We start from the raw sequence: 41,114 nt of genomic DNA on the forward strand, positions 1-41,114 counted from the left end.
ACAGGAATAAGCAGGCCATAAAATATCTCGTTATGCTTGCCCGGTTTTCGCGACTGGTATTGGAAACGGCAAGTAAACCGGTGCATTCCCTCAGTGAGGAACTGGACCTGATAAAATATTATATCGAACTGGAAAAAAACAGGTTCGACGACAGTTTTTCCTACACCATCGATAATCCTTTGGAAGAACAGGGGGAGCAAATCTGCCTGCCGAGCCTTCTTCTGCAGCCCTTTGTGGAAAATGCGATATGGCATGGGCTACTGCCGGGCAACAAGGAGGTCAAGATCCTTTCGATCGCTGTTGAAGGTACGGAATATGAGACAAAGATCAGGATAGATGATACCGGGGTAGGGAGGTTTTTTGCTTCGCGAACCGGAAAGCAACACAAGAGCCGGGGAACAGAGATCAATGACAAACGGATCAGTTTATTCAATAAAAACCATCCGAATACCATATATTACGAGTATATAGATAAAAAAGATGACCTGGGCAATGCGCTGGGTACAACTGTTATTATCCATATTAAAACCACCTGTCAATCATGAGAATTGCTATCCTGGACGATGAATTACACTGTGTTGAAAGCCTGGTATTACACATCCGGAGCCTGTTTCCGGAACTACCTATTGTGTATAAAAGTACAAAAGCGACCGAGGCTCTGGAAGCCTTGCAGCGTATGGATATAGACCTGCTTTTTCTGGATGTGGAAATGCCACAGATGAACGGTTTTGATTTTTTAGAACAGTTCGATAAATTGATGTTTGACGTGATCTTTACTACGGCCTATAGTCAGTATGCTGTAAAAGCATTTAGGGCACAGGCTATAAACTACCTTTTAAAACCCATTGATGAAGATGAGCTCAAAGAGGCTATTTCTCAGTGCCTCGACAAGCAACATACTCAAAACGATTCGTCGCAGGAGATAAACCGTCTGTTGCAGCATCTGAAAAATGGGGGCGTGCTGAAGAATAAGATCGCCATTCCTATAGCTGACGGTCTGGAATTTTTAGAGGTTCCCAATATCACTTACTGTCAAAGCCAGAGCAATTACACCACAATATACACAGCTGATGGCCGATCGTTTGTCATTAGCCGGACACTGAAAGAAGTAGAAAAGTCCTTAGAAAAATTTCTGTTTGTACGGGTGCATCAATCTTACCTGGTCAATCCTAATTATATGGAAAAATACAGTAGAAATGATGGGGGGTATCTGATTATGGCCAATAAAAAAAGGATCCCTATCAGCAATTCGAAGCGCAATATCATTATCGATATTTTTGAGAACCTGAGAAGGTCGTAGTGTTTTTCTGTTTTTCAATAACCAACAAAAAAGAGACCGCCTTTTCAGACGGTCTCCGACTTTTAATAAACCAACCATAAACCAGGTGTTAACCAGCAAAGCTGACACCTTGTACTGTTTGCAACTCGCCGTTGAGTTCGCGATTTTGCACTTCTTCCTTTTTAGCCTTGTTTACCATACCGAGTACCTTGTCGAGGAGATCGGTTTCGTTTTTAAAGAGCGATTTCTTCAGAGTCTGCATTTCAATTTCCATATTGTGCCTAACTTTTTTCTTCAGCTCTTCGGTAAAAGAAAGATTAAAGATCTTTTCGTAAAGAAACTTGTGATTGGAAAGTGAGAAATTCCCGTTTCCTATACAAATGTAAATTTCGTTGACATCGTCTATAAGAAAGTATTCGTCGGAAATAGGAGAGATCAGTTTCTTCACTTGTTCATTCTCTGAAAAATACCGGACAATGTCCTTGATGTATTTTTCATCGGCTGTCAATTCTCTTTTTTTAAATCCTAACATAACTTTTCAAGAATTATGAAGAAGCTGCATTCCTGTCATTCGCAAACTTCTTCCGTTCTGTTTATTAGGACACAGGTTGTCTTAAAAAGTCACATCTAGGAAATAAATAAATTACATTTTTTTGTAAATAATTGGAGCTTAGTTTTTTATGGATTAAAAAAATAAACTAATTTTCTTTCTGTTCTTTTTCTGAGAGGATGATGATATTGCGGTCGGTAAAATTTTTGATGGGAAAAACGATTTTTTGCTCGTCTGTAGCCAAAACCAGGTTGATACTGTCTATTCGCTCTATAACCCCTTCTATATCGTCGATTCGCACCTTCATGCCGGTTTCAAAGTTTTTCCGGGTGTAAAAACTGAGCAATAGTCGGGAAATCACGTCTTTCGATCCCAGCCCCAATGCGATGGTAAAAGCCGCGAGGAGGGCACCGAAGAAGATGAGTATATTATTGGTGATAATATCGGTTTGTATGCCAACCTGATTGAGAGCCATAAGGGTGGCGATAAGCAATATGACGTAGAAAGCCAGACCACTTACAAATTTTGATCCGCTGATGTCAAAAGAACGCAATGTGTCTTGAACCGCTTTGCGCACCAGATTTGCCGTAATCAATCCTACGATAAGCAGTGCTATTCCTGTAAGCACTCGAGGGAGATAGGCAATGAGTTGGGCAGCAACCTCTGAAACGGCGTGAAGATTGAGTATTTCTGCTCCGGTAATAAGGAGTATAAGCACGAGCAGAAAACGGACAAAAAAGAGAATGATTTTTCTGAGATCTATGCGATAGGACGAATTGAAGAGGAGGTCGGTTTCGTTGAGTTTTTCGGAGAGCTTATCTATTTTTGAGAGTTTTAGTAAGCTCCCGACGACGAAAAGGACAATTCTGTAAATGAGCCATCCGAGAAATAGTAACAGCAATGTCCATAAAAGTTTCGGAAACATATCGATAAGTTGTTCCGAGAGTTTTTTCAGAACATCGAGATCAACAGAGTTTTGCATAATGGTGGTTTTAGTAGTTTTTTATCATTTTTTGCCGGAGGTTTTGTTTTTGGTATTGAAAAACTCGCCTATGGTGCCCGGGTACTTAACCGCTACCAGGTCGGCCATGTCGAGGGAGAGTTTTATAAGAGCCACATCGTCCATGATTTTTTCCCGGAGGGAATTGGGGAGCTCCTCGTCTTGGATAATTTTTTTGAAGGGGTTTTCCACGGATTAGTCAATTTCGTTATACAATTCCAGTAATCTATGTTTGGCTCTTTTGAGCCGCATCTTGGCAGCGCTTTCTCCAATGTTAAGTGCTGAACTGATATCCTTAATGGAAAAATCGTCCTGATACTTCATGAGCAGGATCATTTTCTCATCTGGGGCTATCATATCCAGGCACTTCATCAGCGCTGTCTCTTTAAGTCCGAGAATGGCGGTGTCTTCAATCTCGGAAACTTCGTCCTTAAAATCATCGGTCGGGACGAAGGTCTGTCTGTATTTATTTAGTTTGCGTTGTACATGGTTTACACAAAAATTATAGACAAAAGCATACAGCCAAGTCGAAAACCGGGAATCTCCCCGAAATGTTCTCAACTTTACAAATAGCTGTACAAAAATGTCGTGGGTCAAATCCTGTGCCTCCTCTACAGATCTTGTAAACGAAAGGCATTTATGGTATACCTTCCGCGAATATCTGTCGTAAAGAATGCCATACCAATATGTGTCATGCGCCTCCCTTATCCGCGAGACGAGCATTTCATCGCTGATGTTTGCCACATCTGTTTTCTGATGATTTTTTTCCATGACTTGGGTCAGGAGCGACCTCTTATTTTGATTAGACACATTAGAACTCCGAAAGGTCACATGATTTTACAAAAATATTTAAAATTTTGTGAAAATTTTGCCTTTTACGCTGAATTTGAATCTTTTAATATTGAGATATTGGTTGAGATCCTCAAGGTAGCGAATTGAGATCAGAACCTTCATAAAAACGATTTTTAAGTGTCAATAAGCGATGAATTCGTCATAATTTTTAAATTATTCCTAATTTTGAGTTAAAGATACATTTATCACTGGTGCGTCGCAATGGCTATTGATTAAAAAACACCAGCGATATCCGGGTTTTAGGAACAAGGGAAAGACGGAAATGAAAGCAGATTTCAGATTGGATAACGGGAGGTCTCAACAACCCGGGCAAGAAGGAGAATACGACTCAGATACGGAGCTCTGGAGTGCTTTTCAGGAGGGTAGTCGCAGGGCGTTTGAACAGATTTATCGACAAAATGAAGAGCGACTCTTTTATTACGGAATGAAAGTCGTTGCCGATGAAAACTCGGTGTGGGATGCTGTTCAAGATTTGTTTCTGAATCTTTGGAACAAGAGATCCGGTATCGGTGAGGTACGTGTTATCAGGTCGTACCTGTATAAGTCTCTTAGAAATAGATTGATACGCACTGTTTCTCACGGGAGCAAAACACTTTCTCTAGAAGAAGAAACACCAGGCGATACCGAAAACCGCCATATTTCTTTGGGTATATCAGACAAAGAAGAGAATGAAGAGCGGGAGACAAGGATCCGGAAAGTACTCTCTATTTTGAGTGCGAGGCAGCAAGAGCTCATATATCTTCGTTTTTACGAGGGCTTGTCTGTAGACGAGATTGTCGGGATTACAGGAATGAAAAGAAGAACGATATATCACCACTTGTCCGGAGCAATCGAGGTTTTAAAAGGACTTGGGAAGGATGTTTTTCTCTTCGTAGTACTTTCTATGACCTTTGGCCGTATTTAGGTTTCTTTTTTTGTATTCTCTGTGCGTTTTTTGCTGTTTAGATTTTTTATTTCTTCTTATCTGTATCTTTTTAAGGGTTTTACAGTGATGAAATCAATACTTTTTCATTTTATTTTGAAAAAAATGTATTTTTTATTGCACAAAACCTCCTGTTCGGTATCCTGTATATAAATGCTGTGGATTTACACTGAAAAAAAGCCGCTCATGAATTACGAAAATTACGGTCCTGAAGATTTTTTAGAAGACGACGACTTCCTAAAATGGATTTGTGCTCCCAACCCGGAGTCTGATGCTTTTTGGGATAACTTTCTTCTGAAACATCCCGAAAAATCAGAATCGATTGCCAAGGCGCGGAATACTGTAGAAAAATACGGTAAATTATCTGTTTACAAGGAACAGCAAAAGTATAAACGCAGTACCTCCGAAGCGGTCTATTCGGCAATTGTACAGGGAGTGGAAAATACGGAAACACCTGTGAGGACTGTTCCGTTTTTTCGCTTGTGGGGAGTTGCAGCCAGTGTGATTTTACTGCTGTCAGCCGGATGGTATTTTTATTACAATCAGCGCGATTTGAGCAGTACAGAGGGAAGTGTGGAAGCCGGAAGCAGCAAGGCTATCCTCACCCTTTCAGACGGGTCTGAGGTGCTTTTACAACAGGGCACCGAATACGTGTCTGAGCTTGCCAAAAGCGACGGCAATTCGGTAATCTATCAGCCTGTAGTAGAGTCTGACAAGAAGATAGACTACAACGAACTCACCATACCTCGAGGAGGGGAATTTTTCCTGTTGTTGTCCGATAGCACTAAGGTATGGCTCAACTCTGAAACCAAAATCAGATATCCCGAAAGCTTTGTAGCTGGTGCCTCAAGAGAGGTAGAGCTGCTTTATGGCGAAGCTTATTTTGAGGTCTCTCCCTCCGAAAAACACAGAGGTAGCAACTTTGTAGTGCAAACAAAAAATCAGGAGATTGAGGTGTTAGGAACGCAGTTTAATATTCGTGTATTCCCTGATGAAAAGCAAATTGTAAGTACTCTGGTGGAGGGAGAAGTTGTCTTGAATACTCCTGTTTCTCAGCTTGTTTTAAAGCCTAATGATCAAGCGGTATACGATTTTCAGAATAGCAAGGTGAAAATTAACGAGATAGATGTCTATGACGAAATATCTTGGAAAAGGGGACTTTTTAGTTTTAGTGACGAACCTCTTGAAAGTATAGCAAAAACACTTTCGAGGTGGTATGATGTTCCGATTTTGATTAGTAATCGGGAGTTGGATGACGTAAAACTCAGCGGTGCCTTTAGCCGAAAACTCGCTTTGGAGGAAATATTAGACATACTGTCGCAGTCGATAAATATAAGCTATAGCGTAAATAAACAGCATGAAATAGAATTAAAGTAAAAAAGGGAATAAGGTTTCGATCTATCACCATACAAAACCTTACCCCTTTGAGTGCGAATTGATTTATATAATAACCAATACACCACAAATTTATGGAAATAAACCCGTTTTTACGAGGTTCATCTCATCGGAGCCTCAAATGCATGTTTTTTCTTATGAAAACAATGATTTTTTTATGTTGCACCTTTGCTTTTGGTTTTACTTCAGAGATGACCAGAGCACAGGATGCCAAAATAGCCATTCCGGAAACTGGAAATTTTACTGTTGAAGAGGTTTTTGATCTTATCAAACGGCAAACAGATTACACTTTTGTATATCATTCCGACTTTTTTGACAACAGCGGTGATATTGCATTGACCAAAGGTACGGTTGAGGTAGGTGAATTGCTTACCACCGTTTTGGGCAATCGTTTTGATCACCTTTTTTCCGAAGAAACGCATAGTATTATTATCAAAAGAACTACCACCATAGCTGTCCAGCAAACTATTACGGGGGTGGTGCGAGATAAAAACGGACTCCCTCTGCTAGGAGTTGCCATTTTGATTCAGGGAACTTCCCGTGGAGCAACTTCTGATGAAAACGGGAATTTTATTATCGACGCCAAGCCGGGTGATGTTCTGCGATTTAGTTATTTAGGTTTTAAGAGCAAGGAGGTGACGATCAAGGACGATCAACCCTTGCAGATTATCCTTGAAGAAGAGGCTAGTGAGTTGGACGAAGTGGTTTTGGTGGGATACGGAACAACTTCAAAGCGGTTTAATACCGGGGCGGTATCTACCATTAGTTCGGCTACACTGGAGGAACAGACTGTACAAAACCCCATTCAGGCCTTGCAAGCCAGAGTGCCCGGTTTGCAGATTACCAATATCAGCGGTAGACCAGGTGCTAATATCGAGATCCGGATAAGGGGGATCAACTCTATCAATTCGGGCAATAGCCCTTTGTTTATTATAGATGGAGTGCCCTTTAATTCCGACCCCATGAACCAGTTCAATGCTGTTGGTCCGCCCGAGGCTGGGAATCAGAGTCCTTTAAATAGTCTTAACCCCAATGATATTGAGAGTATTTCCATTTTGAAAGATGCAGATGCCACTGCGATATACGGATCTAGAGGAGCCAATGGAGTGGTGTTGATTACCACAAAGAGAGGGGATGGAGAAGACAGGTTTAATGTAAATGTAAACATCAACTCTGGAGTTGGTGATGTGGCCAAAAGATTATCTTTGTTGGATACACCTGCCTATTTGGCTATGCGACAACAGGCCTTTGAAAATTCTAATATGCCTCCCAATCCGGGTCTGGCGCCCGACCTTTTGCTGTGGAGTCAGGAACAAAATACCGACTGGCAGGAAGTACTGTTAGGGAATACAGCGCACTACACCACAGCCAATGTGGGCTTTAGTGGAGGTACTGCCAACAATCATTTTTCCCTTAGCGGTAATTACAGCCGGCAAACTACGGTGTATCCCGGAGATGCTAAAAATGAGCGCACAGGGGTAAGAGCGACCTACGACTACAAAACGGCCGATAACAAGTTTGGCATTTCTTTTAGCAGTATTTACACCTACGACAACAATGTTGCCAACGGTGGGGATTTCGGACAGTTTATCAGGACTGCTCCCAATATGACACCCTACGACGAGAATGGAGATATCAATTGGGAACCCGGAATATTTAGCGGATACCAGCATCCCCTTGCCAACCTGTATAAGAAATACGTAAACAAGACCGATAACCTTATTACTAATATTGTGTTGGATTATGATATTTTGCCTTCGCTAAATGCCAAGGTGAGTTTTGGTTATAATTTTATCAAATTAGATCAGTTTTACGGTACTTACCAAGGGTTTAATCCACCAACGGGCGGACCGAAACCCACTGCGCAATTCGGAAATACCGAGCGCAAAGGGATTATCGTAGAGCCTCAGCTCAACTATCACAGAAAGTTAGGCGATGGAGAATTTCGCGCTTTGGTTGGGGCTACCATTCAGAAGCAGTCGTATACTGGCTTGTCGATTTACGGATCTAATTACGGTTCTGATGAGCTCTTGAATTCTGCGTACAGTGCCGGAGATATCAGTATTTGGGAAGACAGCCGTACAGATTATCGCTACGCTTCGGTATTTGGAAGGCTTACCTACAACTGGATGCAAAAATATGTGTTCAACGTCAATTTCCGCAGAGACGGTTCGTCGAGATTTGGGACGAATAACAAATACGGAAACTTTGGTTCGGTGGGGGCTGCATGGGTTTTCTCTGAAGAGAATTTCTTGAAGGATAACAAAATACTTAACTTCGGCAAGCTGAGAGTGAGCTACGGGTCTGTAGGAAATGACCAGATTGGAGATTACCAATACATGAGAGCTTGGACTAGCTTTCAGTACAACTATGGAGGCCTTGATGCCTTGATACCACAGCGTTTGGGAGATTCCAATTACAGCTGGGAAAAAGTCGAAAAATTTGACGTAGCCTTAGAACTCGGCTTGTTGAAGAACAATATACTGTTTAATGTTAATTACTATAAGAACAGAACCGACAACCAGTTGGTGGGATATCCGCTACCTATGATTACCGGTTTTTCGTCAGTACAGTTCAATCTGCCTGCCGTAGTAGACAATACCGGATGGGAATTTGAACTGAACACAACCAATATAGATCAGCAACACTTTAAGTGGAATACTTCCTTTAATATTTCGCTCCCGAAAAACAAACTGATATCATTTGACAATTTAGAGGCTTCTGGCTATGCGACCGATTACGAAATAGGAAAATCGCTTTCTCTGATAAAGGGATATGCGTTTACCGGTCTCAATGCAGATACCGGAATGCCGGAGTTTGAAGATATCAACGGCGACGGAGCGATAACCTATACCGACGACCGCGTAGCACTCGGAAAAACCATTCCAGATTTTTACGGTGGTATTTCAAATAGCCTGACCTATAAGCAATGGAACTTGAGTTTCTTGTGGCAGTTTGTAAAAAAAGAAGGATTTGGTTATTCTTTTAGCGCTATTGGGTCGCAAAACAATTTAGGTAAGGAAATTTACGAAAATCTGAATTCAGGCACACCAAAATACCCGGAACCTGTGGCGATAAGTTATCCTTTGTGGAATAATTATATCTCTTCTACGGCTCGCTGGGGAGACGCTTCTTACCTGCGTTTAAAGAATGTATACCTCACCTATAATCTTCCCGAATCGGTCTTGTCGCATTTGGGAATAGACAGGTGTAGTATTTATGCACAAGGTCAAAACTTGTTGACCATTACCGGATACGACGGTTTGGATCCGGAAGTAGGACATTTGATGTATACGCCTTTAATAAGATCGTTTTATCTCGGGATAAATCTGTCCCTGTAAATTCTATACCAATGAAAAAGTATTTGTATTTAAATATATTTATATGGGGAGCCTTTTTGAGCCTCCTGCTAGTGTCTTGCGATAGTTTTCTGGATGCCGATTCTCCTATAGATGCAGTCCCAGAAGATGAAGTATTTCAATCTGATGCCACCGCAACATCTGCTGTAAATGGTCTTTATGCTCGCTTTATGGGGACCAATACGCCAACCTTGATGTTTAATGGAGGAATAGGAGTTATGACTGGCCTTGGTGCCGATGAAATTCACGATTTTGACGGCGAGTACCAGGACTATGAAAACAATGAGATTATATATACCGAATTTGGTCCGGTAGTTACGATATGGACTACTACCTACGAAATGATTTACCATATTAATGCCTGTATTAAGGGATTGGAAGGCAATACATTAATCACTCCCGATTTGCGAGACGATTTATTGGGGCAGGCTTATTTTATAAGGGCTTTGAGTTATTTCTATATGACTAATCTGTATGGTCCCCTGCCTATAGTTACTGAAACCGAATACGAAGAAAATCGATTGAAATCGAGAAGCCCTTCGTCTGAGGTCTATGAGCTGATTCTTTCCGATTTGTCTAAAGCAGAAACTCTGATGAAAGCACCGGATGCTCAGAATATCCGCGCCAATCTCAATGCGGTATTGGCTCTGGATGCCCGAGTTCAACTGTATCTAGAAGAATATGAAAATGCGGCAGATAGAGCCACATCGCTGATAGAAGCGTCTTACGGCTTAGACAGTCTTGACCAGGTGTTTAAAAGAACTAGCGTCGAAACCATTTGGCAGGTAGACGGAGTCTTACCTACCTATCCCAATACCTTTGATGCCTACTTTTACAGTCCTGAAGTAGGAGGTGTGCCGAGCTATACAGTAACCGACGACCTGCTCGACAGTTTTGAAGATGGCGACAAAAGGAAGGAGCAGTGGATTGGTAGCTACAAATACATAGACAGTGTAACCTATTATTATCCGAATAAATACACGCAAATATACGATGCCCCCGCTACAGAAAGCAATGTGATCTTTCGCCTTGCCGAGCAGTATCTGATACGTGCGGAAGCACGGGCACATTTGGGTGATTTAGACGGGGCAGCAAGTGATTTGAACGAGATACGCAAACGAGCAGGCCTGAAGGATTATGACGGAGCTGTAGAAAAAATAGCATTGTTAGAAGCGATAGCACACGAAAACAGAATAGAGTTTTTCTCTGAATGGGGACATCGATGGTTCGATTTGAAAAGAACCGGCAAAATAGATGAGGTAATGACTGCATTTAAACCAGGTGTCTGGAAGAATACCGCTCATTTATGGCCGATTCCTCAAACCGAAATCAATAAAAACCCTAACCTCTTACCCAATAATGACGGATATTAATACGAAAAAACAAAACATGAAAAAATACTATTTAATACTTGCCGGACTTCTGGCATGTGCTTGCAAGGAAACTGCAACAAAAAAAGAAGCCGTATCGCCCTCTTATGTGATAGAAGTGGATGTTCGTGATGCAGATTCCGGAATGGCTTATCTCGAATCGGAACGGACGGATGTTTCAGTAATGGACTCTACGCCGATTACAAATGGCAAATTCACTTTTCGGGGAACGGTAGATGAACCCACTGGATACTTTTTAAAGGTTTCCGGAGCTCAGTATCCAATAAAGTTTTTATTGAGTAACGATTCCATAAGCATTAGCGGTGCCAAAGACAGTTTGTACAATGCAAAGATTACCGGAGCAACAGAAAATGACAAACTGATGAATTACTTCAGCACTGTTTATGCTACTCTGGGCAAACAAGCCGATAGCCTGTACAAAAATTTTACCGACAACGGCACTCTTAAAATGACTCCCGAGCTACAAAAGGAATTAGATAAGAAGTGGGAGGTGTTTAACGATCACGCCTTCGATATGAACGCCGAGTACGTAAAGGATAATGCCTCCGAAATAGTGGCAGCCATCGTGATTGACGAAATGTACGTCAAGCGTTCACATCCCGAACAAGCCGAAACCTTGTACAATTTGTTGACCGACAGCATTAAGAACAGCTATTACGGCAAGCGAGTAGCTACTGCTCTCGAAACTTTTGAAAAGACCTCCGTAGGCAAGGTTGCACCAGATTTCTGCGAGCCTACAGCGGAGGGAGAAGAGGTGTGCCTCTCCAGTTTCAAAGGAAAATATGTGCTGATAGACTTCTGGGCTAGTTGGTGCGGACCCTGCCGAAAGGAAAACCCCAACTTGGTTAAAGCCTATGCCCAGTACCGCGATAAAGGATTTGAAATCCTCGGAGTTTCTATCGATGAGAAAAGAGACCTGTGGCTAAAGGCAGTTGAGAAAGACAATATGACCTGGACACAGCTGTCTTCTGTAAACGGATGGAAAAGCGCAGGAGCACAGGCGTATAACGTAAACGCTGTACCTACCAACTACCTGATTGACCCCGAGGGCGTAATCATCGCTAAAAATTTGCGAGGAGAGGCGCTACAGGAAAAATTACAGGAGGTGTTTAGTGGGCAGTAAGACACGGCTTTTTGAGTGCTTGAGATATCACTGCTGTATATCTGAGGTATTCATCAGCAATTCAAATAAAACAGGAGGAACCAGAGATGGTTCCTCCTGTTTTATTTAACAATATGAGTAGTGCGGGTAAACACTTCCCTTTCTCGCAACTGCGAAATGTAGGTTCTTGAACAATATGTTTTTGTGATAGAGTTAAAAAATAAGTATGGGAAGATTTCTTAAATACTTTATTAATATCTAAAATATTCTTAGTTTTGGGTTACAATAGACTGATAAACACCTACCGTAGGTACTATTGTTTTAAGACAATAAACGGATAATACTCCTTTGATACAGGACGCTGCTGTTGATGCCACACTAAAAGGGAAACATTCACAATACTTGCGCTTTGGTTGAATAAGGGAGACGGTAATGAAAATGGATTGTACATTGGATTGTGATCTGCCTGAAAAATTTGACCGCGATAGAGAACACCTCACAGAGGAGTTAGATTCCGATGCAATGCTATGGGCAAAATTTCAGTCCGGAAACCTGTCGGCTTACGAGAAAATATATTCGAAAAACATTCCCTCCCTTTATAGCTATGGCCTCCGCCTTACAGCCGATGCGAATTTAGTAAAAGACAGTGTGCAGGAAATTTTTATGGAGATTTGGGACAAAAGGGAGAGACTCGGTGAGGTTAGCGCTATTCGCCCTTATCTCTATACGGTATTGCGCAGAAAACTAATGGCGCAGGCGCAGGGTAGAGTGAGCTGGCTTCGACTGGAAGAAGAGCGCGAAAACCAGATTCAGGGCAGCGACTCTCCTGAAAGTGAAATTATCGAATCTGAGCGGTCTACACAACTGTTTGACCGTCTCAAGGATGCAGTAAAAACATTGAATCCCAGGCAGCAAGAACTCCTTCATCTTAAATATCACGCCCGACTGAACAATATAGAAATCGCAGAGATTACCGGGATACACTCCAAAAAGGTGTCGTACCACATCAGAACCGCAATCGGAATACTTCAGGGCTTAATGCACGGTAAAGAGCGGTAAATCAACTGTACTTTTGTGTTTTTAAATTTTTGGTTTTCAGTGTTTTGTTGATTTTTGTGAAAAAAGTAATTTTTTTTTCGGAAAAATCCGAAATACACTCTCTTTATAAGTAAAGGCAAATCCATTTTAGTGTAAACGCCCTATAGCTATGAGATACGAAGAATTTCAGGAAGAAGATTTTATAACTGATGACGATTTTATGCAGTGGGTATGGAACCCAAGTCAGCAAGACGAGCAGTTTTGGAATCGTTTTCTCGCAGAAAATCCGGAAAAGAGAGCTCTAGTTGAGCGTGCCCGAGAACGCGTATTGCAATTGTCTGAAGAAGAGGATATTCCGGAGGTCATTTTTTCAGATATCAGGGATAACATCAGGAAATACACTCAGGCTGAAAGGGCGAAGAAGAACAGGAGGTTGTTCAGCACAACATTTGTGAAATACGCCGCGGTTGCGGTTGTTCTGCTGAGTATTTCGGGAGGGATGTGGTTGTTTGACAAGGCAGGGCAGGAAGAGAATCCCGTACTTGAGATTGTCGCAGGATCAGGGAAAGCCGTACTTGTACTTGAGAACGGAGAAGTTGTCGAGCTTTCGGAGGAAGGGATATACCAAAGCGAAGATGTACAACTAAAAGACGAACAATTGCGCTATAACGGTAAGGCAGGTGCAGAGGAGCAGTTGAGTTATCATTACCTCACTGTTCCTAAAGGTGGGAAATTTACAGTAGTATTGGCCGACGGCACAACCGTATGGCTCAATTCGGGTTCGAAGCTAAAGTACCCTATGCATTTTAAGTCGGGTACTGCTCGTGAAGTAGAACTGATTTACGGCGAAGCCTATTTTGAAGTGTCTCACAGTACGGAGCACAACGGAGATGCTTTTCGCGTAATTGCAGAGAGTCAGGAAGTAGAAGTGCTCGGAACCCACTTTAATGTCAGAGCCTATCCGGAGGAAAACGAAGTGTATACAACCCTGTCTGAAGGAAGCGTAGCGGTGCGTAGTGGAGAGGAACGAGTAGTGATCAAGCCGGGGCAGCAGGTGGTTACGAGCCATGTAGGAGCGCCCTTGACGATTAGACAAACCAATGCCGAATATGCCATGGCGTGGAAAAACGGACTGTTTGTTTTTGACAAAGAGCCACTGGGAAAAATGATGCAAGAACTGTCCAGATGGTATGATGCAAAAGTTGTTTTTGAAAATCCTGAGAAGGCATATTACCGTTTTTCAGGGGAGTTGAAAAGGGGGGAAGATATCAGACTGCTGCTCGACAACTTGGAGCAAACCGGAGAAGTTGAATTTCAAATAGACGGAAAGACAATCACGATAAAATAGACCTAAAAAAGGAATTAAAGTTCGCACCTACCACAGCAACAAACTAAAATTCCTTTGCAAGATCACTTAAAACGATGTTTAAATAACCTTCTACAAATTTATGAAAATTAATTTTACCAGCCTCCGCGGTAAACCGTACCGCGGTCTTTGCAAATTCTTTATGAGAACATTTGTATTTCTACTTTGTAATGTCGCATTGGCATTGAATTCCGACATTGGGTTTTCTCAAGACGCCCCGATTGTTGTAGATGAAAGTAAGACCATTTCACTCGAGGAAGTTTTCGATTTGATCAGGTCACAAACCGATTACCGCTTTGTGTATAGGTACGACAGTATTAAAGACGCCCTTCCGGTTTCGGTAGAACAAGGTGTTGTAAAAACTTCCGACCTCCTTGCACTCAGCCTGGAAAAATCTGGGTTTGTATTCAAATTTAGAAATGACACAGTAATCATCAGCCGTAAAAAACAAGAACCTGACCCTGTTCAGGCCATCTTGACTGTCACTGGTACGGTGAGAGATACTCTTGGTATCCCGTTGCCCGGGGTTACTGTTATGGTCAAAGATACAGACAAAGCAGTCGCTGCCGATATCGAAGGAGCGTTTAAGCTTACAAACGTCAGCATTGGTGCCACTATAGTGTTTAGTCACGTAGGATTTATGAGTCAAGAGGTGGTCGTCTCTCCTGAAAATGCAGAAAATATGCATATTGTACTCCGCGAAAACATCAATGAGCTCGAAGAAGTGGTGTTGGTGTCTACAGGATACCAAACCATTTCAAAAGAGCGAAGTACAGGGTCTTTTGCCAAACCGGAGATGGAGGTGTTTGAACAGCGAAGCAGCAGTATGAACGTGGCAGAGCGGCTCGAAGGTCTTGTGCCCGGGCTCACGGTAAACAGAAGCCCCGGAGCCGAATTGTTTAATCCGCTCTTGATAAGGGGGTTGTCTACCCTGTCACTTTTACAGACCAGTCCGCTTATCGTAGTAGACGGTATCCCCATTGCCGATTTATCACCACAAACAAGCAGTGATGCAGCCTTGTCAGGGTTAGCAAACATAAACCCTCAAGACATCAGAGATATCACGGTGCTCAAAGATGCTACCGCAGCTTCTATTTGGGGAGCCCGAGCGGCAAATGGAGTAATCGTTATCAATACGAAAAGAGGTTCCTCGGCAGGAGGGGTAGAATTTCAGTACGACGCCTTTATGACTATGGAGGGACGTCCTGATCTCGACTATCTACGCAACTTGAACAGCAGAGATTTTATACGTGCAGCAGAAGATATATTCGACCCTGTACGAGATGTTTATGAAGAGGCCGTTGGTTATACTACATTTGGCGAAGGAATATCTCCTCACGAGCAAATCTTATACGACCGCTATAGAGGTGTTATAGGCGAAGGTACAGCGAGACAGCGACTGGATAGTCTTGCGGCTATCGACAACAGAGGGCAGATAAGAGAGCTGTTTTATCGCCCGTCTGTGCTTACTACGCACACCTTGTCGGTTTCCGCCGGTAAAAAAGGCTATACTTTTTACGGTTCGGGAAATTATACCAGCACCCAAAGCCATAGCCCGGGAGAAAAAGACAACCGCTACAAGTTAAACCTGAGACAAAATTTTGAAGTGGGTAAACGGTTTAGATTCGACTTGATTACGGACCTTACCTATCAAGACAAATACACGCCCAACAACATTCAGGTAGACAGCCGCTTTTTGCCGTATCAACTGTTCAGAGATGCTAAGGGCAATAATATAGATATGTCGTTTATGACCGAACTCAACGACTCCATACGAAGGGTGTATGAAGATGCGAGTCAGCTCGATCTCGGGTATACACCTCTCGATGAAACCGGATACGCATATACCAAAAACAAAACCAAATCTATCCGCAACATATTGGGCGTTGATGTAGATATTATAGACGGATTGACATTTCAAGGGAGATACGGCTACACCTCTAATACGGTAGACAACGACCGATATGTAGATCACCTCGCTGTAGGGCAGAGAATGGAGGCCGCCGAATTTACTGTCGTACCCGCTCCGGGAGCAGACCCTGTATATTATCTGCCGATTACCGGAGGAAAATACACCACCCGGAACACCAGCGTGGAAGCCTGGACGATTAGAAATCAGCTGTCTTATATTAAAAGTTGGAACGACAGATTGCACCAGCTCAATCTGATGGTAGGGCAAGAGGCCCAGCAACAGCTAAGTGTGATAAAAACCAGTGAGGTAAGAGGCTATGACGATCGCTTGCAGAGTTATGAGCAAATTGATTACGGCACTTTGGCACAGGTGAATAACACGGTAAAACCCAATCAATACAATCTACCGGAGTACGGGCTGGTTTTTAGTAGCCTTGACAATCAGAGATACTTCGGGCGAGTGGAGAGTTTGACCAGATTTACTTCTTATTACGGTAACGCAGCCTATACCTACAATCAGAAGTATTCGATAAACGCCAGTGTCAGAAATGACCAGAGTAACCTCTTCGGACTCGATAAATCGGCACAGAACAAACCCGTGTGGAGTGCGGGGGTTAAATGGGATATCGGAAAGGAGTCTTTTCTGGAAAATGTCTCTTGGATTCACATGCTGGACATAAGGGCTACCCACGGTATTGCAGGTAATGCGCCAAGCCCGGGTACAGCGGCGTCTTTTGATATTCTAAATCCGACTTCTTCCATATTTTTTCCGGAGACCGGTTTGACTATTTTGTCTCCCGGAAATAGGAAATTAAGCTGGGAACGCACTGCGACAACCAACTTCGGGATAGATTTTGCATTTCTCGGGCGTATTTCTGGAGCCATAGATTATTACGACCGAAGAACTTCTGACCTTTTAGGCGTTATCCCAACCAATCCCTTTACAGGTTACAGCAGCGTTACGGGAAATTTGGGTGACCTTAAAAACAAGGGGCTTGAGCTATCGCTGACTACGAGAAATATAGTGCTCAAAGACTTTTCCTGGAGTACTACGCTCAATATGGCCTTTAACGAAAATAAAATCACTCACCTCAGCCGTACTACTGAAACGACTTCTGGCGATGTGAGAGTAGCAGAGCAATTTGTACAAGGCTACCCTTCTTTTGCACTTTTTGCCTACGACTATGTCGGGCTCAATGCCGACGGAGATCCTCAGGTGAGACTGGCCGACGGAACGATAACATCAGACCCCAATAGCACCAAGCCCGAAGACATAAAATTTATGGGAACTACGCAGCCCAAGTGGAATGGGGGATTCGGAAATACCTTCCGCTACAAAAATCTATCCCTGAATATAAATGCAGTGTACAGTTTCGGACATAAGATACGCAGGGACGTCAACAATTTCTATTACGGCACGCGTATGGATGCCTATAATTACAATTTTATTACAGGAAACGTTCACGAAGAATATCTCGACAGATGGCAGCAAGCCGGCGATGAAGCACATACCGATATCCCGCGTCATCAGGATGTAAGTGACGGATCGCGCAACACAGATTACTACGTTTACGGGAACAATAATGTGATTAGCGCTTCGTATATCAAAATCAGAGATATCAATCTGGTCTATCGTCTTCCCAATAGCATTTTTGGCAATACGGGCATAGACCAAATTACGCTGAGAGGACAAATTTCTAATATTATGGTATGGGCCGACAACAAGTACGGAATAGACCCTGAATACCACTATTTCAACGGAGTCCGCAGCGTGAAATACGGTCCGAGTTTGACCTTGGGATTAAATGTGAAATTCTGATAGTTATTAGCTTAAAATTAAATAGATGAAAAATATATACAAAAGATATTGCAGGGTGTTGTGGGGCGTTCTCGGACTGTTGATATGGAGTTCGTGTTCCGACGATTTTCTCGAGGTTGTTCCCAAAGGGAGACTTATTGCCGAAAAGGTGGTAGACTACGACAAGATGTTTTACAACTTAGACTTAGTCAATATGGGTACTACCAATGCACAGGTGCCATTAGGTGCAGAATTGGTTGCTTTTGAACCCTTTATAGGGGGTGCAGATCTTCGCACTCAACGCTTGTATCGCTGGGAGGCAGAAGTCTATGACGACGGCGACAATGCGGATGAGTTAGAAGGCACTATGGAGAATATTTACGTCTATAACAAGATAATTCGTGAAGTTATGGATGCCACAGAGGGTTCGGAAGCCGAAAAACTCTCGTTGAGGGCAGAGGCTCTTGCCGGAAGGGCGTGGACTTATTTCCTACTCATCAATTATTACGGGCAGCCTTATAACAAAGATACCTCGGTTACAGATTTAGGATTTCCCATCGTAGAAGTAGCCGATCTCGTAGCCTCCGATTTTCGCAGGGCTACAGTTCAGGAGGTTTATGACTTTATAGTGGAAGATCTGCTTACAGCTATTCCCGACCTACCGGATCAGGTGTCCAGCAGATTCCGGTTTACCCGGGCGGCTGGAAAAGCACTCTTAGGTAAGGTATACACCTTTATGGGTGAGTTTGAAAAGGCCAGCCCCCTACTGGAGGAAGCATTAGGGGAAATAGGGAGTATAGGTGTCGAATCAGGGCTTGTAGATTACAATCAAGGATACAATAACCAACGTGTAGATACCGATCCCGAAAGCCTTTACGGAAAGCAGTTTGTCAATAACTGGGCCAATACCTACAGCGAGTTGGTCGTTAAGCCCGAGACAATGGCCTTGTACGACGAAAGCGATTTGAGATTGGAATACCTCTATGAAGAAACGGCACAAAATGGCAATGAATATCCTCTCGAAGGAGTATTCAGGAAGCGGATAGGTACGGGACAAACCTTTTTCGGAGTGAAGGTGGCGGAAGTGTATCTGTTTCTCGCAGAAGTTAAATGTCGTCTCAATGATTTGCCTGGAGCGGTGAGTGTACTGGAAGAGTTTAGAAAACACCGTATGCCTGTAGAAACTGCAGTTGTTCCAGAAACTATCGCTTCAGACCGAGAAGCCCTGCTGCGTTTTGTGTTCGACGAACGCCTTCGGGAGTTTGCCGCACTGGGAATGTACTGGTTTGATATGAGGAGATTAACCGTAGACCCGGATATTCCCACTCCGGTGTCTTCGTACACCCACACAGTCTACGATGCTGACGGGTCGATAAAGGGAGAATATCAACTCACCAAAGAACGCTTGGTACTTCGATTTCCCAAGAGTGTGACAGATCAGAATCCGAATCTGGAGAACAATCCCTAACAGTGTTTTGTGATCTCCAAACTGAGGTTATACCTCGTGAAATACATATATTAACTCAAAACTTATGGAATGAAAAATAGTTGTTTTCTCATTACAGCCATCGTGCTATTGATATCTTGTACAGATAAAAAGCAGACCGATAACAAAATAGAAGGCTTTGTAATTCAAGGTAGTCTAAACAATTTGCCTGAGGCCTCTATGGCATTACTTACCTATACCCAAAACGAAATTGAGCATAAAGATTCGGTACAGCTAAAAGACGGAGCTTTTACTTTTAAAGGAAAGGTCGATGCCCCGGCACAAGCTTATATCAGTATAAGACATGGAGAAACATTTCCCGAAAAGTCTTGGGAGCGAGATACTTTTGGTTTTTTGATTGAAAATGCCGAGATGCAAATCGTTTCTAAAGACTCGATAAGGAGAGCAAGCCTCACCGGTTCGCTGCTCAATGCAGAATCAGATACGCTGAATTCGGCTATCAATCCGCTGCGACGAAAAATTCAGGAATTGAGTATGGCGCTCCAAGGCAAACCTCAGGATTCTGCCTATATGGCAACTGTAGATACCATAAATGCTACCGCTGCCACCGTACAAGCTATCGTACGTGAGTTTATCGAAAACCATCGCAACTCATATATAGCCTTACAGGCTTTTACCAATTACGAAATGGGATATGATTTTGATCCAATTGTGGCCGAAAAGGAGTACAATCTGTTCAGTGATGAGCTGAGAAATACGCCTCTAGCCAAAAAAATAAGTAACAGAATAGCAGTGGCAAAGAAAACGGCAATAGGGCAGAAGACAATAGATTTTACACAAGAGCGCCTTTCGGGAGAAGCATTTACTCTGAGCTCTTTGGAGGGGAAATATGTGCTGATTGATTTCTGGGCGAGCTGGTGCGTGCCCTGTAGACAAGAAAATCCTCATGTGGTAAAGGCATATATGCAATTCAAGGACAAAAACTTTGAGATTGTGGGCGTGTCTCTGGATGAAAAGCGTAAAAACTGGGAAAACGCTATTGAAAAAGACGGCTTGCCATGGATAAATGTGAGTGATTTGAAAGGTTGGAAAAACGAAGTAGCTCAACAGTACGGGGTTACCGCTGTTCCACAGAACCTGTTGATCGATCCGGAAGGAGTTATTATTGCAAAAAACCTGAGAGGAGAAGCACTTACTGAGCGTTTGTCTGAAATTTTCAATTAAAAATATCGGACCTTACCGTTGTGCTGTAGAAGTTTTCTTTAACTAAAATGTAATCTGATGAAAAAATACCTGCTTATTACTTTGGTGCTTGCTGTGCTTTTCGGAGCGTGTAAAGACAGCAAAGACACTAAAAATGCTGTTGAGGGTTATACCCTTACAGGAATGGTGAAAAACCTGCCCCCGGCTTCACTAATCGTATTGTCGTATAGACAGAACGACAGTACCGTAACCGATACGGCCGCAGTAGAAAACGGCAGATTTACTTTGAAGGGAAAGATTACTCATCCGTCGAGAGCTATGCTACAGTTGAGGCACGGAAGTGATTTTCCCGAAAAGATGTGGGAAAGTGATGCCTATCACTTTTTTATAGAAAATAGCGATATGGAATTGAGCGCTGTAGATTCTGTTAAGAACGCAGTTTTAAAAGGGTCTACACTTACAGACCAATCTGTAGAAATAAATAAGCTGATAAGCCCACTTACCGATGAAATCATGGCCTTACAAGATCGTATGGATGGCAGGAGTCAAGAAGATAAACTTATCACCTACGACACTATTCAGGTATACGTAGACAGCATACGCCGGGTAGCGCACCATTTTATAATGTCTCATCCCGATTCTTATGTGTCGCTTCAGCGTTTTTTACAACACGAAATGCCCAAAGACTTTGATACGGAAGAAGTTGACAAAAACTTTAACCAATTGTTCGGGGAAGAGCTGCGCCAAACCCCAACCGGGAAGATTATAGCCGATAAGATAGCCAAAGCCAAAAAGACGGATATCGGTAGGGTAGCGATGGATTTTACTCAAGACAATACAGAAGGAGAGCCTTTTACTTTGAGTTCATTGAGAGGTAAGTATGTGTTGATCGATTTCTGGGCCAGTTGGTGTAAGCCCTGTCGTGCCGAAAATCCGTTTGTGGTAAAGGCATACCAATCGTATAAAGACAAAAATTTCGAAATTGTAGGAGTGTCTCTCGACGCCGGTAAGGAAGCCTGGATAGCTGCCATTGAAAAAGATGGCTTGCCTTGGATTCACGTGAGTGATCTCAAGTACTGGAAAAACGAGATAGCCGTGCAATACGGTATCAATTCCGTACCTTCTAATTTCCTCATCGATCCGGATGGCGTTATTATTGCCAAAAATCTAAGAGGTGAGGCGCTTCGGGAAAAACTTGCGGAAATCTTTGATTGAGAACAATCTCAGTAGAAATACATTGGTAAACACCTGGTTATTTTAATTTCAAAACAGCTTGCTATGTCATATCAGATGTATCGCTTAAGTGTCTTTTACACGACTGTGCTCTTCGCGTTTTCTCAGGTGATTTATAGTCAGCCTGACACTTTTCGCCCTGCAGCCGTGAAGAGCGGGGAGCTAGACAACGGTCTGCGATACTACATCATGCACAACGAAAGTCCTGTAGAAAGAGCAGCATTTTATTTTGCACAGCAGGTGGGTTCTATGCAGGAAGAGGATACCCAGAGAGGTCTTGCTCACTTTCTGGAGCATATGGCCTTTAACGGTACCCGGCATTATCCCGACAAGGAAATGCTAAAATTCTTAGAGAGTAAGGGGATTAAATTTGGCGAAGAGATCAATGCGTTTACAGATTACGACCACACCGTTTACAGTATTCGCAATGTGCCGGTACAGGACGAGAGTGTCTTAGATTCTGTATTGCTGATACTGCACGACTGGTCTGGAAGTCTCACCCTATCTGATGAGGAAATCGATCTGGAAAGAGGTGTAGTACGCGAAGAGTGGCGCACCCGATATCACACCCGTAAGCGCGTGGCCGACAGTGTTAAAAATCTCGGCTTGTTTAAGGGCTCCAGATACGCAAAGCGCACCCCCATTGGGAAGATGGAGGTCATAGATAATTTTGAGTACCAAGAGCTGAGAGATTATTACCAGAAGTGGTATCGCCCCGATTTACAGGCGGTGATTATCGTTGGAGATATCGATGCTGAGAAGATGGAAGAGAAGGTTAAAAAACGCTTTTCAAGTATACCGCTTCGAGAGCATCTTCCGGAACATTTGCAGTTTGATGTTCCTGTAGACGACGCCTTTACCTATATCAATATCACCGACGATGAACTGAGTGCTCCGGAGATTGAGCTTTACGTCAAGCATCCCGTCAAGCCGTTGTCTGCGGTAGAAGGAATTGAAAACAGCGTTAAATCCAGTACACTGCAAACCGCGATCAATAGGAGGCTGATAAGTATGTCCGGGCAAACAGATAGTCCGGTCTTGTCGGCGCGTTTAGATATTGAAGAAGTGGTAGCTCCGTTAGAGGTGCTGAAAATGACGATCAAACCTAAAAAGGACAGTTTGCTCCCCGCCCTGCAGTTTGGGCTTTCCGAGCTTAAGAGAATGGCGCTATACGGAGTCAACGACCAAGAGTTTAACCGTATTAAATCGGCTTCTTTACAGGCTCTTGAACGCGATGGAGGCGCTGCTCAACAAAGCAATGTGTATCTGGCAATCCAGCTTTACGAGGCTTTTTTTAAAGACAGACCATTAGCAGATCGCGCTTGGGAAAAGGAAGTTAGAAAGAAGGTCTATCAATCGCTGCAAAACGATAGTCTTACCACCTACTTCAGACGTTATTATTCCGGAAAAGTAAATGTGGTGGCGATAACGGGCTCAGACACCTATCACTACCCTTCGGAAGGTGAAGTACTGTCAATTTTTGATAAAGTAGACAGTATTCGTCCAGAGCCTTATGTAGAAAAGCAGGTAAAAGAAAAGCAACTCATTGTACCTGAGTTGCAGGGAGGCACTGTAATAAGAGAAACGCATATAGATAGTATAGGCCTTTCCAAATACCTGTTGTCTAACGGCGCCCGGGTAAGCTTGTACTCCGTTCCGAACAGGGAAAAAGCAATGTATTTTGAGGCGATCAGCCCCGGTGGGAAGTCTGCACTCACAGAAGATCTTCTCCCCAATGCGATGTTTGCTACTGTGTTTTCTGGGGAATCTGGTTTGGCTAACCTGAATAAAAAAGAGCTGCAGCAATCAAATGAGGTAGTGCCTGTGAGGATTACAATAGGTGATTACGAAGAATCACTGTCGGGACATTCTGATGTGGACAATTTAGAAAAACTGCTCCGAACAGTCTATCTCTCCTTTGTCGCTCCTCGGTTTGATCCGGAAATTTTTGATGGTACAAAAGAGCAAATCGAAATGCTCCGGGCTGCGTTTAAAGCAAATGCCCAGAGTGTATTGGCAGAGGCTGTGCAACGCGCCAAGAGCGATAGAGCGGTTCCATTGGACGAAAAACTGATGGATGAGTTGTCTATGCGCGATGTGGAAACCATTTATCGCAATCGCATTGACAATGCCGCCGATTTTGAGTTTGTATTTATGGGAAATCCGAATATTTCCGAATTCAAAGCGTTAATCTCAAAGTATATCGGAAGCATCCCCGGAAATCCTGAGACGGTTGAAGTAATAAAAGACCACGGAGAGAAGTTAGAAAAGGGGATTCGTAAAATACGTGTAAACCAAAAGATGCAAATACCGAAATCTGTAGTGAATATCCACCTTAGCAGCCTTGTAGAGTACAGTCTCGAAAACAAGCTGATGATGCAGATAGTAGAAGAACTTTTGAAAAAGCGCTATATGCAGCGGATACGGGAAGAAGAGGGAGGTACATACGGGGTGAAAGTGTCTGCCACACTAAAAACTGTACCTGTTGACCACTGTACATTAGACATTGGTTTCGATTGTAATCCGGCTAAGGTAAACACTATCGTGCCCATTGTATATGAGGAGTTGGAAAAAATGGCACATACGGTAAGTGCAAGCGACCTTCTCGAGATTAAAAACAGTATGAAAAAGACAATCGGCGAGAAAGAGGGCAACAACAAGAGCCGATTTGAAAAAATAGTGAACAGTGTCAGGACAAATACCCCCTTCTCCGGAGCGGATAAAGCAAAAGTAATAGAGGCTGTATCCGAACAGAATATCAAGGAGTTTATAAAGAAAATAACAGGTGATTCTGCAGTGATAGAAGGAGTGTTGATGCCAGAAGGAATGTAGTTTAGCCTCCTCGACGTGCTAAATATCCTTTTCCTCAAAAGGAATCTCAGGATTGCATATTTCGGCAATAATGCGTTGCAATTGAGCCGTGTAATGCTCGAAAGTATCCTCAGAAATCACGTAGTTTTTGTCGTTTCGGGAGTCGCCTTTTTTGGCAAATCTCAAAAATCCCTGTTGTAGTTTTTTAAAGGAAATGATGGCCGCTTCTACAGGGAGTGGATACGATGGATTGCGAGTGAGCATATAGGCGTAACACAGCAATTGGAAAGCCTTGCTGTATTTTTCGCTGGAGGACAGCAGTTCCCATTCCGGTAACACTAGTTCAGAGCTTTCTACTTTTCCCGTTTTGTAGTCTATAAAGCGGAGTATTCCATTGTATTCTTCTACTCGGTCTACTTTTCCTCTGAGATAAACGGGAAAAGCGACTCCGGGAATATCGATTGGAATATGCAGATCGGTTTCTACGGCTATAATTTTGATAGTGTCACCTTCTTCAAGCCGCTTTTGCTCGATTTTGAGAAAGTTATTCAGGTATCTTTTGGCTACTTCATAGCTGAGCAGGTTTTTCCCTCGGCTAAAATCGCCTCCCTGATAAACTTCGGTAAAATTCTTTTGGATTAGAGATTCTACTTTTTCTTGCATAGTGGCTATGTGTTCTGGGAGGAGTACGGTGCCTTCAAGTGGTTTGTAGAGGTCTTCGAGGGTGTCGTGGATAATGGTGCCCAGGGTGTTGGCAGCGATGGTTTCTTCTACATCGTATTCGTTTCGGATGCCGAGTATGGATTGTCTGTAGAATTCCATAGGATTCCGAATGTAGTTTGAAAGTGAAGTGGGTGAAAATCCTCTTTCCGCATGTCGACATATAGCTTCCATCAGAGAAGGTGTCTTGTTGATGGAAATGACACTCGAAGGGGGAGGAGTTGCATGAGCCATTGCTATTTTTTCGGTGATGATATGTTTGTGCTGTGGGAAGGTAGTGAGCTGTTGCAAAAATCTGCTTTTTTCCCCTCCGTCAAAAGATCCGGTGTCGGAATTGTACAGTAGATAGATGTTTTTTGCTCGCTGAAGCAGGCGGTAAAAGTGATAGGCGTATATCGCGTCTTTTTCTTTGTATGTAGGTAAGCCATAGGCGACTTTGAGGTCGAAAGGAATAAATGAATTTCCCGATTTCCCGGAAGGTAAATTGCCCTCGTTGACCGAAGTGAGAATCACGGTGTCAAAATCGAGATTCCTGCTTTCCAGTATTCCCATTACCTGAAGTCCTTCCAGAGGCTCTCCTTGAAAGTCTACACTTTGCTGTAAGAGCAATTCCTTATAGAGTTGTGAGAGTGTGGAAAGGCTCAGTACCCGGTAGGTTTTATTGTAGAGGAGTAGTTGGTTGAAAATTTCGTAAAAATGAAAGAGGTATTCGAGAAAGAGCGGATTGTTTTTCTCGCTGTACGCCTTTTTGAGATGCGTGGTCAGCACAATACATTTTTGTATGATATCGTCTGTATTGAGATGGTGGGGCGAGAAAAAGAGTAGAGCTCTTAATTCTCGGTATAAGATGCCGTCCTGTTCTTTGTCGGGGAAAATACGATTGAGGTGTTCTTGGGTTACAAAAACAATATTGTTGTCTTGCAGATATTTGAGTAATAAGCCGGTGATATCCCTTCCTCCTCTGTTCAGAAGGATTCCGGATACGGGATGGGAGATGAGGTGAATTACGTGCTGATAGTACCACTTCCCTGAATCTTCGTTTTCCACTAGGCGGAAAAAGGCGTAAAACCACGAAGCTAGCGGCGAATAAGCCAGCGGGAATCCTCCGGTGATATTGACGCTTTCAATGGTTTCAGGAATAGCATTGAGTACAGGGTTTAACAGTGCTTCGTCACCGAGTACGAGCGCAGTGCCGGAAAGCTTCCCCTCGTTTTGAAGTGACGACAGTATATTTCCAGCATACATGGCTTGTCCGGTATTTCCAGATACTCCAATGATGTCGATCTGTTTTTCTTCAGAAAAATGATGGCTAATCTTTTCAAAGGAATGCTCCTGATAGTATTTCCAGACTTTTTTGTACTGTCGCATAAAGAGACCTGCATCGTGCTCAGGGTCTTCGGTAAATACACTGTCGATATCCCAGTATATCTTTGCACCTCTTTCGATAAACGCTTGTATGATAGACGACTCGGCATTGTTTAAGGCATTAAACCCAATAAAAATAAAATGGCGGTCGTTGCGACTGGCGATATAAGACTCTAAGTGTTTTAACGCATGGCGATAGATAAGTCCCTGATAACCATATCCCGAACTGATAAGAGTGTGGTTCAAGGCTTCGTAATAAGATCTCAGTGTATCCCAAAACTTGATATATTGCTGTTGTAGGGGTGTCTTTTCGTCAGAGAGATACCAATGATCTATTTCCTTTATGGCAGAAAGGTGGGAAAAAATGGATTCGGGGGGGATGAGGTAGCGATCTATTTCGTTAAAATCCTGTAATACTATTTGTGCCCATCTCGAAAAGCTGTTAAAATCTTCCAGTTGTTCTGTGGGGGTGAGATTTCGATAAATGCTGTAAAATTCAAAAAGCAGTTGGATGTTTGGCATTAGTTGCAAGCCGGAAATCTCCTGGACAAACTCTTCTATACTGCATATTTCTGGAGCAAAGGCGGTTTTAGTACTTCGTGATTGTAGGTTTTTTTTCAGAAAAACACCAGCTCTCTTACCGGGGAGCACAAAAGTAATATGGCTAGTATCTGAATGTTCAGACAGTACAGAATCGACTACTTCAGACAGGAATGTTTTCACGTATATAGGTTATCGGTTAGTACAGATTTTGTCAAAGCCTTAAAAATAAAAAAAATCCCGCCCTGATACCAGGACGGGATTGTATTATTTATCAAAAAGGTTTGTTATTCCTTTACGAGGTTTATTTCTACCCTTCTGTTTTCTTTTCTACCTGCAGCGGTAGCATTGTCAGCAATCGGTTTGTCTTCTCCATATCCTATAGAAGACAATCTCGAAGCGTTTATGCCTTTTTCGGCGAGATATTTTCTCACTGATTCAGCTCTTTCTTCAGATAATTTTTGGTTGAAAGCAGCGCTTCCGGTACTATCGGTGTGTCCTTCAACGGTAAATTTAGCATCGGGATACTCGTTGAGTACACTTACAATCTGATCGAGTACTTCTGAAGATTCTGCTTTGATAGTGGCTTTGCTGGTATCAAACAGAATTGTTTTAGCAAAGTCGTTCAGTTTTTTCTGAACTTCTTCAGTAACTTCGGGACAACCCTTGTTGGCAACAGTTCCGGCAACATCTGGACATTCGTCGTCTTTGTCGGCTACACCGTCACCATCTCTGTCTGGGCATCCGTTGAGTGCTGCAGTACCAGCTTCGTTAGGACATTCGTCGTCTTTGTCGGCTATACCATCGCCATCGGCATCAGGACATCCGTTAAGAGAAGCTAAACCAGCTACATCAGGACAAGCGTCGTCTTTGTCTGGAACACCGTCTCCGTCAGTATCAGGACATCCGTTGAGTTCGGCAGGACCTGCTTCGTTAGGACAAGCGTCATCTTTGTCTGGAATACCGTCTCCGTCAGAGTCAGGGCATCCGTTAAATTCTGGCAAACCAGCTACTTCTGGACATTCGTCGTCTTTGTCGTAAACACCGTCACCATCGGCATCAGTTCCACCGAATTTGATGGCGATACCAGCTAAGTGCTGGAAGTGAGGAGCGAGATAGTCTTCAAAAGAGTGTTTGTAAGAAGATTGCAGGTTAAAACCGATATTGTCGGAAAACCAGATATTGAAACCAATCCCTCCGTTAAGGGTTCCAGCTCCGATCTCGTCGATCCAAGTATATCCACCGCCTACTTCTACAAACGGATCAAACCATCCGTCTTTAGTGAAATTGTACTTTACAGTACCATCTACACCGTAATATGATAAATCATCCGCACTGTCATCTCCCCATTTGTCAATTTTGTTGAGGGACCCTCGAACACCTACAGAAAAGTTGCTTCCTACATAGCGTGAAACAGCTATTGTGGAAACAGAAGGAAGGATGTTGTAGTGGTCGCTTACGTTGAAATACTCGTCAAACCACGTTCCGAGTCCTGCTTGATTGGTGGGGTAAACATCAACGGCGTTTATACCAAAACTCACCTGCCATGGGTTGTTGGAGTCTTGCGCCTGAATGTTACTAAATCCTACGAATAGGAATGCAGCAACTAATAATTTGCTAAGATGTTTCATGTTCAATTATTTAATTTTAAGTATTAATTAAGAGCAAAAATAAGCCGTCATAGCCTATAAACAAAGATAAATATAGTAAAATTTTTGTTTTTATTAAGAAAATGCCACATTATTTTCCGTGTTTTATATCACTTTGAGTTCTTTACCTATTTCCGTAAAGGCTTGAATGGCGTGATCGAGGTGTTCTTTCCTATGAGCGGCCGAAAGTTGTACTCTTATTCGTGCCTTTCCCTTCGGAACAACGGGATAGAAAAACCCTATGACGTAGATGCCTTTTTCCAGTAATTTGTCGGCCATTACCTGCGAGAGCTTGGCGTCGTACAGCATTACGGGAACTATAGCAGAGTCGCCGTCTATGATGTCAAAACCAGCTTCTTTCATACCTCGTTTAAAATAGCGAGTGTTCTCTTCCAGTTTGTCGCGCAGTTCGGTGTTTTTAGAGAGCATATCAAAGACTTTTATAGAAGCTCCTGTGATTGCCGGTGCGAGTGAATTGGAAAACAGATAGGGTCTGGAGCGCTGTCGGAGGATCTCGATAATTTCTTTTTTTCCCGTAGTATAACCTCCCATAGCACCACCCAAGGCTTTTCCTAAGGTTCCAGTGATAATATCGATTTTGCCCATCACCCCTTTTTCTTCCAGGGTTCCTCGTCCTGTTTCTCCGATAAAGCCTGCTGCGTGACACTCGTCTATCATTATCATAGCATCGTATTTCTCGGCCAGAGCGACGATTTTATCGAGAGGGGCTACAAGTCCGTCCATAGAAAAGACTCCATCGGTAACAATAATCTTGAATCTCGCTCCATCTTCATTAGCTTGTTTCAATTTGTCTTCTAAGTCGTCTGTATTGCTGTTTTCATAACGGTAGCGTCGTGCCTTGCAAAGCCGTACACCGTCTATGATGGAAGCGTGGTTGAGGGAATCTGATATAATGGCGTCTTCTGGGCCGAGAAGGGGTTCAAAAACCCCGCCATTGGCGTCGAAAGCTGCTGCGTAGAGTATGGTGTCTTCAGTTCCGTAAAACTCGGCTATCTTTTTTTCCAATTCTTTGTGGATGTCTTGAGTGCCGCAGATAAAACGAACTGATGACATACCGAATCCGTGGGTGTCCAATGCGTCTTTGGCAGCCTGAATAACTTCGGGATGAGAAGACAGCCCTAAATAGTTGTTGGCACAGAAATTAATAACCTCTTCTCCTGTAGATATCTTGATTACAGCATCTTGAGGAGAGGTGATGATGCGCTCTTTTTTGTACAGACCACTGTCTTTGATGTCTTGAAGTTCTTTTTGCAGATGTTCTTTTATTTTACCGTACATGATTTCTGGTTTGTGTTAGCGCACAAAGGTAATAAACCCTTGCTTAGTGAGGAAACGCGATTTTGTTGTACGTATTGTGTTATGAGGGAGAAACTATATTCTGTATACGCTTGGTGAATCGTTGATAAAGACGATAAACCCCGCGGTTACTCGGTATCCCATTTCACCGACAATTTCCATGTATTGCGATAGCTGTTGTTTGTATTTGTCGTCGGGACTTCCCGTTTTGTAATCGAGCACTACGGCGGTCCGATCTTCTGGATTAACAGCGATGCGATCAGGGCGGAGAAGCTCTCCTTTGGCCGTAAAAATATCTCTTTCGTTGTAGATGATATACGGCAAATTGAAATAAGCGGCAATGTCGGGATGAGTTACAATGGCGTTTAAGCGATTTAGTACAGTCTCTTTTTCCGATGCGGGAATACTGCCATCGGCTATGATTTGCGCCAGGCTGTCTTCTATATCTCCGGCATATTTTACTTTGGAGAGTAGAGCGTGAAACAGATTTCCTCTTTCTATTGCCTCATGGTGTCCTTTATCCCACAGCGAACCGGAGCGAGTAATAATCCGGAATCTGGATTGTGCAGTGATATTAGAGGTATACCTTATGGTTTCGGTTTTGTCGGAGGCTTTGTAGCTCTTTCCCCATGGCTGGTATGGTGTGTCTCCTGGGGTGAGCAAGTAGGTGAATTTATCGTCTTCCCAGAGTCCTTCAGAGCGCAAATAGCCTATAAGAAGTCCTGAAAAGCTTGTGAGTTTTTCTTTTCCGTCTGTACCTATATCTGTCTTTCCAATAATATGAAGTTGTTCTACAGCTCTGGTAAGGGCTACATAGAGCAGGTTTACACTGTCCAATTCCAGCATGGCGTTGTAGTGATCTACCATAGCGGCTGCACTGTTGCTATAAGCTGCGAGTTCTTTGTTTTTTGCCACAAGAGCATAGGGTATTCCGAAATCTTGGTGGTCCAGCGGAAACCAGAGCAATGGTTCGCGATCGTCATATATATTGGTGTCGGCAAAAGGGAAGAGCACTACGGGAAATTGTAAGCCTTTTGATTTGTGAATAGTCATAATTTGTACCGCTTCTGCTCCCTCTGGGGCATTGATAGCCAACTTGTCTTTGTGTTTTTCCCAGTATTCTAGAAATTCTGACACACTGCTGTGATTCCGGTTTACCTGGTTCAACACCTCATCGAGAAAGCTTTGTAAGTAGGCATCAGACGGATCGTTTAGCTCAAAAGAGGATATGGCGTACTGAATGGCGTCGTACAGCGGTCGTTGTCGGAATATTTCCGGAGAAAAATCGTGTTCTTTCCAGGTGTTTATCGGGTTTTTTAGCAGAGAAGAAAAATAGCTGTGTTTGTCATCTACCGCTTTCTGTTCGGCTAAGAATTCGGCCAGTTGCAGCAAGACCTCTTTGTTGTCGGATTGTTGCAGGTATTGGAGAAGGTGTATCAAGAATTCCACTTTGGGGTGATTTTTTAGCAATAGGGATTCTGATGAAATCACCGGAATGTCGTTTTCCTGTAGGTAGGTGGCAAGTGCGGTACCTTGCTTCTTCTTTCTAGTGAGTATACAGATAGCGCTAAGACCGTATCCCGCATTCTTGAGCTCACGTATCTTTTGCAGGGTTTCACGGCAATACGCTTCGTTGATATCGTCGCTGTCTTTGTCGATAAAAGAGATGCTTACCGTTCCCCCTTTTTTAGAATTAGGCTGCTGGCAGCTCTTGTTTTCATAGAGGTCGCGGTATTCGTCTTGAGACAGTATGCCTGATACATATTGAAAAAAGCTGTTGTTGAAATGGATGATGCGGTCGTAACTTCGGTAGTTTACAGGGAGTGATTGTACGGTTGGTGTTACCTGAAAAGGTGTTGTAGTACCATTGTACAGCTCTATAAACTGCTCTGCTTTTCCACCCCTCCAGCGGTAGATGGCCTGTTTGGCATCGCCAACCAGCATGAGTGAACCTCTTTTCCCGGTGAGGTTTTCGCCCTCGAGAGTATTGGCAATGAGCGGCAGGAGGTTGTTCCACTGCATCTCCGAAGTGTCCTGAAATTCATCTATAAAATAATGCCTGTACTTTTCGCCCAGTCGCTCGTAGATATAAGGTGCCGGTTGATTGGAAATAGCTTGGGCGAGAATGCTGTTGAACTCCGAGATAAGCATGAGGTTTTCAGAATTCTTGATGGCTGTCAGCTCTTGATTGATGGCGCTTAGAAGGGAGAGTGGTAGGAGTTTTTGTCGGAAGTTTTCCAAAAAACGCTTTGTGAAAAAGAGTTTTGAGGCAATGTGAAAAAGTGTGACTATCTGTGGCTGTAATTCGTCGAGTAAACGAGCCTTGTCCGGGTTCTTCTTCTCCAGAGTTTTGGTGTATAGCGCATTGGACGCGATATTTTCCTGCCACTTCTGGCCGTTGATATCGGTTCCTTTAAGGGTGTTTTTAAGTACCTTTTCAAAAAAATTGGGCACGTACTTCCTGTTGAAGTCACCGGCTTCTATACCGTTTTCTCTCAGTAAGGTAAAAAAGCTCTCTGCATTTTCCGACAACTGTTTTTCTACCTGGTCGATTTGTTGTTTCAATTGAGCAGATAGCTGTTTTAGATCGGATAGGCTTTTGCTTTCGATTTGTCGAATGTGTTTGTGGTGGTTTTCTTCAAGCAACAACTTGGCTATTTTTTTTAGGTCTATACTGATGTCCCAACTCTTGTCGTCGTCGGTTTTTTCGAGGGCGTAGTTGACCAGCATTTCCGTGAGAAGCGCGTTGTTTCCCGCTTGATACACCAGTTGGTCTACGGCTTCGTTTAGCAGGGTATCCGTATCCAGAGCCACTTCAAAATTTACAGGCAGTTGCAGGTCGTGGGCAAAGGTGCGCAATAGCCGGTGATTAAATTTGTCGATAGTAGAAATATCGAAGAAGGCATAGTTGTGCAATATGCGTCGCAATACCCGATAGGCTCTGCGATGTAACGTTTCCGGGTCAGTATTGAGAGCAGAACACAGTTGGTTGAACATATCGGAAGGTTGAGAAAGAATATCCTCCGAAGCCATTTCTTTCAGACTGTCTATCACCCTTTCTTTCATTTCGTTCACCGCTTTGTTGGTAAAGGTGATGGCCAGAATCTGCCGGTAGGTGTCTGGACTGTCAGTAGCCAAGAGTAAGATGAGGTATTCTTTGACCAAGGTAAAAGTCTTTCCAGCTCCAGCGGAAGCGTTGTATATTTTAAAGGCGGTTGAAGTCAATGTAGTGTTGCTTTGATAGATTTGTTTTTGTGTTGAAATATCATGTTGTATGTGCAAATACTATGGCAAAATAAGCAAAGTTTATGAGTCCTTTACCATTTATTATTATGGATTGTTTAAGTTTATACCTAAATTTGTTACTCACAAGTATAATTAAACAATAAAAAATAGTATCATGGCTTTTGAATTACCAAAATTACCGTATGCATACGATGCCTTAGAGCCTCATTTAGATGCGCGAACAATGGAAATACACCATACAAAACACCACAATGGCTACACTACCAATTTGAATAAGGCTATTGAAGGTACTGCATTGGATGGTAAAAGTATAGAAGAAATTCTCAACGGACTGGATTTGAACAACGCTGCCGTAAGGAACAACGGAGGAGGTTTTTACAACCACAGCCTGTTTTGGAACATCATGTCTCCCAACGGAGGAGGAAAACCTTCAGGAGAGCTCGCAGCGGCCATAGACGCTGCCTTCGGTTCTTTTGACGCCTTTAAAGATGAATTTTCCAAAGCCGCCGCTACCAGATTTGGTTCCGGATGGGCTTGGCTCTGCGTACACAAAGGAGGAAAAGTAGAAGTTTGTTCTACGGCCAATCAAGACAACCCCTTGATGCCAGGTATAGGTTGTGGAGGAACACCTATTCTCGGTCTCGATGTTTGGGAGCACGCTTACTACCTGAACTATCAAAACAGAAGACCCGATTATATCTCAGCTTTCTTTAATGTGATCAATTGGGATAAAGTGGCAGAACTGTATGCTGCAAATAAATAAATAGATCGATAGATCAGATAAAAAAACGGGGCACTGCGCCCCGTTTTTTTATGGAAATTCTTCTGTTTAGATTGTACTCTCCAGATTCGTTTTACAAGTAGGAGACAGTCTGTCTTTCGTACTACACTTGTACAACACATAGATATTTAATATCTTTAATGTGTGATTTTACTTACTCGATATAAGTTATGGATATAAAAGTGAATTCTGCAGAAGATGCAATGGACTGGACTGATCTTTTAGCCGGTATTGGTTTTCGGGGGGAATTGAATTTTCTAATGGAAGAAAATACAAGCGAAACCACCTCCACTCAAGGCGATAGTTTTATCGAAAGCGGTTTTATTGATAATGAAATGATTACTGCTAATTTGATAGAGCCTGAACAAGGGCATATAGTGGTGTTGTCTATGGAAGGGGAAGAATTAAGACGGGTATCTATACCAGGAGAAGATCGTTATGTACGGGTAGACAAAGCAGCTTTCAACAGTGCGAGTTCTCGCTTTGCAAAAAACAATATGGAATACAATACTATGTTGTCTATATGGGCTTTGAGAAATCGGGAAAGCACAACAGGTATTACCAATCTCATATCCGAACAAACCGATATTGGTTTAAGTATAACTGGAGCCATGCGTCAGGGAAATAATCTGATCGGCGATGTCTCTGTCAATTTTGAGGTGATTTTCGACGATGGTGGAAGCTATATTGTAGATTCGTACAGCGGAGTTGCCGGAGGGTTTGGCAACGGAGCTCCGGAAAATGGTTCTTATACCGTAGGTAATTACCAAGACAGAAGTCCGTCAGGCTGGTACAACAAAGGGATGAACCGCGATGGCGTTGGCTTTAGTTACAATCTCGACCCTCAGTTCAACACGGGAAGGAGCCTGCTCCGAATACATCCCGACGGGAATAATGAAGGTACTTTGGGCTGTATAGGCCTATCGGGAAACGGTCGGGAATTGAACGCTTTTAAGGATGCCCTAAACGAATACTTGGAAGACAGAAATTCCATTAGAGTCAATATCAATATTTCCAATAATCCCAATAACAATGGTAGAAGTGGAAAAAAGATACCCAATGTCAATGAATAGAAAGTTGCTAATACCCTTTGTGTTCGCTTTGCTGTTGGGCTGCCAGTCTGATAACAAAAAGAAACAAACGCTGTCCGATGAGGTCGTTTCAGATACCACAATCACCGACACCGCTTTTTCACTATCCCAGAATAGATCGGTAGTATCGGAGGAAGTCTATGCGGAAATCACCCCCGATACCACCCTAAACCAAAAACTGTTTTTGGAAGACGAGAGCTCCTTTTCCAATTTTTACGACAAGCCAGAATCGCCGGCACTTGTAGAACAAATAAGAGAGAGTCCGGTTGTTGTTTTTAGCAATCAGAACAACAGTCAATACCTCTTGGCCTATCAGTACGAAGGCAATACAAAAAATACTTTTAGCTGTTTTGAGATCGGTTATTTTGAAGATGAAAACAGCCTTGGGGGAAAGTCCAATCTCACCGATTTTCCTGATTTTAAGACTGAATCCGGTATAGGTTTAGGACTTTCTATGGCAGAGATTGTTCAAATAAAAGGAGAAGACTATACCACAGAGGAGTCGGAGGGAGAAAAAATTGTGATCTACACCATTGATGATTACGAGAAATCAGCTTTTCTAAAGCGCTATAATATGCCTGGTTATTTTATCCGCATAGCGCTAAAAGACAATGCCGTAAGGAGAATTGTCTTTGGGTTTGAGTATCCGTGATTGAGGAGTAGGTGATTTTCGTTTTAATGAGAAGTGAGATGGTTTGATGCTATCAGTGAAATGGAACAAACGTATTCAAGATGAATTTTAAAATCAGAATACTGGTATTATTCGTCTTTTTGACCTCAATGTTGGTGGGTTGCCGGCGGGGGGAACATGCTATATTTGTAGTTCCAGAAAATTACACAGGGTATATACTTGTCATTTACGACCAGGAGAATGGATCTGATATAGAATACTGGAATAAATCACGTGTTTACAGAATCCCTTCAAACGGTATCTTGCTATCAAAGTTTTCAAACAATCCCGGTTGGTCCGGTTTTCCAAAGTTTTACCGCGGCTCCATGGCACCGGAAAATGAAATTCCGTTTATCCCGGAGAGCAAAAATATTCCAGAAGATCGGATATCTGCTTCCGGTGGTGTTGCTGGTGGGTCGAATAGAGATTATGAAGGAAAGGTAGTTGTAAGGTATGTTAAATTTTTTGTAGGAAATCGATCTCAAATAAAACAATCTTATAAAGAGTCGGAAGGACTTGATATTATAAAACTAGTTGACGAGCGCTGAAGCGGAGGAAATTTTATCGGAAAATATTGTGATTATGGCAATCCAAACCGATATCAGTCAATGCTGAGTTTGTACTGAAATTTTCCAGTGAGCCAGTCCGCTTCATCAGAACAATGAGCCACAATAGGAAAGATGAATGTGTTTCAAATGGCAAAACATTACTGTATCTTTGAGAAATGAGCGAGAGATATGAAAAGGAGAAAATAGTATTGATACCGTTATCCTGTAAGGATTCAGAAGCCTTTTACAGTATATATAATCAATCTGATTTTTGGAAAGCTGGTCACAGCACTGTGTTTGAATATAATGAAACACCTGAAATGTTCACTCGCCGCATCATGTCTTTGTGTGATCATATATTTACGATTCGGCTTATTGATAAAACAGATTTAATTATTGGCGATTGCGCATTGCATCATTGGGATAAAGACATAAACGAGATTGAAATTGGAGGTTCATTGTTCAATGAACATCGCGGCAAGGGTTATATGCGATGCTCGTTTGAGATATTGTTGAGTATTGCTAAAAATGAAATGGATGTAAAAAGTGTTGTTGGTAAAACAAGCTCGAATAATAAAAATGCAATACGGTTAGCAGAAAAGCTTGGGTTTAAGAAAGTAGGTGCCGATACTAAACTAGTAATTCTTAAAAAATATTTTGAAGAATAAAAACACAGATTATTATGATGTTAAACAACACATTTCCAGGAAGTAAACTTTATATGAATATGTTTTTTGCATTTGTGATATTGTTTTCTGTATCCTGTAACAATGATGTTAAAGAAGACACTTTTATTCCATTCAAGAAGGGGTTACAGCATCACTTAAACGCTTTAAAGAATAAAGATATTACACAATTTGAGCCTACCGTGGGTGATAGCGTTGTATGTATTCTCCCCAATGGGGACACCTTGATAACGAAATCAAAATTTATGGATTTTCATAAAAAGTGGTTCAGTGATAAAAACTGGGAGTTTAATTACACTATTTTGAAAACTAATAGCGTCGGTGATTTTGGTTATGCGTGGTTGCAGTATCAGTATGTCGAAAAAGATGATGCGGGACAAGTATTGGAGACCGACAACAATTATCTGACCCTTCTTTTTCAGAAATCCAAAAACGGCTGGCAACTTGTTCACGATCAAAACACGATTATTCTAGACAAAAAATGACGGCGAAATAGTGATTTCCATCTTTTTGTCGTCTAAATGCACTTTCCGCCAGTATCATAAATAAGGGAAATAAATGCTCATTTTGCAATCTATAAAGATCATTCGGTATCCTTTTTAGGAAATAAAGCCTTTCACCTATGCGATATAATTGCACAGTATTCCCTAATTTTATCAATTACTTTAAGCATCATTTTAGGATGATAACTCGGTTTACCTTCTTTACTGTACTCTTCTACCAGTAAACTCAAATCCAGCTGCTCTATAACTCCGTTGACAATCCGTACGGGATGATCCTGTGGAATTAATTCTTCAATTGCAGGAGGAGAAAGCCAGTTTTGTTGTTGGTTATAGTCTTTAAGCCTAACACTCATAGTGTTGATAATCACTACTTAAAGACATGAAAAAGAAAGAGTTTTTACAATTACCTTTCCCGAAAATTGCAAAAAAGAAGCCTCAGTATTGAGACGGCTTCTTTTGTTTCCAAAAAAACCGTAAATTGAATACCTAAATTTCCTACGTATATGGTAGTACAAGCTAAGTTGTTTGTTGAGGATGAGGTACGTAATTTACTCGCCGTTGATTTACTTGTGGAACAGGGAACCGATTGGAGCGGTAAACCCAGTACACGGAGCCAGTTAAAAGGGGTTTTTTACAGATAGAGAGCACCCAAAACGATGATTTTTTCCACCATTGGATAACTACTAATCACGCCATGAAACAGGGCAAAATTGTCTTTTATGGTGCTGATGGTATGAAGGAACAGGGGAAATACGAATTTTGGGACTGCGTTTGTGTAGAATGGCGGGAAGGCTTTAAGCACAATACAACGGAACCAATGGGCATGTCCTTAAAACTTATCCCAGGAATATTCCGTTTTCCCGGTGGAACCATTGCGGAAAAGCCGTGGAAAATATCCGATCCTTTCACAAAGTCAAAACCTTTGTCCCAAGAGAAAAACAAAGACCCCGAAGTCATAGAAACGTACTGGCTGGATGCAGACGGACAAAAAAAGGTAGATAAGGCAGCATACGGCGATAAAGCCCGTTTATTTGCCAAAACGGAGAATATGCCCGAAGGGGAAAAGCTGACGTTAACAGTAAAGGACGAGAACGAGCAAGCCATAGGAGGAAAAATGGAACTTGTCTATTCGGGTACTGTTGGCAGTAACGGTACTGCGGAACTGGAACAAGTGGATTTAAAAAAAGAATGGGAGAACACTTAAAAACAATGCACTATGTCACGAACATTGGTTATAAGTAAAATAGAAGCCTGTGGCAGAACGTTCTATTTTAATGAGAAATTAAAGGTGGTGAGTGACACAACAGCAACCTACAATATTGTGTTTTACACCCCGGAACTTAGGGTTGTCAATAATGTTGATTTTGAGAAGTTTAGAGAACTAACTTATTATAGCCTTGACCCCAACGACCGTGTTTATAAAGATTTATTGGCAGATGGCGTTATGACTGGGTTGGAACAGCCCGCCGCTTTAGATGATTTTACTACAAAATTAGCATGGGAAGTTACCAGTAAATTGGGACTGGATATAAACAAAACAGAACAGGTTATGGATTTTGTAAAGGTCAGTAATGGGGTTTCCCCTTTAGATGCTTTAACATCAGTCGCAAAGTTAGGAACACAAGGCGGCATGTTTGAAAACCTGCCAGTAATTGGCCCCATAATAGGTGTAGGAACCGATGATATAAGGCAAAAAATGAGGATGGACAATAATATGATAAAATGGGATTTTGTGAGGAAAGCTAAAAAAACTACTCCCCTGTTCAACCTCGAAGATAAAACTTTTGTAGCCTTTATTTATAGTGATTATGACCTATTAATGGAAAAAGGCTTTACCCTTAAAAAAGACGAAAATATCGATCTTTTTTCTTACCTCCCGGATGATGAAAAACTAAACCAACACTTGGATTATCTGAATGTAGGCATCCAGCATGGTACGGATGTATATATCTTTAACAGTGTGAAAATTGATAAATAATGAAAATACTACCTTGTATAGCATTGTTTTTGGTTGCTTGTAGTAATGCACAAATCAAAGACACAGTCCGTGTAAACAGTGAGTTACAAGTACACTTTATAAATAAAACTACTAAAGAAACAGACAGTTTGTATGTCTTGGATAAAAATAAAGAAGTGTATTTTAAAGGTTATGTCAAAGATAGCCTTGTAACCTATTACGATCCTGACGGCATAATATATCTAAAAGGGCAGTTTTATAGCAACAGGCTTAATGGTTTGGTATACATATATGAAAATGGAAAATTATTCAGCTACTCCAATTACAAAAATGGTATAAAATACGGATTTTCTATTACGTTTGATGACAACATGAAGGTTAGAAATATTGTTTTTCACTCAAATAAATATAAGGATAAAAATACAATACACATGCTATTTCAGAACGGTGTCCCTATGTCTATTACAACGGGGATGTTCAGTGATGAAAAACTTAATATGGAATTTCACGAAAATGGTGCTTTAATGGAAATATTCCAACGATTGAACCGAGATCATAACAGTAAAGAATTTCCATTATATTACGACGAAAACGGCAAACCTTTAGAAAAGGAAGAACACTAAAATTTCTTTCTAAAAATCTATGAACTTAAAGACAATACTAACGCAGTTGGGTAAATATGTCCTGTTGGGGATGTTTTTGTTAGGGTGCCTGTTTCTTTTTGTAGGAGGAGAGCGGAACATTTATTTTATAGGAATTGGAATACTACTTATGATCCCTGGAGTGATTTACTATTATTGGGATCGTCTTAAAACAAAAAAAAGTAAAAAATCAGACCTCGAAAAATTTAAAGAAAAAGCAGACAAAATAAAGGTCAATCTTACAGATTTGGATATTGTTTCCAATAGTTGGACGGAAACAACGGAAGTATACAATTCGGGATATACGAAATATGGGGAATATGTTGAGAAAGCAAAGGATAATACAAAAGAAGTCGCGCGCGAGGTCAATTATATTAGAATACAGGTGCCATACAAAGGCCAAACAGTAAACTATGACCTCAACATACCTATGGATGCCACTACGTTAAAAATGCACTTTGTAATTCAGAAAGAAACTATCCTGTATATAGACCCAAAAAACCCGGATAAAAAATATTTAGATTTGGAATTTTTGAATTAACGATCTTGTCTGTATTGGAGTGTGGAATGAATTAGATGGATCACGTTTATAACTCTAAAAAACAGGACTATCTCATAAAGTGTGTAAGTTTAAAAATAGCGGGGGCATGCCCCCGCTATTTTTTGTTTAACTTTAATTTTTTTACACACTATGAAGAAAGACGATTTAATTTCAGATGATTTTCTGAAGCAGTTCAAGACCA

Annotated in this window: 33 protein-coding genes (1 of these 33 only partly in view); 24 read left to right on the forward strand and 9 right to left on the reverse strand. The window is 42.1% G+C overall.

Features of this window, described 5'->3' with window-relative positions; genetic code table 11:
- Positions 1-545, forward strand: partial view of a histidine kinase gene (locus tag ACYZZR_RS06000; protein WP_146746580.1) — the 3' portion only. It extends 1,384 nt beyond the left edge of the window; the window shows 545 of its 1,929 coding nt (coding positions 1,385-1,929); the start codon falls outside the window, past its left edge; the stop codon is at positions 543-545.
- Positions 542-1,300: a LytR/AlgR family response regulator transcription factor gene (locus tag ACYZZR_RS06005; RefSeq protein ID WP_461533086.1), complete on the forward strand. Its 759-nt coding sequence runs from the start codon at positions 542-544 to the stop codon at positions 1,298-1,300. The genes ACYZZR_RS06000 and ACYZZR_RS06005 overlap by 4 nt, the downstream gene beginning before the upstream one ends.
- A gap of 88 nt (positions 1,301-1,388) precedes the next feature.
- On the opposite strand, the gene ACYZZR_RS06010 is transcribed toward ACYZZR_RS06005, so the two are convergent.
- The 4 genes from ACYZZR_RS06010 to ACYZZR_RS06025 form a co-directional block, all read right to left on the reverse strand.
- The gene (locus ACYZZR_RS06010; RefSeq protein ID WP_461533087.1) at positions 1,389-1,811 is read right to left on the reverse strand and encodes a hypothetical protein; all 423 of its coding nucleotides are present in this window, start codon (positions 1,809-1,811) and stop codon (positions 1,389-1,391) included.
- A gap of 166 nt (positions 1,812-1,977) precedes the next feature.
- Positions 1,978-2,811, reverse strand: coding sequence for a mechanosensitive ion channel family protein (locus ACYZZR_RS06015; protein ID WP_461533088.1), 834 nt, complete (start codon positions 2,809-2,811; stop codon positions 1,978-1,980).
- Between the two features lie 24 nt (positions 2,812-2,835).
- Positions 2,836-3,021: a hypothetical protein gene (locus ACYZZR_RS06020; protein ID WP_461533089.1), complete on the reverse strand. Its 186-nt coding sequence runs from the start codon at positions 3,019-3,021 to the stop codon at positions 2,836-2,838.
- A 3-nt stretch (positions 3,022-3,024) separates the two neighbouring features.
- Positions 3,025-3,600, reverse strand: a complete 576-nt coding sequence (locus ACYZZR_RS06025; protein ID WP_461533090.1) for an RNA polymerase sigma factor — start codon at positions 3,598-3,600, stop codon at positions 3,025-3,027.
- Positions 3,601-3,943: 343 nt separating this feature from the next.
- On the opposite strand from ACYZZR_RS06025, the gene ACYZZR_RS06030 reads away from it, so the two are divergent.
- The 12 genes from ACYZZR_RS06030 (at position 3,944) to ACYZZR_RS06085 (ending at position 24,678) form a co-directional block, all read left to right on the forward strand.
- A complete protein-coding gene (locus tag ACYZZR_RS06030; protein WP_461533091.1) occupies positions 3,944-4,585 on the forward strand; it encodes an RNA polymerase sigma factor in 642 nt (213 codons plus the stop codon).
- 204 nt (positions 4,586-4,789) lie between these two features.
- Positions 4,790-5,980 (forward strand): FecR family protein, encoded by a 1,191-nt coding sequence (locus ACYZZR_RS06035; protein WP_461533092.1) that lies wholly within the window; start codon positions 4,790-4,792, stop codon positions 5,978-5,980.
- Positions 5,981-6,135: 155 nt separating this feature from the next.
- On the forward strand, positions 6,136-9,339 hold the full coding sequence (locus ACYZZR_RS06040) for a SusC/RagA family TonB-linked outer membrane protein (protein WP_461533093.1): 3,204 nt from the start codon (positions 6,136-6,138) through the stop codon (positions 9,337-9,339).
- 11 nt (positions 9,340-9,350) lie between these two features.
- A complete protein-coding gene (locus tag ACYZZR_RS06045) occupies positions 9,351-10,730 on the forward strand; it encodes a RagB/SusD family nutrient uptake outer membrane protein (RefSeq protein WP_461533094.1) in 1,380 nt (459 codons plus the stop codon).
- Positions 10,731-10,746: 16 nt separating this feature from the next.
- On the forward strand, positions 10,747-11,871 hold the full coding sequence (locus ACYZZR_RS06050) for a redoxin domain-containing protein (RefSeq protein ID WP_461533095.1): 1,125 nt from the start codon (positions 10,747-10,749) through the stop codon (positions 11,869-11,871).
- Positions 11,872-12,288: 417 nt separating this feature from the next.
- Complete coding sequence (locus ACYZZR_RS06055; protein ID WP_461533096.1) at positions 12,289-12,909, forward strand: RNA polymerase sigma factor; 621 nt, start codon at positions 12,289-12,291, stop codon at positions 12,907-12,909.
- Between the two features lie 148 nt (positions 12,910-13,057).
- Positions 13,058-14,236 (forward strand): FecR domain-containing protein, encoded by a 1,179-nt coding sequence (locus ACYZZR_RS06060; protein WP_461533097.1) that lies wholly within the window; start codon positions 13,058-13,060, stop codon positions 14,234-14,236.
- Positions 14,237-14,396: 160 nt separating this feature from the next.
- Positions 14,397-17,984: a SusC/RagA family TonB-linked outer membrane protein gene (locus ACYZZR_RS06065; protein ID WP_461533098.1), complete on the forward strand. Its 3,588-nt coding sequence runs from the start codon at positions 14,397-14,399 to the stop codon at positions 17,982-17,984.
- A gap of 25 nt (positions 17,985-18,009) precedes the next feature.
- On the forward strand, positions 18,010-19,431 hold the full coding sequence (locus ACYZZR_RS06070) for a RagB/SusD family nutrient uptake outer membrane protein (RefSeq protein WP_461533099.1): 1,422 nt from the start codon (positions 18,010-18,012) through the stop codon (positions 19,429-19,431).
- A 69-nt stretch (positions 19,432-19,500) separates the two neighbouring features.
- Positions 19,501-20,634, forward strand: coding sequence for a redoxin domain-containing protein (locus tag ACYZZR_RS06075; protein ID WP_461533100.1), 1,134 nt, complete (start codon positions 19,501-19,503; stop codon positions 20,632-20,634).
- A 57-nt stretch (positions 20,635-20,691) separates the two neighbouring features.
- A complete protein-coding gene (locus tag ACYZZR_RS06080; RefSeq protein ID WP_461533101.1) occupies positions 20,692-21,828 on the forward strand; it encodes a thioredoxin-like domain-containing protein in 1,137 nt (378 codons plus the stop codon).
- A 63-nt stretch (positions 21,829-21,891) separates the two neighbouring features.
- Positions 21,892-24,678, forward strand: a complete 2,787-nt coding sequence (locus ACYZZR_RS06085) for a M16 family metallopeptidase (RefSeq protein WP_461533102.1) — start codon at positions 21,892-21,894, stop codon at positions 24,676-24,678.
- 18 nt (positions 24,679-24,696) lie between these two features.
- On the opposite strand, the gene ACYZZR_RS06090 is transcribed toward ACYZZR_RS06085, so the two are convergent.
- From ACYZZR_RS06090 to ACYZZR_RS06105, 4 genes are all read right to left on the reverse strand, one after another.
- Positions 24,697-27,465, reverse strand: a complete 2,769-nt coding sequence (locus ACYZZR_RS06090; protein WP_461533103.1) for a PD-(D/E)XK nuclease family protein — start codon at positions 27,463-27,465, stop codon at positions 24,697-24,699.
- A 104-nt stretch (positions 27,466-27,569) separates the two neighbouring features.
- Positions 27,570-28,913, reverse strand: coding sequence for an OmpA family protein (locus ACYZZR_RS06095; protein WP_461533104.1), 1,344 nt, complete (start codon positions 28,911-28,913; stop codon positions 27,570-27,572).
- Positions 28,914-29,036: 123 nt separating this feature from the next.
- Entirely contained in the window at positions 29,037-30,230 is a 1,194-nt protein-coding gene (gene kbl / locus ACYZZR_RS06100) for a glycine C-acetyltransferase (RefSeq protein WP_461533105.1), read from the reverse strand.
- Positions 30,231-30,323: 93 nt separating this feature from the next.
- Positions 30,324-33,473, reverse strand: a complete 3,150-nt coding sequence (locus tag ACYZZR_RS06105) for a UvrD-helicase domain-containing protein (protein ID WP_461533106.1) — start codon at positions 33,471-33,473, stop codon at positions 30,324-30,326.
- A gap of 175 nt (positions 33,474-33,648) precedes the next feature.
- Here ACYZZR_RS06105 and ACYZZR_RS06110 point away from each other — a divergent pair, with 175 nt between their 5' ends.
- The 6 genes from ACYZZR_RS06110 (at position 33,649) to ACYZZR_RS06135 (ending at position 37,755) form a co-directional block, all read left to right on the forward strand.
- Positions 33,649-34,257, forward strand: coding sequence for a superoxide dismutase (locus ACYZZR_RS06110; protein ID WP_461533107.1), 609 nt, complete (start codon positions 33,649-33,651; stop codon positions 34,255-34,257).
- A 188-nt stretch (positions 34,258-34,445) separates the two neighbouring features.
- Positions 34,446-35,348 (forward strand): hypothetical protein, encoded by a 903-nt coding sequence (locus tag ACYZZR_RS06115; protein ID WP_461533108.1) that lies wholly within the window; start codon positions 34,446-34,448, stop codon positions 35,346-35,348.
- Positions 35,341-36,018, forward strand: coding sequence for a hypothetical protein (locus ACYZZR_RS06120; protein WP_461533109.1), 678 nt, complete (start codon positions 35,341-35,343; stop codon positions 36,016-36,018). Before ACYZZR_RS06115 ends, ACYZZR_RS06120 begins: the two co-directional genes overlap by 8 nt.
- An 80-nt stretch (positions 36,019-36,098) precedes the next feature.
- Positions 36,099-36,584 carry a DUF6843 domain-containing protein gene (locus ACYZZR_RS06125; protein ID WP_461533110.1) on the forward strand — a complete coding sequence of 162 codons (486 nt, stop codon included), beginning with the start codon at positions 36,099-36,101 and terminating at the stop codon, positions 36,582-36,584.
- Between the two features lie 176 nt (positions 36,585-36,760).
- Complete coding sequence (locus ACYZZR_RS06130; protein WP_461533111.1) at positions 36,761-37,252, forward strand: GNAT family N-acetyltransferase; 492 nt, start codon at positions 36,761-36,763, stop codon at positions 37,250-37,252.
- Positions 37,253-37,266: 14 nt separating this feature from the next.
- Positions 37,267-37,755 carry a YybH family protein gene (locus tag ACYZZR_RS06135; RefSeq protein WP_461533112.1) on the forward strand — a complete coding sequence of 163 codons (489 nt, stop codon included), beginning with the start codon at positions 37,267-37,269 and terminating at the stop codon, positions 37,753-37,755.
- A 131-nt stretch (positions 37,756-37,886) separates the two neighbouring features.
- Here the strand turns inward: ACYZZR_RS06135 and ACYZZR_RS06140 are convergent, their stop codons facing one another.
- Entirely contained in the window at positions 37,887-38,126 is a 240-nt protein-coding gene (locus ACYZZR_RS06140; protein ID WP_461533113.1) for a transposase, read from the reverse strand.
- A gap of 284 nt (positions 38,127-38,410) precedes the next feature.
- Between ACYZZR_RS06140 and tssD the strand changes: the two genes are divergently transcribed.
- Genes tssD through ACYZZR_RS06160 form a run of 4 tightly spaced genes read left to right on the forward strand, consistent with a single transcriptional unit; the run spans position 38,411 to position 40,912 of the window.
- A complete protein-coding gene (gene tssD, locus ACYZZR_RS06145) occupies positions 38,411-38,977 on the forward strand; it encodes a type VI secretion system tube protein TssD (RefSeq protein ID WP_461533119.1) in 567 nt (188 codons plus the stop codon).
- A gap of 12 nt (positions 38,978-38,989) precedes the next feature.
- Complete coding sequence (locus tag ACYZZR_RS06150) at positions 38,990-39,751, forward strand: hypothetical protein (protein ID WP_461533114.1); 762 nt, start codon at positions 38,990-38,992, stop codon at positions 39,749-39,751.
- Entirely contained in the window at positions 39,751-40,353 is a 603-nt protein-coding gene (locus ACYZZR_RS06155; protein WP_461533115.1) for a toxin-antitoxin system YwqK family antitoxin, read from the forward strand. The genes ACYZZR_RS06150 and ACYZZR_RS06155 overlap by 1 nt, the downstream gene beginning before the upstream one ends.
- A 19-nt stretch (positions 40,354-40,372) precedes the next feature.
- On the forward strand, positions 40,373-40,912 hold the full coding sequence (locus tag ACYZZR_RS06160; protein ID WP_461533116.1) for a hypothetical protein: 540 nt from the start codon (positions 40,373-40,375) through the stop codon (positions 40,910-40,912).
- The last annotated feature ends 202 nt before the right edge of the window (positions 40,913-41,114 follow it).

The sequence above is a fragment of the Sinomicrobium sp. genome (genome assembly GCA_029266035.1).
Lineage (GTDB): Bacteria > Bacteroidota > Bacteroidia > Flavobacteriales > Flavobacteriaceae > Sinomicrobium.

Excerpts from the sequence above, each read along its gene's own strand:
- ACYZZR_RS06030 (WP_461533091.1), top strand. The coding sequence starts at position 3,944 with ATGAAAGCAGATTTCAGATTGGATAACGGGAGGTCTCAACAACCCGGG.
- ACYZZR_RS06040 (WP_461533093.1), top strand. The coding sequence starts at position 6,136 with ATGAAAACAATGATTTTTTTATGTTGCACCTTTGCTTTTGGTTTTACT.
- ACYZZR_RS06005 (WP_461533086.1), top strand. The coding sequence starts at position 542 with ATGAGAATTGCTATCCTGGACGATGAATTACACTGTGTTGAAAGCCTG.
- ACYZZR_RS06140 (WP_461533113.1), bottom strand. The coding sequence starts at position 38,126 with ATGAGTGTTAGGCTTAAAGACTATAACCAACAACAAAACTGGCTTTCT.
- ACYZZR_RS06015 (WP_461533088.1), bottom strand. The coding sequence starts at position 2,811 with ATGCAAAACTCTGTTGATCTCGATGTTCTGAAAAAACTCTCGGAACAA.
- ACYZZR_RS06115 (WP_461533108.1), top strand. The coding sequence starts at position 34,446 with ATGGATATAAAAGTGAATTCTGCAGAAGATGCAATGGACTGGACTGAT.
- ACYZZR_RS06025 (WP_461533090.1), bottom strand. The coding sequence starts at position 3,600 with ATGGAAAAAAATCATCAGAAAACAGATGTGGCAAACATCAGCGATGAA.
- ACYZZR_RS06055 (WP_461533096.1), top strand. The coding sequence starts at position 12,289 with ATGGATTGTACATTGGATTGTGATCTGCCTGAAAAATTTGACCGCGAT.
- ACYZZR_RS06110 (WP_461533107.1), top strand. The coding sequence starts at position 33,649 with ATGGCTTTTGAATTACCAAAATTACCGTATGCATACGATGCCTTAGAG.
- kbl (WP_461533105.1), bottom strand. The coding sequence starts at position 30,230 with ATGTACGGTAAAATAAAAGAACATCTGCAAAAAGAACTTCAAGACATC.
- ACYZZR_RS06035 (WP_461533092.1), top strand. The coding sequence starts at position 4,790 with ATGAATTACGAAAATTACGGTCCTGAAGATTTTTTAGAAGACGACGAC.
- ACYZZR_RS06075 (WP_461533100.1), top strand. The coding sequence starts at position 19,501 with ATGAAAAATAGTTGTTTTCTCATTACAGCCATCGTGCTATTGATATCT.
- ACYZZR_RS06135 (WP_461533112.1), top strand. The coding sequence starts at position 37,267 with ATGATGTTAAACAACACATTTCCAGGAAGTAAACTTTATATGAATATG.
- ACYZZR_RS06120 (WP_461533109.1), top strand. The coding sequence starts at position 35,341 with ATGAATAGAAAGTTGCTAATACCCTTTGTGTTCGCTTTGCTGTTGGGC.
- ACYZZR_RS06050 (WP_461533095.1), top strand. The coding sequence starts at position 10,747 with ATGAAAAAATACTATTTAATACTTGCCGGACTTCTGGCATGTGCTTGC.
- ACYZZR_RS06095 (WP_461533104.1), bottom strand. The coding sequence starts at position 28,913 with ATGAAACATCTTAGCAAATTATTAGTTGCTGCATTCCTATTCGTAGGA.
- ACYZZR_RS06085 (WP_461533102.1), top strand. The coding sequence starts at position 21,892 with ATGTCATATCAGATGTATCGCTTAAGTGTCTTTTACACGACTGTGCTC.
- ACYZZR_RS06060 (WP_461533097.1), top strand. The coding sequence starts at position 13,058 with ATGAGATACGAAGAATTTCAGGAAGAAGATTTTATAACTGATGACGAT.
- ACYZZR_RS06010 (WP_461533087.1), bottom strand. The coding sequence starts at position 1,811 with ATGTTAGGATTTAAAAAAAGAGAATTGACAGCCGATGAAAAATACATC.
- ACYZZR_RS06125 (WP_461533110.1), top strand. The coding sequence starts at position 36,099 with ATGAATTTTAAAATCAGAATACTGGTATTATTCGTCTTTTTGACCTCA.
- ACYZZR_RS06065 (WP_461533098.1), top strand. The coding sequence starts at position 14,397 with ATGAGAACATTTGTATTTCTACTTTGTAATGTCGCATTGGCATTGAAT.
- ACYZZR_RS06080 (WP_461533101.1), top strand. The coding sequence starts at position 20,692 with ATGAAAAAATACCTGCTTATTACTTTGGTGCTTGCTGTGCTTTTCGGA.
- ACYZZR_RS06150 (WP_461533114.1), top strand. The coding sequence starts at position 38,990 with ATGTCACGAACATTGGTTATAAGTAAAATAGAAGCCTGTGGCAGAACG.
- ACYZZR_RS06070 (WP_461533099.1), top strand. The coding sequence starts at position 18,010 with ATGAAAAATATATACAAAAGATATTGCAGGGTGTTGTGGGGCGTTCTC.
- ACYZZR_RS06045 (WP_461533094.1), top strand. The coding sequence starts at position 9,351 with ATGAAAAAGTATTTGTATTTAAATATATTTATATGGGGAGCCTTTTTG.
- ACYZZR_RS06160 (WP_461533116.1), top strand. The coding sequence starts at position 40,373 with ATGAACTTAAAGACAATACTAACGCAGTTGGGTAAATATGTCCTGTTG.
- ACYZZR_RS06155 (WP_461533115.1), top strand. The coding sequence starts at position 39,751 with ATGAAAATACTACCTTGTATAGCATTGTTTTTGGTTGCTTGTAGTAAT.
- ACYZZR_RS06130 (WP_461533111.1), top strand. The coding sequence starts at position 36,761 with ATGAGCGAGAGATATGAAAAGGAGAAAATAGTATTGATACCGTTATCC.